General features: G+C 54.4%; 62 protein-coding genes and 3 pseudogenes (1 of these 65 cut by a window edge). 47 read left to right on the top strand and 18 right to left on the bottom strand.

Annotated features, from left to right (window positions below):
• Both dcp and ACK5JN_RS15880 read right to left on the bottom strand, forming a co-directional pair.
• A protein-coding gene (gene dcp, locus ACK5JN_RS15885; RefSeq protein ID WP_416871055.1) for a peptidyl-dipeptidase Dcp crosses the window boundary here: on the bottom strand, positions 1–1,691 show its 5' portion. Its footprint begins 355 nt before the window's first position; 1,691 of the gene's 2,046 nt are visible here — the first part of the coding sequence; it begins with the start codon at positions 1,689–1,691; the stop codon falls past the left edge of the window.
• Positions 1,692–1,842: 151 nt separating this feature from the next.
• Complete coding sequence (locus ACK5JN_RS15880; protein WP_416871069.1) at positions 1,843–1,971, bottom strand: Hok/Gef family protein; 129 nt, start codon at positions 1,969–1,971, stop codon at positions 1,843–1,845.
• Between the two features lie 399 nt (positions 1,972–2,370).
• Between ACK5JN_RS15880 and ydfG the strand changes: the two genes are divergently transcribed.
• Together ydfG and ACK5JN_RS15870 are read left to right on the top strand one after the other, a co-directional pair.
• Positions 2,371–3,120, top strand: a complete 750-nt coding sequence (ydfG, locus tag ACK5JN_RS15875; RefSeq protein WP_416871054.1) for a bifunctional NADP-dependent 3-hydroxy acid dehydrogenase/3-hydroxypropionate dehydrogenase YdfG — start codon at positions 2,371–2,373, stop codon at positions 3,118–3,120.
• A gap of 92 nt (positions 3,121–3,212) precedes the next feature.
• The gene (locus ACK5JN_RS15870) at positions 3,213–3,899 is read left to right on the top strand and encodes a GntR family transcriptional regulator (RefSeq protein WP_416871053.1); all 687 of its coding nucleotides are present in this window, start codon (positions 3,213–3,215) and stop codon (positions 3,897–3,899) included.
• A gap of 34 nt (positions 3,900–3,933) precedes the next feature.
• Here the strand turns inward: ACK5JN_RS15870 and ACK5JN_RS15865 are convergent, their stop codons facing one another.
• From ACK5JN_RS15865 to ACK5JN_RS15825, 9 genes are all read right to left on the bottom strand, one after another.
• Positions 3,934–4,362 (bottom strand): universal stress protein, encoded by a 429-nt coding sequence (locus tag ACK5JN_RS15865; RefSeq protein WP_416871052.1) that lies wholly within the window; start codon positions 4,360–4,362, stop codon positions 3,934–3,936.
• A 227-nt stretch (positions 4,363–4,589) separates the two neighbouring features.
• Complete coding sequence (locus ACK5JN_RS15860) at positions 4,590–5,054, bottom strand: YhcH/YjgK/YiaL family protein (RefSeq protein WP_416871051.1); 465 nt, start codon at positions 5,052–5,054, stop codon at positions 4,590–4,592.
• The gene (gene yiaK, locus ACK5JN_RS15855) at positions 5,051–6,076 is read right to left on the bottom strand and encodes a 3-dehydro-L-gulonate 2-dehydrogenase (RefSeq protein WP_416871050.1); all 1,026 of its coding nucleotides are present in this window, start codon (positions 6,074–6,076) and stop codon (positions 5,051–5,053) included. Before yiaK ends, ACK5JN_RS15860 begins: the two co-directional genes overlap by 4 nt.
• Before the next feature lie 108 nt (positions 6,077–6,184).
• Positions 6,185–7,192, bottom strand: coding sequence for a Zn-dependent oxidoreductase (locus ACK5JN_RS15850; RefSeq protein ID WP_416871049.1), 1,008 nt, complete (start codon positions 7,190–7,192; stop codon positions 6,185–6,187).
• 234 nt (positions 7,193–7,426) lie between these two features.
• Complete coding sequence (locus ACK5JN_RS15845) at positions 7,427–8,884, bottom strand: mannitol dehydrogenase family protein (protein WP_416871048.1); 1,458 nt, start codon at positions 8,882–8,884, stop codon at positions 7,427–7,429.
• A gap of 168 nt (positions 8,885–9,052) precedes the next feature.
• Entirely contained in the window at positions 9,053–10,567 is a 1,515-nt protein-coding gene (locus ACK5JN_RS15840; protein ID WP_416871047.1) for an MFS transporter, read from the bottom strand.
• Positions 10,568–10,593: 26 nt separating this feature from the next.
• The gene (uxaC, locus tag ACK5JN_RS15835) at positions 10,594–12,000 is read right to left on the bottom strand and encodes a glucuronate isomerase (RefSeq protein WP_416871046.1); all 1,407 of its coding nucleotides are present in this window, start codon (positions 11,998–12,000) and stop codon (positions 10,594–10,596) included.
• Positions 12,001–12,048: 48 nt separating this feature from the next.
• Positions 12,049–13,263 carry a starvation-sensing protein RspA gene (gene rspA / locus ACK5JN_RS15830; protein ID WP_416871045.1) on the bottom strand — a complete coding sequence of 405 codons (1,215 nt, stop codon included), beginning with the start codon at positions 13,261–13,263 and terminating at the stop codon, positions 12,049–12,051.
• Between the two features lie 195 nt (positions 13,264–13,458).
• The gene (locus tag ACK5JN_RS15825; protein ID WP_416871044.1) at positions 13,459–13,785 is read right to left on the bottom strand and encodes a YnfA family protein; all 327 of its coding nucleotides are present in this window, start codon (positions 13,783–13,785) and stop codon (positions 13,459–13,461) included.
• A gap of 151 nt (positions 13,786–13,936) precedes the next feature.
• Here ACK5JN_RS15825 and ACK5JN_RS15820 point away from each other — a divergent pair, with 151 nt between their 5' ends.
• A complete protein-coding gene (locus ACK5JN_RS15820) occupies positions 13,937–14,278 on the top strand; it encodes a DUF1283 family protein (RefSeq protein WP_416871043.1) in 342 nt (113 codons plus the stop codon).
• A 42-nt stretch (positions 14,279–14,320) separates the two neighbouring features.
• Here ACK5JN_RS15820 and ACK5JN_RS15815 read toward each other — a convergent pair whose 3' ends face one another.
• Positions 14,321–15,031, bottom strand: coding sequence for a YnfC family lipoprotein (locus ACK5JN_RS15815; protein ID WP_416871042.1), 711 nt, complete (start codon positions 15,029–15,031; stop codon positions 14,321–14,323).
• Positions 15,032–15,134: 103 nt separating this feature from the next.
• Here ACK5JN_RS15815 and ACK5JN_RS15810 point away from each other — a divergent pair, with 103 nt between their 5' ends.
• Positions 15,135–15,389 carry a DUF1161 domain-containing protein gene (locus ACK5JN_RS15810; protein ID WP_416871041.1) on the top strand — a complete coding sequence of 85 codons (255 nt, stop codon included), beginning with the start codon at positions 15,135–15,137 and terminating at the stop codon, positions 15,387–15,389.
• A gap of 33 nt (positions 15,390–15,422) precedes the next feature.
• Here the strand turns inward: ACK5JN_RS15810 and ACK5JN_RS15805 are convergent, their stop codons facing one another.
• Entirely contained in the window at positions 15,423–15,824 is a 402-nt protein-coding gene (locus ACK5JN_RS15805; protein ID WP_416871040.1) for a dTDP-glucose pyrophosphorylase, read from the bottom strand.
• A gap of 266 nt (positions 15,825–16,090) precedes the next feature.
• On the opposite strand from ACK5JN_RS15805, the gene ynfE reads away from it, so the two are divergent.
• Genes ynfE through clcB form a run of 5 tightly spaced genes read left to right on the top strand, consistent with a single transcriptional unit; the run spans position 16,091 to position 21,985 of the window.
• Positions 16,091–18,526, top strand: coding sequence for a selenate/tellurate reductase subunit YnfE (gene ynfE / locus ACK5JN_RS15800; protein ID WP_416871039.1), 2,436 nt, complete (start codon positions 16,091–16,093; stop codon positions 18,524–18,526).
• A 10-nt stretch (positions 18,527–18,536) separates the two neighbouring features.
• A complete protein-coding gene (locus tag ACK5JN_RS15795) occupies positions 18,537–19,154 on the top strand; it encodes a DMSO/selenate family reductase complex B subunit (protein WP_416871038.1) in 618 nt (205 codons plus the stop codon).
• Position 19,155: 1 nt separating this feature from the next.
• Positions 19,156–20,013 carry a dimethyl sulfoxide reductase anchor subunit family protein gene (locus tag ACK5JN_RS15790; protein ID WP_416871037.1) on the top strand — a complete coding sequence of 286 codons (858 nt, stop codon included), beginning with the start codon at positions 19,156–19,158 and terminating at the stop codon, positions 20,011–20,013.
• Positions 20,014–20,060: 47 nt separating this feature from the next.
• Positions 20,061–20,675 (top strand): Tat proofreading chaperone DmsD, encoded by a 615-nt coding sequence (gene dmsD, locus ACK5JN_RS15785; protein ID WP_416871036.1) that lies wholly within the window; start codon positions 20,061–20,063, stop codon positions 20,673–20,675.
• Positions 20,676–20,689: 14 nt separating this feature from the next.
• Positions 20,690–21,985: a voltage-gated ClC-type chloride channel ClcB gene (gene clcB, locus ACK5JN_RS15780; RefSeq protein ID WP_416871035.1), complete on the top strand. Its 1,296-nt coding sequence runs from the start codon at positions 20,690–20,692 to the stop codon at positions 21,983–21,985.
• Here the strand turns inward: clcB and bioD are convergent.
• The 3 genes from bioD to ACK5JN_RS15765 all read right to left on the bottom strand — a co-directional run bounded on the left by bioD (position 21,938) and on the right by ACK5JN_RS15765 (position 25,009).
• Positions 21,938–22,633 (bottom strand): dethiobiotin synthase, encoded by a 696-nt coding sequence (gene bioD / locus ACK5JN_RS15775; protein WP_416871068.1) that lies wholly within the window; start codon positions 22,631–22,633, stop codon positions 21,938–21,940. The genes clcB and bioD overlap by 48 nt on opposite strands.
• Before the next feature lie 131 nt (positions 22,634–22,764).
• A complete protein-coding gene (gene mlc, locus ACK5JN_RS15770) occupies positions 22,765–23,982 on the bottom strand; it encodes a sugar metabolism global transcriptional regulator Mlc (protein ID WP_416871034.1) in 1,218 nt (405 codons plus the stop codon).
• Between the two features lie 124 nt (positions 23,983–24,106).
• Positions 24,107–25,009, bottom strand: coding sequence for a LysR family transcriptional regulator (locus ACK5JN_RS15765; RefSeq protein WP_416871033.1), 903 nt, complete (start codon positions 25,007–25,009; stop codon positions 24,107–24,109).
• A gap of 116 nt (positions 25,010–25,125) precedes the next feature.
• On the opposite strand from ACK5JN_RS15765, the gene ACK5JN_RS15760 reads away from it, so the two are divergent.
• From ACK5JN_RS15760 to ACK5JN_RS15745, 4 genes and pseudogenes are all read left to right on the top strand, one after another.
• Positions 25,126–26,376 (top strand): MFS transporter, encoded by a 1,251-nt coding sequence (locus tag ACK5JN_RS15760; RefSeq protein ID WP_416871032.1) that lies wholly within the window; start codon positions 25,126–25,128, stop codon positions 26,374–26,376.
• A 135-nt stretch (positions 26,377–26,511) separates the two neighbouring features.
• Positions 26,512–27,708 (top strand): annotated as a pseudogene (locus tag ACK5JN_RS15755) (MFS transporter).
• Positions 27,709–27,878: 170 nt separating this feature from the next.
• Entirely contained in the window at positions 27,879–28,250 is a 372-nt protein-coding gene (gene asr / locus ACK5JN_RS15750; protein WP_416871067.1) for an acid resistance repetitive basic protein Asr, read from the top strand.
• A gap of 345 nt (positions 28,251–28,595) precedes the next feature.
• On the top strand, positions 28,596–29,420 hold the full coding sequence (locus ACK5JN_RS15745) for a trypsin-like serine peptidase (protein WP_416871031.1): 825 nt from the start codon (positions 28,596–28,598) through the stop codon (positions 29,418–29,420).
• Here ACK5JN_RS15745 and ACK5JN_RS15740 read toward each other — a convergent pair.
• Together ACK5JN_RS15740 and ACK5JN_RS15735 are read right to left on the bottom strand one after the other, a co-directional pair.
• A pseudogene (locus ACK5JN_RS15740) lies at positions 29,417–31,372 on the bottom strand (EAL domain-containing protein); the annotation flags it as partial. The gene ACK5JN_RS15745 and the pseudogene ACK5JN_RS15740 overlap by 4 nt on opposite strands.
• Before the next feature lie 369 nt (positions 31,373–31,741).
• Entirely contained in the window at positions 31,742–32,377 is a 636-nt protein-coding gene (locus ACK5JN_RS15735; RefSeq protein WP_416871030.1) for a hypothetical protein, read from the bottom strand.
• A 149-nt stretch (positions 32,378–32,526) separates the two neighbouring features.
• Between ACK5JN_RS15735 and ACK5JN_RS15730 the strand changes: the two genes are divergently transcribed.
• The 34 genes and pseudogenes from ACK5JN_RS15730 to ACK5JN_RS15565 all read left to right on the top strand — a co-directional run.
• Positions 32,527–32,772: a helix-turn-helix domain-containing protein gene (locus ACK5JN_RS15730; RefSeq protein WP_023293664.1), complete on the top strand. Its 246-nt coding sequence runs from the start codon at positions 32,527–32,529 to the stop codon at positions 32,770–32,772.
• A gap of 2 nt (positions 32,773–32,774) precedes the next feature.
• Positions 32,775–34,757: a transposase domain-containing protein gene (locus ACK5JN_RS15725; RefSeq protein WP_416871029.1), complete on the top strand. Its 1,983-nt coding sequence runs from the start codon at positions 32,775–32,777 to the stop codon at positions 34,755–34,757.
• Positions 34,758–34,835: 78 nt separating this feature from the next.
• Entirely contained in the window at positions 34,836–35,774 is a 939-nt protein-coding gene (locus ACK5JN_RS15720; protein WP_416871028.1) for an AAA family ATPase, read from the top strand.
• A gap of 4 nt (positions 35,775–35,778) precedes the next feature.
• Positions 35,779–36,018 (top strand): hypothetical protein, encoded by a 240-nt coding sequence (locus tag ACK5JN_RS15715; RefSeq protein WP_416871027.1) that lies wholly within the window; start codon positions 35,779–35,781, stop codon positions 36,016–36,018.
• Between the two features lie 9 nt (positions 36,019–36,027).
• Positions 36,028–36,270, top strand: a complete 243-nt coding sequence (locus ACK5JN_RS15710) for a hypothetical protein (RefSeq protein ID WP_416871026.1) — start codon at positions 36,028–36,030, stop codon at positions 36,268–36,270.
• Between the two features lie 9 nt (positions 36,271–36,279).
• Positions 36,280–36,897 (top strand): DUF3164 family protein, encoded by a 618-nt coding sequence (locus ACK5JN_RS15705; RefSeq protein WP_416871025.1) that lies wholly within the window; start codon positions 36,280–36,282, stop codon positions 36,895–36,897.
• An 83-nt stretch (positions 36,898–36,980) separates the two neighbouring features.
• Complete coding sequence (locus tag ACK5JN_RS15700) at positions 36,981–37,247, top strand: hypothetical protein (protein WP_416871024.1); 267 nt, start codon at positions 36,981–36,983, stop codon at positions 37,245–37,247.
• A complete protein-coding gene (locus tag ACK5JN_RS15695; RefSeq protein ID WP_416871023.1) occupies positions 37,240–37,722 on the top strand; it encodes a hypothetical protein in 483 nt (160 codons plus the stop codon). The genes ACK5JN_RS15700 and ACK5JN_RS15695 overlap by 8 nt, the downstream gene beginning before the upstream one ends.
• Positions 37,719–38,162: a hypothetical protein gene (locus ACK5JN_RS15690; RefSeq protein WP_416871022.1), complete on the top strand. Its 444-nt coding sequence runs from the start codon at positions 37,719–37,721 to the stop codon at positions 38,160–38,162. The genes ACK5JN_RS15695 and ACK5JN_RS15690 overlap by 4 nt, the downstream gene beginning before the upstream one ends.
• Positions 38,162–38,401, top strand: coding sequence for a hypothetical protein (locus ACK5JN_RS15685; RefSeq protein WP_416871021.1), 240 nt, complete (start codon positions 38,162–38,164; stop codon positions 38,399–38,401). The genes ACK5JN_RS15690 and ACK5JN_RS15685 overlap by 1 nt, the downstream gene beginning before the upstream one ends.
• On the top strand, positions 38,398–39,216 hold the full coding sequence (locus ACK5JN_RS15680) for a hypothetical protein (RefSeq protein WP_416871020.1): 819 nt from the start codon (positions 38,398–38,400) through the stop codon (positions 39,214–39,216). Before ACK5JN_RS15685 ends, ACK5JN_RS15680 begins: the two co-directional genes overlap by 4 nt.
• Positions 39,213–39,665 carry a hypothetical protein gene (locus ACK5JN_RS15675; RefSeq protein ID WP_416871019.1) on the top strand — a complete coding sequence of 151 codons (453 nt, stop codon included), beginning with the start codon at positions 39,213–39,215 and terminating at the stop codon, positions 39,663–39,665. The genes ACK5JN_RS15680 and ACK5JN_RS15675 overlap by 4 nt, the downstream gene beginning before the upstream one ends.
• Entirely contained in the window at positions 39,655–40,149 is a 495-nt protein-coding gene (locus tag ACK5JN_RS15670; protein ID WP_416871018.1) for a gp16 family protein, read from the top strand. The genes ACK5JN_RS15675 and ACK5JN_RS15670 overlap by 11 nt, the downstream gene beginning before the upstream one ends.
• 39 nt (positions 40,150–40,188) lie before the next feature.
• Positions 40,189–40,620 carry a hypothetical protein gene (locus tag ACK5JN_RS15665; protein ID WP_416871017.1) on the top strand — a complete coding sequence of 144 codons (432 nt, stop codon included), beginning with the start codon at positions 40,189–40,191 and terminating at the stop codon, positions 40,618–40,620.
• A 71-nt stretch (positions 40,621–40,691) separates the two neighbouring features.
• Complete coding sequence (locus ACK5JN_RS15660; RefSeq protein WP_023293650.1) at positions 40,692–41,111, top strand: Mor transcription activator family protein; 420 nt, start codon at positions 40,692–40,694, stop codon at positions 41,109–41,111.
• 115 nt (positions 41,112–41,226) lie between these two features.
• Positions 41,227–41,730 carry a lysozyme gene (locus tag ACK5JN_RS15655; protein ID WP_416871016.1) on the top strand — a complete coding sequence of 168 codons (504 nt, stop codon included), beginning with the start codon at positions 41,227–41,229 and terminating at the stop codon, positions 41,728–41,730.
• A complete protein-coding gene (locus ACK5JN_RS15650) occupies positions 41,717–42,103 on the top strand; it encodes a DUF2570 domain-containing protein (protein ID WP_416871015.1) in 387 nt (128 codons plus the stop codon). Before ACK5JN_RS15655 ends, ACK5JN_RS15650 begins: the two co-directional genes overlap by 14 nt.
• A gap of 358 nt (positions 42,104–42,461) precedes the next feature.
• Positions 42,462–42,749, top strand: coding sequence for a DUF2730 family protein (locus ACK5JN_RS15645; RefSeq protein ID WP_416871014.1), 288 nt, complete (start codon positions 42,462–42,464; stop codon positions 42,747–42,749).
• Positions 42,749–43,036 carry an ArsR family transcriptional regulator gene (locus ACK5JN_RS15640; RefSeq protein WP_416871013.1) on the top strand — a complete coding sequence of 96 codons (288 nt, stop codon included), beginning with the start codon at positions 42,749–42,751 and terminating at the stop codon, positions 43,034–43,036. Before ACK5JN_RS15645 ends, ACK5JN_RS15640 begins: the two co-directional genes overlap by 1 nt.
• 8 nt (positions 43,037–43,044) lie before the next feature.
• A complete protein-coding gene (locus ACK5JN_RS15635) occupies positions 43,045–43,626 on the top strand; it encodes a DUF3486 family protein (protein ID WP_163181557.1) in 582 nt (193 codons plus the stop codon).
• A 1-nt stretch (position 43,627) separates the two neighbouring features.
• On the top strand, positions 43,628–45,292 hold the full coding sequence (locus tag ACK5JN_RS15630) for a terminase large subunit domain-containing protein (RefSeq protein WP_416871012.1): 1,665 nt from the start codon (positions 43,628–43,630) through the stop codon (positions 45,290–45,292).
• Positions 45,292–46,836, top strand: coding sequence for a DUF935 domain-containing protein (locus ACK5JN_RS15625; RefSeq protein WP_416871011.1), 1,545 nt, complete (start codon positions 45,292–45,294; stop codon positions 46,834–46,836). Before ACK5JN_RS15630 ends, ACK5JN_RS15625 begins: the two co-directional genes overlap by 1 nt.
• The gene (locus tag ACK5JN_RS15620) at positions 46,820–48,151 is read left to right on the top strand and encodes a phage minor head protein (protein WP_416871010.1); all 1,332 of its coding nucleotides are present in this window, start codon (positions 46,820–46,822) and stop codon (positions 48,149–48,151) included. The genes ACK5JN_RS15625 and ACK5JN_RS15620 overlap by 17 nt, the downstream gene beginning before the upstream one ends.
• Positions 48,148–48,606, top strand: coding sequence for a phage virion morphogenesis protein (locus ACK5JN_RS15615; protein WP_416871009.1), 459 nt, complete (start codon positions 48,148–48,150; stop codon positions 48,604–48,606). Before ACK5JN_RS15620 ends, ACK5JN_RS15615 begins: the two co-directional genes overlap by 4 nt.
• A gap of 198 nt (positions 48,607–48,804) precedes the next feature.
• A complete protein-coding gene (locus ACK5JN_RS15610) occupies positions 48,805–49,920 on the top strand; it encodes a phage protease (RefSeq protein ID WP_416871008.1) in 1,116 nt (371 codons plus the stop codon).
• Positions 49,917–50,837 carry a Mu-like prophage major head subunit gpT family protein gene (locus tag ACK5JN_RS15605; protein ID WP_416871007.1) on the top strand — a complete coding sequence of 307 codons (921 nt, stop codon included), beginning with the start codon at positions 49,917–49,919 and terminating at the stop codon, positions 50,835–50,837. The genes ACK5JN_RS15610 and ACK5JN_RS15605 overlap by 4 nt, the downstream gene beginning before the upstream one ends.
• Positions 50,838–50,925: 88 nt before the next feature.
• A complete protein-coding gene (locus tag ACK5JN_RS15600) occupies positions 50,926–51,396 on the top strand; it encodes an HI1506-related protein (RefSeq protein ID WP_416871006.1) in 471 nt (156 codons plus the stop codon).
• Positions 51,396–51,818: a gp436 family protein gene (locus ACK5JN_RS15595; protein ID WP_416871005.1), complete on the top strand. Its 423-nt coding sequence runs from the start codon at positions 51,396–51,398 to the stop codon at positions 51,816–51,818. Before ACK5JN_RS15600 ends, ACK5JN_RS15595 begins: the two co-directional genes overlap by 1 nt.
• Positions 51,818–52,351 (top strand): phage protein Gp37, encoded by a 534-nt coding sequence (locus tag ACK5JN_RS15590; protein WP_023293635.1) that lies wholly within the window; start codon positions 51,818–51,820, stop codon positions 52,349–52,351. Before ACK5JN_RS15595 ends, ACK5JN_RS15590 begins: the two co-directional genes overlap by 1 nt.
• The gene (locus ACK5JN_RS15585) at positions 52,348–52,521 is read left to right on the top strand and encodes a DUF2635 domain-containing protein (RefSeq protein ID WP_185668086.1); all 174 of its coding nucleotides are present in this window, start codon (positions 52,348–52,350) and stop codon (positions 52,519–52,521) included. Before ACK5JN_RS15590 ends, ACK5JN_RS15585 begins: the two co-directional genes overlap by 4 nt.
• Positions 52,518–54,038: a phage tail sheath subtilisin-like domain-containing protein gene (locus ACK5JN_RS15580; protein ID WP_416871004.1), complete on the top strand. Its 1,521-nt coding sequence runs from the start codon at positions 52,518–52,520 to the stop codon at positions 54,036–54,038. The genes ACK5JN_RS15585 and ACK5JN_RS15580 overlap by 4 nt, the downstream gene beginning before the upstream one ends.
• Before the next feature lie 9 nt (positions 54,039–54,047).
• Positions 54,048–54,401 carry a phage tail tube protein gene (locus tag ACK5JN_RS15575; protein WP_416871003.1) on the top strand — a complete coding sequence of 118 codons (354 nt, stop codon included), beginning with the start codon at positions 54,048–54,050 and terminating at the stop codon, positions 54,399–54,401.
• A gap of 15 nt (positions 54,402–54,416) precedes the next feature.
• Positions 54,417–54,854, top strand: a complete 438-nt coding sequence (locus ACK5JN_RS15570; protein ID WP_416871002.1) for a hypothetical protein — start codon at positions 54,417–54,419, stop codon at positions 54,852–54,854.
• Between the two features lie 129 nt (positions 54,855–54,983).
• Positions 54,984–55,345: pseudogene (locus ACK5JN_RS15565) on the top strand (hypothetical protein); the annotation flags it as partial.

The following is a 55,345-nucleotide window of genomic DNA, read 5'->3' as shown; positions in this document are numbered from 1 at the left end:
AAACTGTGCCAGTTCATATCCAGCAGCGCAGCGCTAAGCAGCTCGGTCATGTCGTAACCTTTATTAAAGCTCGAAGCGCGGAACAGGCTTTCGCGTAGCGCATCCGGCATCGGTTCGCCGCTTTCATAATGGCGCGCATAGTGGGCAAAGACTTCAGGGTGACTCGCCCAATGCTCATTAATCTGCGACGGAAACTCGACGAAATCGCGCGGCGTATTGGTGCCGGATAAGGTGGCATAACGCTGTTTAGCAAACAGCCCGTGCAGCGCGTGGCCAAACTCGTGGAAAAGGGTGATCACGTCATCCCAGGAGATCAACGCGCTTTTGCCGGCAGCCGGTTTTTGATAGTTGCAGACGTTATAGATAACCGGACGCGTGCCAAGCAGCGTAGACTGCGGCACAAAGTTGTCCATCCACGCCCCGCCGCTCTTGCTTTCGCGAGCAAAGAAGTCGCCGTAGAACAGCGCCATGCCCTCACCATCGGCATCAAAAATTTCCCACACGCGCACGTCCGGGTGATAAACCGGCAGGTCGAAACGCTCGACAAAGCGAATACCAAACAGCTGGCTGGCAGACCAGAAAACGCCGTCGACCAGCACGCGCTCCAGCGCGAACCACGGTTTGATTTGCGCTTCATCGATCGCGTATTTCTCGCGACGTACCTGTTCAGAATAGAAGAGCCAGTCCCAGGCCTGCGCGGTGAAGGAAACCGTGCCGCTGTCAATCAGCGTCTGGATATCCGCCAGCTCATTTTCAGCTCTGGCACGAGCGGCCGGAGTAATCTCGCGCATAAAGTCAAAGGCGGCCTTTGGCGTTTTCGCCATCTGGTCGGCCATACTCCAGCTGGCATAATCGGCGTAGCCCAGTAGTTCGGCCTGCCGGGCGCGTATCGCCACCAGCTTGAGGATTCGTTCGCGCGTATCGTTAGCATCGCCGTTCTGATTACGCTGCCACGCCGCTTTGAACAATTTTTCCCGAGTGTCGCGCGAGCGCAACGACGCCAACGCCGGCTGTTGGGTAGTGTTGACCAGCGGTATCAGCCAGCGCCCCGCCAGCCCACGTTCTGCCGCCGCGGCGGCGGCCGTCGCCAGTTCATCGGCACTTAAGCCCTCTAATACAGCCTCATCATCCATCACCAGCACGCCGTTTTTCGCCGCCCCCAGCAGGCACTGGTGAAACTGGCTGCTCAAGGTCGCCGCTTCGGTATTCAGCCTTTTAAGCTCGGCTTTCTGCGCGGCGCCAAGCATGGCACCCGCCAGGATAAAGCGCTGGTAAATGACCTCCACCAGACGGTGGGATTCGGCGTCCAGACCCAGCGTATCGCGCTGCTCCCAGACGGCCTTAACGCGGGCAAACAAAGCATCATTAAGATAAATATCGTTCGCCAGCCCGGCGAGCTCCGCCGAAAACTCCTCGTCGAGGCGCTGAATAACGTCATTGCTGTGCGATGCCGCCATGGCAAAGAACACGGCGGTGACGCGTGAAAGCATCTCGCCGCTCTTTTCCAGCGCCACAACGGTGTTGTCAAAGGTCGCTGCGGCTGCGTTTTGGGCGATGTCGGCAATTTCCTGGCGTTTGCGCTTGAGCGCTTCATCAAAGGCCGGGCGATAGTGGTCGTCATTTATCTTGTCAAACGGCGGTGCCTGATAAGGTAACGTGCTGCTGGCGAAAAAGGGATTCATAGCCGACATGTCCTGCTCCTGATGAAAACGATTAACCTTAGCAGAATAAACAAATTGAGGCCGCGCTGCTCGGTTATCTCAGCAGAAAGCAAAAAGGATTGGGTGCATTGAGGATACCGAACAACAGGAGAAATGGCGGGGATTACTCCCCGCCCGACTCCTACCTGGTTTCGTAAGCCATGTGAGCCACAATCTCCGTTCCGCCGCTTCGGAAGCTAACATCACAGAGATGTTGGTTGTTAAGTAGCAGGACGCCCAAAAGCGTTATGCCGATAACGATTAGCGCCATAAGCGCCATTCTTTGTGGCTTCATAGCCTTCTACTCCTTGACCGCGAGGTCGGTAAGAGGCTAATCTCTATGTTGTGGAGCATAGATGTGGCCTCGGTTAATGTTATGCGCCTTGCAGGGCGCTTAATGTTTCCGGGGCTTTCTTCTATCTGCCTTTCGGTAAATGCCTGAGACAGATAGCCTCAAGCACCCGCAGCCATGTTAACCCAGACACTCTGATATACTGCGTTCCTCACCCCCTCCTCAGGTACATTTCAGAAAACATCAAGACTTCGTGGCCGGTTAAAAAAATCTAAAACTGTTTTTCTTTTTATTCCGCTACATCAATCGGCCAGGATAGTTATGCCCTGGGTGTTCTGCTATCGTAATACGACACTTAAGCGTTGAAGGAACAGAGAAATGATCGTACTGGTAACCGGAGCAACGGCAGGGTTTGGCGAAAGCATTACGCGCCGTTTTATTGCCAACGGGCACAAAGTTATTGCCACTGGCCGTCGTAACGAACGTTTAAAAGCGCTGAAAGATGAGCTGGGCGACAGCGTCCTGACCGTACAGCTGGACGTGCGCAACCGCGCGGCCATTGAAGAAACCATCGCCAACCTGCCTGCCGAATGGCGCGATATTGATATCCTGGTGAACAACGCTGGCCTGGCGCTGGGCCTGGAGCCTGCACATCGCGCCAGCGTAGAGGATTGGGAAGATATGATCGACACCAACAACAAAGGGCTGGTGTACATGACCCGCGCCGTGCTGCCGGGAATGGTCGAGCGTAACCGCGGTCACGTGATTAACATCGGCTCTACCGCCGGGAGCTGGCCGTATGCCGGTGGTAACGTCTATGGCGCCACCAAGGCATTTGTTCGTCAGTTCAGTCTGAACCTGCGTACCGACCTGCACGGCACCGCCGTTCGCGTCACGGATATTGAACCGGGCCTGGTCGGCGGCACTGAGTTCTCTAACGTGCGCTTCAAAGGCGACGATGCTAAAGCCGGTAAAACTTATGAAAATGCCAACGCGCTGACGCCGGAAGACGTCACCGAAGCCGTCTGGTGGGTGGCGACGTTGCCAAAACACGTCAACATTAACACCGTTGAGATGATGCCGGTCAGCCAGACTTACGCCGGCCTGAGCGTTCATCGCGAAAGTTAGTATTTAATCCCAGCCCGACCGCCGGTCGGGTCTGGGCGCGGCGGCAAAAAAAGCGTAAAATAGCAGCTTAATCAGCTGATAAGAACGACTCAATGGCCGCCGAAACCCAACTGAACCCAACACAGCCCGTCAATCAACAGATTTATCGCATCCTGCGTCGCGATATCGTGCACTGTCTTATCCCGCCGGGCACGCCGCTGTCGGAAAAAGAAGTCTCCCTGCGTTTTGACGTTTCCCGTCAACCGGTACGTGAAGCTTTTATCAAACTGGCTGAAAACGGACTTATCCAGATCCGTCCTCAGCGCGGCAGCTACGTCAACAAGATTTCCCTTTCGCAGGTCCGTAACGGCTGTTTCATTCGTCAGGCTATTGAATGCGCGGTGGCTCGCCGGGCGGCAACGATGATCACCGATGCCCAGATCTATCAGCTGGAGCAAAACTTGCACCAGCAGCGTATTGCCATCGACCGTCAGCAGCTAACTGATTTCTTCCAGCTGGATGATGATTTCCACCAGCTGCTGTCAAATATTGCTGATTGTCAGCTGGCGTGGGACACCATCGAGAACATTAAAGCGGCCATTGACCGGGTGCGTTATATGAGCCTCGATCATATCTCCTCGCCGGAAATGCTGTTGCAGCAGCATCATGAAATATTCAGCGCACTCCAGAAACGCGACGCCGATACGGTAGAAAAAGCGATGACCTCACACCTGCAGGAAATTAGTGAGTCAGTACTGCTTATTCGCCAGGAAAACCGCGATTGGTTTAGCGAAGAGTAAGAAAAAAGGGCCTTCAATATTGAAGGCCCTTTTTTTAACGGATAACCATTGTTGGAATATTAGCGTAGCGTAAAATAGATTCGGCGTTCGAACCCAGCAGATGGGTTGTCATTCCGCGCTGACGCGAACCAATCACAATCACGTCGTATTCACCGGTTTTACTCATCGCGATGACCTCATCACGGATATTGCCAAAGCGAACCTCGGTGTGCAGACGCTCTGCGGGCATATCAAATAGCCGCTGCAGATTCTTCATCTTCTTCGTCGACTCTTCCTGTATAAAGTCTTCGAACTTTTTAATATCCGCAGCGAAGCCGCGTAAAATAGAACGATTGCTGTTAGGTAAGACGTTCAGTAGTGTTATTTCGCCAGACTCACCCGCCAGATACACCGCATGGCGAATAGCCTTGTCGCTTAAATCCATTTCAAAAACATCTACAGGCATAAGAATTTTTTTATACATAGCCCGAGCTCCTTTTCCAGAGAGTCCATTTTTTGTTTCGCAATAACAATGCCATATTTATACCGAGGGACCTAGCATTAATTTCCCGAATTGACAGTTGCAACATGAAAATAATCGTCCATTATTTCAAGTTACTTAAAGGAGTACAAAGAAGTGTAGCCGACCATTCCCCTCCCCCCTATAACGAAAAGCGCTGCCCTCCGGCAGCGCTTGTTATGGACTATTGCTTACGATAATGCGGCTATCGGTACTTTGGCGACAATCTTTCTTACCTGCTGCGGCGCTTGTCGATGACACAGTGGCGCGTGTATATCCCAGGGAAAAAAGATAACGTAGTCGCCATCGCACAGCGACATATCATGCAGGGTCAGACCCTCACGTGAATAAAAATAGTTATCCTGGTCTTCAACGGACTCGCATGGCAATAGCGCTTTGCGCGCGGAGAACTGTATCCACTCATCCCCCGAAATAACGTACTGAACATCAATATAATGCCGGTGAGTCTCCGGACGTCGGTTTATCGCCAGCGCCGTTGTCGCAGTGAACGTTTTATAGATAACGCCGTCAATCTCGCGCTGGCCATCCTGTAACCGTTGAAAATCAAAAGTCGCTATCGTTTTCAACACTGAGCCAATAATGGGCGGCAGTTCGGCTAAGCCGCGCTCCAGCTGCGCTATATTTCCGCTAATCATAATCCTTTACGCTCCGCTAGCTGCTGGACTTCCGCCCACACGCCATCGTCAACCGGGATCCCGGTGCGCATAAAGTTGGCGCGGTTACGCATTTCCATTTCTCCCGGGTAGAATACTTCATGACTACCCTCTGCGGGCGTTGAGGTTTTGACATAGTCCGCCACGCTATTCGCCATCGTTATGCTAAACTCAGCGCCGCCAAAATGGTCTGGGTCAAAGACCATATATACCTGGCTTGCCCCGGTGCAGCTGCCCTGCTGGATCTTATCAATTTCATTGGTCGGTGAACCGGCGGTCAGGAACGCCGCCATCGCATCAAGCAGGATTGCCATACCCGAACCTTTCCAGTAACCGGTGGGGAGAATACGCATTGATTCTTCAATCGGTCCCGGCTCATCCGTCAAATTTCCCTCTTTGTCGTAGCCGCCGGGGAACGGCAGTTTTTCACCTTTCAAACGCGTCACCTGGAGTTTACCGTAGGCATATTGCGACATGGCCATATCCAGCACCATCGCACCTTCCTCCATGGGAACGGCCATTACAAAGGGGTTATTTCCCAGACGGGTATTTTTTGCCCCCCATGCAGGCATACAGGATTCCGTATTGGTCCAGCACATTGCCGCATAGCCCTGCTGAGCCGCCTTCCAGCCGTAGGTTCCCCCGCGCATCCAGTGGGTGGTGTTGCGCATACCGACAATACCCACACCGTGTTCTTTCGCTAACGCGATGGCGCGTTCGGTAGCAAATAACGCGTTGGTAATACCAATACCGCGACGTCCATCATATATTTCCATGGAGGCAAGCGATTTCACTCTTGCTGGCTCGGCGTGAATATCTACCCAGCCTTTATTGACATAATCAACAAAACGGGCAACGCGATTAAGTCCATGAGAAAATATTCCATCACAGCTGGTTTCTGTATGAATCTGAGCACAAATATCTGCCTGCTTCTCGCTCAAGCCGGCGTTAAGCAGCGCTTGTTTAACCGTACTCTTCATTTCACTAAATGAAATTTTTGTCATGAATCAATCTCCAGTTTAATTGGTAATCAGGATATCAAAGATAAAATCATTACTTCTGCACCATATTACAGCGTGCAGCTATCGACAAATTACAAATAAATCATTCGACTACATAACATCTAAAATAATTTTGCAGCAGGTTCGGGCATCGTGTTCAAATAACTCCATCGCCGGTGAGACGTTTTCTAAGGTAAATCTATGGGTAATAAGTTTGTCGGGAAAAACCAGACCACTGGAAATCCAGTCAATAACCTGAGGAAATTGATTATCGTTCAGCCGAGAGGTGAAAATGGTAATCTCCTTACTGGTTATCTCTTTTTGCACTAACGAGCCTGGAGTATCAGAGAAACCTAATAATCCAATCCGCGCAGCCGGTGAGGCAATCCTGATGGCTTCGGTGAGAATCGAAGGATGACAGGCCGCATCAATAATCAGCGTCGGTGGTTCCTGCAGGTTCTCGGCTAAGACGAGATCCGTATTATTGATAATTTCATCAGCACCATTTACTTTCGCCAGCGCTAAGCGCTCATCAAGGCGATCGGCGACAATAATTTTTTTCACATGATAAACGTGGCGTAATACCTGTATTGCGGTTAATCCCATCGGCCCGGCACCATAGATGAGCGCAGTATCGAGCGAGGTCGGTTTCATTTTCCCGCAAATATTAGCGCCAATGGTAAAGGGTTCAACCAGGCTGGCGATTCGGTCGGGAATGGCATCTGGCAAAACCCAGGCATTTTTCTGCGGGACGCAGGCGTATTCGCTAAATCCGCCATCACGATGTACGCCAATCACCGAAAGCGTTTTGCAAACATTCGGTTTACCGACCAGACAGGGATAGCAGTGCCCACAGCTCACCACCGGATCGACCGCCACCCGTTGCCCCAGCCGCTGGCTGTCAACACCCTCACCTACCGCATCGATAATACCGGCAAATTCATGCCCGATGACCCGTGGATATTGTGCAAATGGATTATGCCCATGCCAGATGTGAATATCGGAACCACAGATGCTGGCCGTTTTAATTTTAACCCTGACTTCATCTTTGCCGGGTTCGGGTATAGGTCGATCCTCTATCACTAAATGATTGGGCTTTTCGATTACAACACTTTTCATTTTCTCTGCTCCTTCAGCGTAAAACAGAAAGCCATCGGTTGATGTCTAATGCTTAACATCTACACTACTACCATACAAGTACGGAAGGGAGAAAACTTCGCCATCGATCACAAAATGACCGCTCATGGGGAAATTAAACGATGAGCCATCATACGCAAAGCAACGTAATGACGAGAGGCAACGAGGGGGAATAGACGGAAGCGTGCCGCCAGAAATGGCGGCACGTAGACGTGATTACTTAGCGGTTGCAGCTACGGTCGCTTTTGCGCCTTTGCTCAGCAGAGACAGATAGGCGGTGGTGACCTGGTCGACAAACAGCCCTTCCTGCGGCAGATCGTTGCCGAAGATAGCTTCGATGGCCAGCAGCGCTTTCACCCGGGCTTCACCCTCTTCGCTCTGCTGTACCGCCGCCTGAATCACCGGCAGCAGCGGGTCGCACACTTCGATGGCATTACCCTGCTCATCAACGCCGCCGACATAGCGCATCCATCCAGCCACGCCCAGCGCCAGCAGCGTGAAGCTGCTGTTATCCGCCAGATGCCAGCGGACAGAATCCAGCATACGCTGAGGCAGTTTCTGGCTGCCATCCATCGCAATCTGCCAGGTGCGATGACGCAGCGCCGGGTTGGTATAGCGTTCAATTAACAGATCCGCATAGCGCGCCAGATCGACGTTCTGTACTTTCAGCGTTGGCGCCTGCTCTTTCAGCATCAGGTCACGCGCGGCGCGACGGTAGTTTTCGTCACCCATGCAATCGTTAATGTGCTGATAGCCTGCCAGGTAGCCCAGATAGGCCAGGAAAGAGTGGCTGCCGTTCAGCATGCGCAGCTTCATCTCTTCGAATGGAATAACATCGCTCACCAGCTCCGCACCCGCTTTTTCCCAGGCCGGGCGGCCAGCCACGAAGTTATCTTCGATAACCCACTGACGGAACGGTTCACACGCCACGCCAGCCGGGTCGCGGACGCCGGTCAGCTGTTCAATTTTATCCAGCGTTTCCGGAGTCACTGCCGGTACGATACGGTCAACCATGGTTGACGGGAAGGTCACGTGCGACTCGATCCAATCGGCCAGGCCTGCATCGACGGCGCGCGCATAGGCGCAAACCACGTTACGCATGACGTGACCATTTTCCGGCATGTTATCGCAGGACATCACGCTGAACGCTGGCAGGCCAGCAGCCTTACGGCGCGCCAGCGCTTCTACCACGACGCCCGGTGCCGATTTCGGCTGATGCGGGCTTTGCAGGTCCGCCACAATCAAGGGATGATCGAGCATCAGTTGACCGGTTGCCGGAGAGTGGCAATAGCCTTTTTCGGTGATCGTCAGGGAGACGATCGCCACCTGCGGTTCGCACATTTTTGCCAACACGGTTTCAAGCCCATCAACCTGGGCGTGCAGCGCTTCTTTGACGACGCCCACCACGCGGGCAGTCCATGCATCCGCGGACATCTCCGCCACGGTGTATAAATTGTCCTGATGATTCAGGTCGGCAATCTGCTGCTCACCGCCGATCAGGTTAACTTCGGTATAACCCCAATCGCTGCCGTGTTCAGAGGCGAGGATATCGGCGTAAACAGCCTGATGGGCGCGGTGGAATGCACCAAAGCCCAGGTGCACAATGCGTGACACCAGTTTGCTGCGATCGTAGGTCGGGAGAGTTGCCTTAGCGGTTAATAGCGTATTCTGCATCTTTTTGACTCACTGTAGAGAATGTTGATTGCCATACTAGATTAACGAGTTCATCTGAGGAGATTTTGATTTGCATTAATATATTGGCGATTGGTATGACATGATTTTTAAGTTGTGTGACAGCATAGGCAAAGTCGCTGCTGCTACCTATGCTGTCACGGCTGGACGTTAGTTCACCTGCGCCGGTCGGCTCAGTTTTTTGTCGGCTTGCTGCGGTTCGTTCCACAGGTCGTCATAAGAGTACCCGGTCAGATCTTCCACAATATGACGCGCTTCCGGGGTGACATCTTGTTTCGAGCCTTTCGCTTTCAGACGTTCGACTTCATCTACAAAGATTTTGTGTGTGCGTTTATTGAGACGGAAGGTCACCGCCTGCCACAGCGCGATCAGCAGCATCGCAATGGTATTCACCGCGCTTTCCGGCTGTACCTGGCTCCCCTTCACAAAGCCCCCTTCCTGCAGCATCACGCCAACGATAAAGGTCGCAATTGCCACCGTCGTTTTACGGGAGAAGGTCATCACCGCGGCGAACAGGCCTTCGCGACGCTGACGGGTGATCATTTCATCAATATCCGGAATGAACGGGAACACGTTCCACGGGGTGAATTCCAGGACGCAGCGCCCTACCTGATACAAGGCGGCCAGCACCACCAGAATGGTGACTTTATTGTCGGTCGGGAACTGGTAAACCATAAACAGCCCTACCAGACACAGCATCATCAGGGTATAGGCGAAAACATACAGACGAGATGGACCAAACTTGATGATCGCGACCCCTGCCAGCAGCGTGACCGGCAGGCCGACGATACTCATCGACAGCAGCGTTCCGGACAGCGATGGCGACACGTTCAGGCAGTACACGCAGAAGAAGACAAACACCGTGTTATAAACATCTTTCGCGGTAAACGAAAACAGGTAAATAGCCAGATGCTTTCTGAATGCGCGAACCTTCAGCGTCGAGAAATACTCTTTAAACAGGCTGCCCACAGCGGTGATTTTTTCCGCAAAAGTGCGCGGCTGACGCTCGCGTTCCAGCTCCGCCAGCATTTCCGGCGTTAACTCGCGCTCCCAGGTCACTTTCCAGGAAATAAACACGCAGACCATGAACAGCACCGCGAAGACCACGCCGTTTATAAAGTAGGCATGCGGATCGTGCTCGCCAAAATGGCTGATTAATAAACCCGGAATAAAGGTCGCCAGGAAGGTCCCGGATGCCGAAAGGAACATACGGCAGGTGGACAGCTTGGTACGGGAGTTGAAATCCTTGGTCATTTCAGACGGCAGCGTTTCCCACGGGATCAGCACAATCGCCGCAATAATTTCAAACGCCAGGTAGACCGCCAGATAGAACCAGAAGCTCATTCCGGTTATCCACAGCAGAATATAGACCAGCATCAGCGGCGCGCCGATCAGCAGGAAGAAACGACGACGGCCAAAGCGCTTGCCCAGCGGGTTTTTATAGAAGTGGTCAGTAAAGCTACCCATAAACAGGCTGACGACGGCATCCACAATACGGGCAATCGCCACGATTGAAGCCGCCTCAACCGGTGACAGGCCGACAAACGTGGTGTAAAAGAATAAAAGCCAGGCACCGATAACGGTAAATGCACCGCCCCCCATAATATCTGTTAAGCCATAACCAATACTGACCGGGATTGTTATTTTTCTATTAGTACGAGACATGTTCTACCCTCATGTAAGGAAGGACGTTAGAATCTGAAATAATTAACTGCGTTGTCGTGACATATATTTTTAACCATCCGCGTTAAGATCCGCTCATTATCAGGAACTTCACCGCGGTCAACCCAACTACCAATCAAATTACAAAGAATACGGCGGAAATAATCGTGGCGCGGATAAGACACCAGGCTACGTGAATCCGTCAGCATGCCGACGAAATGCATTAATAAACCCTGGTCGGCCAGGCTATTTAACTGATTTTCCATACCGCGACGGGTATCGTTAAACCACCAGCCGGAACCAAACTGAATGGGCGATTTCACGCCGTCGTCACCGGACTGGAAATTGGCGATGGTGGTGGCGACAACGTCGTTATAGCTGGCGTTCAGGTTATAGAGAATGGTTTTCGGCAACCCGTTGTTTTGCGCCATCGCATCCAGTAAGCGGTTCAGGCCCGCCGCCAGATTGCTCTGGTCGGTAATGGAATCGAAACCGGTATTGATGCCCAGCTGTTCACGCATTTTGCCGTTATTGTTGCGGATAGCACCGAAGTGAATCTGCATCGCCCAACCGCGTTTTTGGTACTCGCGCCCCAGCATTACGAACATCGCGCTGTTCAGCTGCGCCGTTTCGCTGGCGTTTAGCTCGCCCCCGCGTCGCTTCTGGTCAAACAGCGCGTCAACGGTCTGTGCGTCGGCAGGCTGATACTCAACGGCAACCGGGCCGTGGTCGGAGATTCGACAGCCCACGTCGTGGAAGAAATCGATACGTTCCGCCATCGCCGCCGTGAAGTCGGCAAAGGTCCTGACATCACGCCCGGTCGTCTGCGCCAGCTTATCGATAAAGGCGGCAAACGTCGGACCTTCTTCGGCAAAGATATCGTCCGGACGGAAGGTCGGCAGCACGCGAGCAGTAAAGGTCGGATCCTGCTGAAGCAGACGGTGATATTCCAGCGTATCCAGCGGCGCGTCGGTGGTACAAATAACCTCAACGTTAGAGCGCATAATCAGACTACGCGGTTTAAAATCCTCGCCGCGAATAAGCTGATTACAATGCTGCATTATCTCCTGCCAGTTTTCACTGTTGAGCATTTCGTTACAGGAGAAATATTTATTTAATTCTAAATGCGTCCAGTGATACAGCGGGTTGCCAAATGCGGCTTCGACCGTTTCTGCATACGCTTTAAATTTCTCTTCGGCCGTAGCTTCACCGGTAATATAGCGTTCGGCAACACCATTCGCGCGCATTGCACGCCATTTATAGTGGTCGCCAGCCAGCCACAGCTGCGTAATATTGTCGAAGTTCTTATTTTCGTAGATTTCTTTGGCATCAAGGTGACAGTGATAGTCGATGATCGGTAATTGTGCGGCAACGTCTTTATATAACCGAACACCGACTTCACTATCGATCATGAATCGATCGTTAATGAAGTCCATGTTATTTCTCTTATTCAGATAACGCTTATTTTAAAAAGAATGGTGGAATTACCAGTTCCACAGCGTACCGTCTTCCAGACGCGCAACCGGCAGATAGGCTGGATCATACGGATATTTCGCCGCCAGCTTTTCATCAAACTCGATGCCCAGACCCGGTTTATCACCCGGATGCATATAGCCATTATCGAAGGTCCAGTTATGCGGGAAGACTTCCAGCATTTGCTCGGAGTAGCCCATATATTCCTGCACGCCGAAGTTAGGCACCCACAGGTCGAAGTGCAGCGCTGCCGCCATGCAGACCGGGGAGAGATCTGACGGGCCGTGTGAGCCCGTACGCACCTGGTACAGCGAGGCAAAATCAGCAATGCGGCGCATGCCGGTGATCCCGCCCGCATGGGTAATGGTGGTACGGATATAATCGATAAGCTGCTCTTCGATCAGCTGTTTGCAGTCCCAGATGCTGTTGAACACTTCGCCCACGGCGATCGGCGTGACGGTATGCTGACGAATCAGACGGAAGCATTCCTGGTTCTCTGCCGGCGTTGGATCTTCCATCCAGAACAGACGATAGTCTTCGACGCTCTTACCAAAGCGCGCCGCTTCAATCGGCGTCAGACGGTGGTGCATGTCGTGCAGCAGATGCTCATCAAAACCAAACTGGTTACGTACCGCGTCGAACAGTTTCGGCGTGAAATCGAGATACTTTTCCGTGGACCACAGCTGTTCTTCCGGCCACTGGCCTTTGGTTGCTGGCTCGTAGGCCAACCCTTTTCCTTTAGACATCCCGTAGGTGGTTTTCATCCCCGGCACGCCGCACTGTACGCGAATCGCCTTGAAGCCCATCTCTTTATGACGCGCATAATCTTCCAGCACGTCATCAATGGTGTGGCCGGTGGTGTGACAGTAAACCATCACGCCTTCGCGAGAAGCGCCGCCCAGCAGCTGGTACAGCGGCATGTTGGCGGCCTTGGCTTTGATATCCCACAGCGCCATATCTACCGCGGAGATAGCCGACATGGTGACCGGGCCGCGACGCCAGTAGGCGCCTTTATAGAAGAACTGCCAGATATCTTCGATGCGGTGCGCATCACGCCCCACCAGCTGCGGGCACAGATGATCTTTTAAATAGGATGCAACGGACAGCTCACGGCCGTTCAGCGTCGCATCGCCGTAGCCGATTAATCCGCTATCGGTGGTAATTTTCAGCGTGACAAAGTTACGACCCGGACAGGTTACAAAAACCTCAGCACCCACAATTTTCATCTTCAATCCTTACATCTCATCGGTTAGTGAGGCAAACTTACGCCCTGAGCTACTACCATACAAGTATAAATATTAAAAATTACCGAGAAGGATCACAAAATTAAGGGGATTAGGTCAGACAAATGCATGAGAGATCACAAAGAAATCGTGCCCGGCCAGGCTGGCCGGGCAGCGCATGAAGGTCAGGAAAAGTCGTTACGCTCTGCCCCAGCCGGCGACAATAATCAACATTCCGCACAGGGCAACCGCCGCGCCCAGCCAGTCGTACATCGTCAGCTTCTCACCTTCAACGACCCGCAGCCATAGCAGCGCGGTAAAGATGTATACCCCGCCGTAGGCCGCGTACACGCGCCCGCTGGCTGCCGGATGCAGCGTCAACAGCCAGACAAACAGCGCCAGCGCCAACCCGGCGGGCAGCAGTAACAGCGGCGTTGCGCCGCGTTTTAACCACAGCCACGGCAGGTAGCAGCCAATAATTTCACACAGCGCAGTGGCGAAAAACAGCAGAGACGTTTTGATCATCGTTCATCATCATTAACTTACCGATGGCGCCATCATACGGAAAAGGCGACGGGAATCGACCACACTATTTTCGCGGGTATGCCAGTCCAAAGAGATGTAGTAAACTGGCAGCCAGGAGCCATCGTTTTTATCACGTTAAAGGAACCCGCAAATGAAAATTACACTTGGCAAACGCCTGTGCCTGACGGCAATGCTTGCGCTGGGTGCCATCGTGTACACCGCTTCCGCGTCGGCTGAAACCAGCAAGCTGATTATTGAATCCGGCGATAGCGCGCAAAGCCGCCAGAACGCTGCTATGGAAAAGGAGCAGTGGAACGATACTCGCCAGCTGCGTCAGAAAGTTAACAAGCGCGCGGAAAAAGAGTGGGATAAAACCGACGTGGCGTTTGACGCCCGCGATAAATGCCTGCAAAGCCCGAACGTCAACGCCTATTGGGAACCCAATACCCTGCGCTGCCTTGACCGTTCAACCGGCCGCACGCTGAATCCGTAATCGATAAAGGGCGCCACTGGCGCCCTTTTTCTGCATCAACGTTTAGTAGTATTCAATCGTGTTTTTAATCGTGTAGCGTTGGGTGGTAGCTGGCTTCACGCTCTCGTCCACGACCGTCAAATCGCAGCTAACCGGGTTATCGTAGCTGTCGTAATCGCAGCTCTGCGTCACGTTACCCATCGGCTGCTTATCCAGCAGGCTCACTGAGGTGTAATCCAGCTTCTTGCGCACGTCCTGCGACGGCGTTGAGATGATAGATAGCGTCTTATCCTTCACCGTCGACGTTTTGCCCAGCGGATAGCCCTCTGCATCATAGCGATACTCCACTTCGCTCTCTTTACCCAGCGCCTTCACCACAAAGCCATTATCGTCCGTTTCCCAGGACACACCGGCCGAAGGAAACTCGGCCAGCTGGCATTTACCCTGCAACCGCACGCGTTTCTCGTGCGTTACGCCGTCAAGATAGTAGTTGGCGTTAAGCACCAGCAGCGCGCCGGTATCTTCTTCGATATTGTGAAATTCCAGCATATCAAAGCAGCCTTCCGGCGAAACCTGTGCGCTCACGCGTTTCGCTACTTCGCCCTTCTCATTGAGCAATGTCTGACTGAAGTCCTTTACCGGGCCACGCAGCGGATCAAAATCGAACTCGTTGGAGAAGCTGGCCATCTCCGGCGTGAACGCCGCCGGGGAATCATTGTTATCGCAGCCGCTAAGCAGAGTCATCACTGACGCCAGTAAAATCAATTTCTTCACACCGTCATCCTGTTTCGGGAGTTTTCTCAATCATATTAGGAAATACAATTATTTACACTAACACTGCTATACTTTTTACGTCTCAAACGAAAAGGAGCCGAACATGAGAACTTCACGCTGGTTACTGGCACTCCTGCTTGCGGGCGCCATGCCCGCGCTGGCGGCCATACCGGATTCCTGTGAACGCGTTCGCAGCGACATTCAGCAGAAAATTATGCAGAACGGCGTCGCGGAAAGCGCCTTTACCCTTGATGTCGTCCCTAACGATCAGGCTGACCAACCCGGTGCCCAGGTGGTAGGCCACTGCGCCAACGACACCTTTAAAATTCTCTACACCCGCACCGACAGCGCTCAGTAATGATCTACCCCCTCCTGCGGGAGGCGGCTTCACTCAAGACGTTTGCTCGACGATAAACTCCAGCGCCACGCCAATCAGCACGCCGTCCTTGAGCGACCGATCGTCCGATAAGGCATCCAGGTCGCCCTGAAAGCGCAGCTTTTGCGTCGAGGTATTGATCGTCAGCTTTGAATGCAGGCAAGGCAGAGACTGCGACGTAATGGGATACACCACTCGCCCCGAAACCAGCACCGGGATCTTGCGCAATTCTGTCGCCTGTAGCACCCCCACCGTAGAATAAAGCACGGCCAGCGGCGTGACCGCGAGCACCGGCCGATCGGTCACGCTAATAAAATCGAGCAAAATTTCGGGGCGTAAAAAATTTACCCCTTTATGAGGAACCGTGACCGTCTCAATTTCGGGCATCGGGATAACCTGCGTGGCAATATCCTGCATAGGGTTCTTCCATAAGCGTAGGGTGAGGCCAAATATTCGCGACTACCGATAACGCCCGGCAGCCGTAAATAAGCTGTTTTTTTGTTGTAAAACAATTATGCACAGCCCGCTCTGAGCTGGCAAATACCGCCCGCAAAATCTCCGGGTCTGGATCTCTTACAATTGACGCCGATTAATACTTGTATACCACTAAGAAGGTAATATACCACTCCATTAGCCTGTTCTTAATTTCAGCGCGAAATCATCAAATAATAATGGAGTGAGCGATGTCTAATCAGGAAAAGTCAGGGGGGCTAAGTCGGCGCACCCTTATTAAATCGTCGGCGATTGGCTCTCTGGCGCTTGCCGCGGGCGGCCTGTCGCTGCCTTTCTCCCTGCGCGCCACCGCCGCTGCCGTACAGCAGGCTGGCCAGCCGGAAGATAAGGTCGTCTGGGGCGCGTGCTCCGTGAACTGCGGCAGCCGCTGCGCGCTGCGCCTGCACGTTAAAGATGACGAAGTGTACTGGGTTGAAACCGATAACACCGGCCACGACGTTTACGGCGATCACCAGGTGCGCGCCTGCCTGCGCGGCCGCTCTATCCGCCGTCGTATCAACCACCCTGACCGCCTGAATTATCCCATGAAGCGGGTGGGCAAACGCGGCGAAGGGAAGTTCGAGCGTATCAGCTGGCAGGAAGCGCTGGATACCATCGCCGATAACCTAAAACGCGTGGTGAAGGATTACGGTAACGAAGCCGTTTACATCAACTACTCTTCCGGCATCGTTGGCGGCAATATCACCCGCTCCTCCCCATCCGGCTCGGCCGTCATGCGCCTGATGAACTGCTACGGCGGTTCGCTCAACCAGTACGGCACCTACAGCACCGCCCAGATCGCCTGCGCGATGCCCTATACCTACGGTACCAACGATGGCAACAGCACCTCCGATATCGAAAACAGCAAACTGGTGGTGATGTTTGGTAACAACCCGGCGGAAACGCGCATGAGCGGCGGCGGCATTACCTACTATCTGGAGCAGGCGCGCGAACGCTCGAAAGCGCGCATGATCGTTATCGATCCGCGCTATACCGATACCGCCGCCGGGCGTGAAGATGAGTGGATCCCCATTCGTCCCGGTACCGACGCGGCGCTGGTTGCCGGTATTGCCTGGGTGTTGATTGACGAAAACCTGGTCGATCAGCCGTTCCTCGATAAGTACTGCGTCGGCTACGACGAAAAAACGCTGCCGGAAGGCGCGCCGGCGAATGGGCATTACAAAGCCTATATTCAAGGCCACGGCGATGATGGCGTGGCGAAAACGCCGCAGTGGGCCTCGCGCATTACCGGTATTCCGGCCGATCGCATTATTAAGCTGGCGCGTGAAATCGGCAGCACCAAACCGGCCTACATTTGCCAGGGCTGGGGCCCGCAGCGCCAGGCCAACGGCGAGCTTACCGCGCGCGCGATTGCCATGCTGCCGATTCTCACCGGCAACGTCGGCATTAACGGCGGTAACAGCGGCGCCCGTGAATCAACCTACACCATTACCATCGAGCGTTTCCCGGTGCTGGAAAACCCGGTGAAAACCGCCATCTCCTGCTTCACCTGGACCGACGCTATCGATCACGGCACAGAGATGACCGCCACCCGCGACGGCGTGCGCGTTAAAGAAAAGCTGGACGTGCCGATCAAGTTCTTCTGGAACTATGCCGGTAACACCATCATCAACCAGCACTCAGACATCAACAAAACCCACGAAATTTTGCAGGACGACAGCAAGTGCGAAATGATCGTGGTGATTGAAAACTTTATGACCGCCTCGGCCAAATATGCCGACATCCTGCTGCCGGATCTGATGACGGTTGAACAGGAAGACATTATTCCGAACGACTACGCCGGGAATATGGGCTACCTGATCTTTATCCAGCCCGTGACCGCACCGAAATTCGAACGGAAACCCATTTACTGGATCCTCAGCGAAGTGGCTAAACGTCTCGGCGATGACGTTCACCAGAAGTTTACCGAAGGGCGCACTCAGGAGCAGTGGCTCCAGTATCTGTACGCCAAAATGCGCGCTAAAGACCCGGCGCTGCCGGGCTATGACGATCTCAAAAAAATGGGGATCTACAAGCGAAAAGACCCCAACGGTCATTTCGTCGCCTACCGTGATTTCCGCAACGACCCCGCAGCGAATCCGCTCAAAACGCCGTCAGGGAAAATTGAAATCTACTCCAGCCGGCTGGCCGATATCGCAGCCAAATGGCAGCTTGAGAAAGATGAAACCATCAGCCCGCTGCCGGTGTATGCCTCTACTTTCGAAGGCTGGGATGACCCCATGCGCGAAAAATTCCCGCTGCAGCTGTTCGGCTTCCACTTCAAAGCCCGAACCCACTCCAGCTACGGCAACGTCGACGTGCTGAAGGCCGCCTGTCGACAGGAAGTGTGGCTCAACCCGATCGATGCCCAGCAACGCGGTATCCAGAACGGTGATATGGTGCGGGTATTCAACGGGCGCGGAGAGGTGCGCATTCCAGCCAAAGTTACGCCGCGCATCATGCCGGGCGTAACGGCCATGGGCCAGGGGGCCTGGCACGACGCCCAGATGGACGGCGACCGTATCGATCATGGTTCCTGCATCAACACGCTGACCACTCACCGCCCTTCACCGCTGGCGAAAGGCAACCCGCAGCACACCAACCTGGTTGAGATCGCGAAGGTATAAGGATTAGTCAATGAGCACGCAATACGGATTTTTCATCGACTCCGCCCGCTGCACCGGTTGCAAAACCTGCGAGCTGGCGTGTAAAGATTACAAAGACTTAACTCCGGATGTCAGCTTCCGCCGTATTTACGAATACGCGGGCGGCGACTGGCAGGAGGACAACGGTGTCTGGAACCAGAACGTCTTCGCCTACTATCTCTCCATCGCCTGTAACCACTGCGAAGACCCGGCCTGTACCAAAGTGTGCCCGAGCGGCGCGATGCACAAACGGGAAGACGGTTTTGTGGTGGTGAACGAAGACGTCTGCATCGGCTGCCGTTACTGCCACATGGCCTGCCCGTACGGTGCGCCGCAGTACAACGCCGCCAAAGGCCACATGACCAAGTGCGACGGCTGCCATGAACGCGTGGCTGACGGTAAAAAACCGATCTGCGTCGAGTCCTGTCCGCTGCGCGCGCTGGACTTTGGCCCGATTGAAGAGCTGCGCCAGAAGCACGGCACGCTGGCGGCCGTCGCGCCGCTGCCGTCGGCGCACTTCACCAAGCCAAGCATCGTGATTAAACCTAACGCCAATGCACGTCCGTGCGGCGATACCACTGGCTACCTGGCCAACCCGAAGGAGGTGTGAGATGGGCAACGGATGGCATGAATGGCCGCTAGTGCTGTTTACGGTACTGGGGCAATGCGTGGCGGGAGCGATAATCATCAGCGGCATGGGCTGGCTGGCGGCACGTCACGAAGCGGCCGACCAGCGCCGCATTGTGCGGAGTATGTTTTTCCTGTGGGTTATCATGGGGATTGCTTTTTTCGCTTCGGTACTGCATCTCGGCTCCCCCCTGCGGGCGTTTAACTCGCTGAACCGCGTCGGCGCTTCCGCGCTGAGCAATGAAATCGCCAGCGGCTCAATTTTCTTCGCCGTCGGCGGGTTCTGGTGGCTGCTGTCGGCGCTCGGCAAAATGCCGCAGGCGCTCGGGCGCATCTGGCTGGTCGTCAGCATGGTGCTGGGTCTGGTGTTTGTCTGGGCCATGACGCGTGTTTATCAGATAGATACGGTACCAACCTGGTATAATGGTTATACGACCGCCTCGTTCTTCCTGACCGTGGTGCTCACCGGCCCGCTGTTTGCCGCCCTGCTGCTGAAGCTGGCGAAGGTGCCGTTTAACGGTAAATTCTTTGCTGCCTTAAGCGTGCTGGCGCTGCTGGCGAGCCTGGCGGTGGTGGTGATGCAGACCAGCGAGCTGGGCTTCATTCACAGCTCCGTACAGCAGGCCAACGCGCTGCTGCCCGACTGGGGCGTGTGGCAGGTCTGGCGTTTTGTCCTGCTGGCTGCCGGGTTAGGCTGCTGGATCTGCCCGCTGCTGCGCCGCGTGCCGTCAACGGCATTCGGGCTGACCATCGGCCTGGTGCTGATGGTCGCCGGGGAACTGATCGGCCGCGGGCTGTTCTACGGCCTGCATATGACCGTGGGTATGGCGATTGCCGGATAATCTCTCGGCGCGGGATGGTACCCGCGCCCTTTTAAGGAATTGCAGTAATGAATGACGTTCAGCACAACGACGCCTTAGCTTTCTCTGCCCGCGTACTGGGGGCACTGTTTTACTTCGCACCGGATAGTGCGCTTGCCGAACCGCTGATCGCCGCGTTTCGCGACGGTGAATGGGCCGCGCAGTGGCCGTATCCGGTCGAAAACGCCGATGCGCTGTCCTCCGCTTTTGCCGCCCCCAGCGACGAATCGCTGGCTGAGGCCTGGCAACGGCTGTTTATCGGCCCATCGGCGCTGCCATCTCCGCCATGGGGATCCGTCTGGTTAGACCGTGAAAACGTCCTGTTTGGCGACTCCACGCTGGCGCTGCGCCAGTGGATGCGGGAAAACCAGATTGCGTTCGACGTGGAACAAAACGAGCCGGAAGATCACTTTGGCACCCTGCTGATGCTGGCGGCATGGCTGGTCGAAAACGGCCGTCAGGAAGCCTGCGACCAGCTGCTTGCCTGGCATCTGCTGCCGTGGGCGCCGCGTTTCCTCAGCGAGTTTGTCAGCAAAGCCAATCACCCGTTCTTCACGGCGCTGGGCGAATTAGCGCAGAACACTCTCGCGCAGTGGCAGTCGCAGCTGTTGATCCCGGTCGCCGATAAAAAACTGTATCGCTAAGCCTCTAAAACTCTATGCAGCGTCTACACCATTACCCTGATATCAAGGCGATGTTCCGTCGCCTGCTTCTCGCGACCGTCATTGGCGTGCTTGCCGCGCTGGCGGTGGCGCTATTCCGCCATGCAATGTATCTGCTGGAGTGGCTGTTTTTAAGCAACGACAGCGGCAGCCTGGTCAACGCCGCTGAAGGTCTGGCCTGGTGGCGGCGGCTAATCACCCCCGCCCTTGGCGGGCTGGCAGCTGGTACACTGTTATGGGGCTGGCAACGCTATACGCGCCAGCGCCCCCACGCGCCAACGGACTATATGGAAGCGCTGGAGAGCGACGAAGGCAAATTCGACATCAGCTCCAGCCTGATCAAATCAACCGCCTCTCTGCTGGTTGTCGCCAGCGGCAGCGCCATTGGCCGTGAAGGGGCGATGATATTGCTGGCGGTGCTGGCGGCGTCGTTTTTCGCCCAACGTTTTACGCCGCAAAAAGAGTGGAAGCTGTGGATTGCCTGCGGGGCCGCCGCGGGGATGGCCAGCGCCTATCATGCGCCGCTGGCGGGCAGCCTGTTTATCGCCGAGATCCTGTTCGGCACGCTGATGCTCGCCTCGCTCGGGCCAGTGGTCATTGCGGCGGTGGTGGCCCTGCTCGCTACACAGTTGATGAACGGCGGCGCGGAGCTGCTTTACCACGTTGAGGCCTTGCCAACCCTTAGCGCCGTTGATTATGCGCTGATGCTCGTCACCGGCCTGCTGTGTGGTCTCGGCGGCCCGCTGCTGATGTGGCTAATGGATACCAGCCATCGCGGCTTCCTGGCGCTGAAGCTCTCACCGCCGTGGCAGCTCGCCCTTGGCGGGCTGATCGTGGGGCTACTGTCGCTGTTAACGCCGGACGTATGGGGCAATGGCTACAGCGTGGTGCAAGGGTTTCTGCTCGCCCCGCCGACGCTGGCGATCATCACCGGGATCTTCCTCTGTAAGCTGCTCGCAATACTCGCCAGCAGCGGTTCAGGCGCGCCCGGCGGCGTATTTACCCCCACGCTGTTTATTGGTCTGGCTGTCGGTATTCTGTTTGCCGATACGTGGAGTCTGGGATTCCCGGGCCACGAAAGCCTGGCGATTCTGCTGGGGATTACCGGCATGGCCACGCTGCTAGCGGCCACCACCCATGCGCCAATTATGTCGACGCTGATGATTTGTGAAATGACCGGGCAATACACGCTACTGCCCGGCTTGCTGATTGCTTGTGTGCTGTCCTCGGTGCTGTCGCGCACCTTACGCCAGAATTCGATCTACCGTCAGCACGTTACGGAGCATCGCTAAATCAACGTACTGGCTGAGCTCACGCTGTTCGGCGCGCGGCAGATACGGCAGCTCGCCGATCAGCGGCGCGGGCAGCTTTTTGCTCAGCACGTCGATGATTTCCGCATAGTGCGCCAGCCCCGGGTTGATACGGTTGGCAACCCAGCCAATCAGCGGCAGGCCGTCATTGGCGATGGCCTGAGCCGTCAGCAGCGCATGGTTAATGCACCCTTCCTGGATCCCGACCACCATCAGCACCGGCAGCTGTTCCTGCACCACCCACTCGGAAAGCGGGCGCAGATCGTTCATCAGGCTACGCCAGCCGCCCGTACCTTCGACTACCACGTTATCCACCTGGCGGCTCAGATTCGCCAGGCCGTCGGACAGCAGCGTGTAGTTAATCGGGCAGCTATGGGCAACGCTGCTCTCTTCTTCGCTCAGTGCGATAGGATTAATCGCCTCATAGGGTAGCGCCAGCGATGATACGCTTTGCAGCACCAGCGCGTCTTTGTTGCGCAGCCCCTCGGCGGTCTCTTTACTGCCCTTGGCCACTGGCTTATAGCCTGCCACACGTTTCCCGCTGGCGGCGAGCGCCTGTAATAGCGCACGAGAAACCACCGTCTTGCCGACAGAAGTATCAGTTCCAGTAATAAAGAAACGATTTAGCATCACTAACTAGCCCCACAAATTTGCCGATAGAATATCAAGACAATGAATAATTCAACAGGGTGAAAGTTTACGTGATGCGCCGGGAGGTCGGATTGAGATAGCGCAATTTTTTGCAAAACGGCAAAAAAATGTTAACCCTGTAACAGTCTGATCAGCAATGTTCCGTTATACAGCGCATCTTTGACCAGCGCAGCGCCCGCCATTGTGCCCCGGTTGGAGAACTGCGTCTGCTCGACGGCGGTATGTTTACTGTAAGCGGGCAAGGACTGCTGGCGAATACAGTCGCTAATCGCCGGAAAGAGGATGTCAGCAGCCTGGTTGAACGGAGAACCAATAAGAATTTTTTGTGGGTTAAACAGGTTAACCATGATGGCGAGAATGCGCCCGACGTTGGTACCGATGCTGCCGATAATATCCTTTGCCAGCAGATCGCCCTGGAGCGCCGCCTGGCACAGCCAGTCCACGGTGAGCGGCTGTTGGTGCAGCATGGAGCTCATCGACTGCTGCATACGCACCTGGGTCAGCTCCAGCACGCTCTCCACGCTGGCAATCGTCTCCAGACAACCGTGGTTGCCGCAGTAACAGCGTTTACCGTAAGGGTCAACCTGAGTGTGGCCAATCTCAACCAGGCTGCTGCTGCCAGCATGCAGCAGGCGGCCATCGGTAATCACCCCGGCCCCCACGTTATGGTCAATCACTACCTGAATAACATCACGCGCGCCGCGCGATGCGCCAAACAGCGCTTCAGCCATCGTCCAGGCGCTGATGTCGTGCTGAATATAGACCGGCACGCCGGTATGCGCTTCCAGCGTTTCGCCCAGCGGCACATCTTTCACGTCATAGAACGGCATACGGTGAATAATGCCATTTTCAGTGTCGATGATCCCCGGCAGCGTAATGGCAATCGCCGTTAAGCGCTCCAGCAGCTTCTGGTGACGAATAAAGAATTGATCGATATGTGCCAGCACGCGGTTAAGGAAAGGCGTTTCGTCCTCCAGCGCCAGCTCAAGCTGCTCTTCCACCACCAGCTTGCTGCTCAGGTCACGCAGCGCCAGATGAATATCGCCGCGGCTAATGCGCACCGCGAGATAGTGCCAGGCTTCGGTTTCCACCATCAGCCCCACCGCCGGGCGGCCACGGCTGCCCGCTTCCTGAATTTCGGTTTCCTGTACCAGGTGCGCTTCCAGCAGTTCACGCACAATTTTTGTAATACTGGCGGGCGCCAGTTGCGCAAGTCGGGAGAGGTCAATACGCGAAACCGGGCCAAGCTGATCAATGAGACGATATACCGCCCCCGCGTTGGTCTGCTTGATTTGATCGATATGGCCTGGCTGACTATCCGCTACCACCGTGAACTCCCTTATTTTCGCGCTTCGAAATAAACTTTGGGCTATGGTGAATGACTTCAACGCCTGACGTCAAATATTTACTTAGCCTTGTGATTTACCGCACAATTTTTCACACTTTTGGTCGCTAAACGCTGACCTTTGCAGCGTTTAACAGCTGCGCTTTAAAACGTTGCGCCGCCTGGCTAAGCTCATGGTGTTTTGACCACACCAGCCACATTTCTGACACCGCGTCCTCTTCCGCTATCGGTACCCAGCGCATTTCATACAGCTGCACGCGGCGAAACGAAGCGGGCAAAATCGACACTCCCAGCCCCGACGCCACCAGGCCGATAATGGTCATCGCTTCCCCAACCTCCTGGGTGATCACCGGCGTCACGCCGTAACGGCGCATCAGGCCGAGAATATCGTCATACAGGCCGGTACCGACGTGCGGGTCAAAAAAGACAAACGGCTCATTCGCCAGCTCGACCAGGCTCACCGACGGTTGATTGGCCAACGGATGGTCTCGATGGATCATCGCCAGCAGCGGTTCGCGCAGGATAATTTGCCAGTCGAGCGTATCGGGCAGCTGCGTGTTGCGCATCAGCCCCAGCTCAAGCGCACCTTCGGTGAGCGGTGAGATCTGTTCGCGGGTGTTGGTCTCTCGCGTCTGAATATGTACGTCCGGGTAACGCTGGCGGAAAGTCGACAGCGTATCGGAAACCGCCTTGATAAACGGGGCTGACGAGGTAAAACCGATGTGCAGCTCGCCGGTTTCACCGTGATGCAGACGGCTGGCGCGGGCCGCGGCTTCGTTCACCTGGAGCAGGATCTGGCGGCTATCGGCCAGAAACTGTCTTCCGGCCTCCGTCAGGCTGACGCTGCGGTTGGTGCGGGCAAACAGCCGTGCGCCAACCTGCTGTTCCAGAATCTGAATCTGCTGGCTGAGCGGCGGCTGTGAAATATTGAGACGCGCGGCGGCGCGGCCAAAATGCAGCTCTTCCGCGACGGCCACAAAATAGCGCAGGTGACGAAGTTCGATATTCATATTTAATAAGTATCAATTGAGATTATTAATATATTAGACAGAATATTTACATTTTCCTACTCTGATTATGTGACCTATGTCGACATTACCCGTTGTTTTTACCCAAGGATCTTCCCGTGAGCCGCACAACTACCGCAGACCATACGCCCGTTATTGATGTCCGCGATGATAGCCCCGTTTCCAGCAATACCTTTATCCGCCGCGGCACGCCGCCGTTCATTCGCGTCACGCTCGCCCTCTTCTCCGCCGGACTGGCGACCTTTGCCCTGCTGTACTGCGTGCAGCCCATTTTGCCGGTACTGTCCCACGAGTTCGGCATTACCCCTGCCGGCAGCAGTATTTCGCTCTCCATCTCGACCGCCATGCTGGCGATTGGCCTGCTGTTCACCGGGCCGCTTTCCGACGCCATCGGGCGTAAACCGGTCATGGTCACCGCGCTGCTGCTGGCTTCATGCTGTTCATTGCTGTCGACGATGATGACCAGCTGGCATGGGATTCTGATCATGCGCGCGCTGATTGGCCTGTCGCTTAGCGGCGTGGCGGCGGTCGGCATGACCTATCTGAGCGAAGAAATTCACCCCAGCTTTGTGGCCTTCTCAATGGGCCTGTATATCAGCGGGAACTCGATTGGCGGCATGAGCGGACGCCTGCTCACCGGGGTATTTACCGATTTCTTCGGCTGGCGCGTGGCGCTGGCGGTTATCAGCCTGTTTGCGCTGGCCTCGGCCATCATGTTCTGGCGCATTCTGCCGGAATCACGCCACTTCCGCCCCAGCTCGCTGAAGCCCAAATCATTGCTCATTAACCTTCGTTTGCACTGGCGCGATCGCGGCCTGCCGCTGCTGTTCGTCGAGGGCTTTCTGTTAATGGGCGCGTTCGTCACGCTGTTCAACTATATCGGCTACCGCCTGATGCTTTCCCCGTGGTCGCTTAACCAGGCGGTGGTGGGCCTGCTTTCCGTCGCCTACCTGACCGGCACCTGGAGCTCGCCAAAAGCGGGCATGATGACCACCCGCTATGGGCGCGGCCCGGTCATGCTGTTTTTTACCGGCGTGATGTTAATCGGCCTGCTGCTGACGCTGTTTTCACCGCTCTGGGTGATCTTCCCCGGCATGCTGCTGTTTTCTGCCGGCTTCTTTGCCGCCCACTCCGTCGCCAGCAGCTGGATTGGCCCACGCGCGCGCCGCGCCAGAGGCCAGGCATCATCGCTGTATCTGTTCAGCTACTATCTCGGTTCAAGTATCGCCGGGACGCTCGGCGGCGTGTTCTGGCACAAATACGGCTGGAACGGCGTCGGTGGGTTTATTGCGCTGCTGCTGGTCGGCGCGCTGCTGACCGGCTTCACGCTGCATAGACGCTTACGCTAATCATAAGCGGCGGTGCATCCATCACCGCCGCTTATTTTTATTGCTTATGTTATTGACATAAAATGCCTTACCGTCTCGCCATACTAGCTGACACTTTCTATAATAAGCCCACTTTTGTCTTACCTGTTCCGCGTTATGACTACCTACGCCAGCAATACCCAGCTTAATTTACGCATTATTTCGATCGTCGTTTTCACCTGCATTTGCTATCTCTCCATCGGCCTGCCGCTGGCGGTGCTGCCCGGATTCATCCACTACGATCTTGGCTACAGTACGCTGGTCGCCGGTGCGGTGATCAGCCTACAGTACATTTCCACCCTGCTCAGTCGCCCTCATGCCGGGCGCTATACCGATATCTGGGGGCCGAAGAAGGTCGTCAGCCTGGGGATTATCTGCTGCCTGATGAGCGGCCTGTTTACGCTCGCGGCGGCGGCAGCAAGCGCCAGCCCCATTCTGGCGGTTACGCTGCTGCTGGTGGGGCGCGTGTTCCTCGGCGTTGGCGAAAGTTTTACCTCGACCGGCTCCACGCTATGGGGGATTAAGACCGTCGGCGCTATTCACACTTCGCGGGTGATTTCCTAGAACGGCGTCGCCACCTACGTCGCGATGGCCGCCGGCGCGCCGCTGGGGGTAATGCTCAATAGCGCGTTTGGCATCAGCGGCTTTGCGGCGCTGATCGTGATTATCGCCGTGGTTGGCCTGCTGTTTGCCCGTACCCGTGCCGACGTCAGCGTCAGCGCGGGCGTCAGAGCGCCCTTCCACGTGGTGGCGCGCAAAATCTGGCCGTACGGTCTCGGACTGGGGCTCGGCACGGTAGGCTTCGGGGTGATTGCGACCTTTATCACGCTCTACTTTTCCGCGCACGGCTGGCAGGGTGCCGCCTTTACGCTCTCGCTGTTCAGCGTGGGCTTTATCTGTATCCGTCTGGTGCTGGGCAATACCATCATCCGCTTTGGCGGCATCCGCGTGTCGCTGGTCTGCTACGTGTTTGAGTGCCTTGGGCTGCTGATCATCTGGTTTGCGCCCAACGCCTGGATTGCCGGGCTGGGCGCTTTCCTCACCGGTTCCGGTTTCTCCCTGGTCTTCCCGGCGCTGGGCGTTGAAGCGGTGAAACAGGTGGAAGAGCAAAATCAGGGCACCGCGCTTGGCACCTACTCCGCCTTCCTAGACCTAGCGCTCGGGATTACCGGGCCGGTCGCCGGCTGGATTGCGGGCTATCAGGGGCTGGACAGCATCTACCTGCTTGCCGCGGTGGTCGTGGCGATGGCCTTCGTGCTGATTCTGCGTCTCTACCTCGCGCAACGCGCCAGCCACGCAGCTTGTGCTAGCTAACCTATTGAGGAGCGAAGAAAAATCGCCCCTGTACGTTTGTGCAACAAATCTCGTACATTGCGTTACACGCCGATACCAATCACTCACGGAAAGACCAATAGCCCACGGGTATAGTTCTTTCAACGGCCCCGCAGTGGGGTTGAATGAAAAACCAATTCGAGGGTATGAGAATGAAAAAAGTATTAGCTCTGGTTGTTGCCGCTGCTATGGGTCTGTCTTCTGCTGCTTTCGCTGCTGACGCGACGGCAACACCGGCTCCGGCTGCCGCTGCTACCGCCACTCACGCGGCACCGGCAAAAGCCACCCACCACAAGAAACACAAAAAAGCAGCCCCGGCACAGAAAGCGCAGTCTGCTAAAAAACACAAAAAAGCCACCGCTAAACCGGCGACCAAACCGGTAGAGCAGAAAGCTCAGGCCGCGAAGAAACACAAAAAAGCCGCGGCTAAACCTGCTGTCGCTCAGAAAGCGCAGGCAGCTAAAAAACACAAAAAAGCAGTAAAACACGAAGCCGCTAAACCGGCTGCACAGCCAGCTGCTTAATTATTGTTGATACGCTATCGGCGCGAGTTTCGCGCCGGTTCAGGCGGCCAGGTGCATCACGTAGCGTCGCCCCCGACGCCGATGTTAGCCCTGCTGCCCGAGGCGATCAATTATCCGCATCGGCGCTACTCAGCGCCGATTTTTTCCCGGAGAGCCAACCATGTTGCGGCGTTATCGTTTTGAGCTCATCCTGGCATTGCTGATCGTGTGCGCGCTGATCGCCACTCAGTTCTTCTTTTACTGAATGTAGTTCGCTGATTTTACTCCCACTTTTCATGTCTCCCGTCTATAGTAGTCTCACTGGGTTTAGTTTTTATAATCATAATTGCCCCATCAGAGAGTGATATGCGTACAGCCTTTGTGTGTTGTTTACTGGGATCGTTATCCGTTCTGCCATTAATAACTCATGCTGATGACAGTGATAGCGGTATCAGCGCAAAAGATATTAAAACCCTGTTCTTTGGTCAGGACGATCGTATCCTCGTCAACCAACCGGCGCAGGAACCGTGGGACGCCATTGGTCAACTGGAAACCGCCAGCGGCAACCTGTGTACCGCCACGCTGATTTCCCCGCACCTGGCGTTAACCGCCGGGCACTGTCTGCTGGAGCCGCCGCGCGGCAAGCTGGACAAAGCGGTCGCGCTGCGTTTCGTGTCGCAAAAAGGCAGCTGGCGCTATGAAATTCACGGTATTGAGGGGCGCGTCGATCCGTCGCTTGGCAAACGGCTAAAACCTGACGGCGACGGCTGGATTGTTCCGTCTTCCGCCGCGCCGTGGGATTTCGGCCTGATCGTACTGCGCTATCCCCCTTCCGGCATCACGCCGCTGCCGCTGTTCACCGGCGATAAGGCCGAACTGACCGCTGCGCTGAAAGCCGCCGGGCGTAAAGTTACGCAGTCCGGTTACCCGGTCGATCATCTGGATTCACTCTATAGCCATGAGGACTGCACCGTCACCGGCTGGGCGCAGACCTCGGTGCTCTCCCACCAGTGCGATACGCTGCCGGGCGATAGCGGTTCACCACTGCTGCTAAAAACCGACGCGGGCTGGCAGCTCATTGCGGTACAAAGCTCGGCGCCGGCGGCCAAAGATCGCTGGCGTGCGGATAACCGCGCCATCGCCGTCACCGGTTTTCGCGACAAGCTGGAAGCGCTCGCCGCCGGTGATTAACTCTGCAGCTGCTGGTGACGCAACGCCAGCAGCGAAGAGAGCGGCATCGGTTCGCTGAAATAGAATCCCTGTAGCTGATCGCAGCCCGCCAGACGCAGCAGCTTCATCTGCTTCTCCGTCTCGACCCCTTCTGCGATCACCGTCATGCCTAAGGCGCTGGCGATGCGAATGGTTCCCCCCACCAGCGCCGCCGCCTGATCGTCTTCGTCTACCAGCCCGGCCAGCGATTTATCAATTTTAATGGTGTCGAAATTGAACCGGCGCAGATAGCCAATGCTGGAGTAGCCGGTGCCAAAATCGTCCAGCGCCACAGCGGTACCCAGCGCTTTCAGGTTCGCAATAGCCGCGCGTGCGCGTTCGGGTTTTTCCAGCACATAGGTTTCGGTGACTTCAAGCTGTAGCCTGGAAGGCGGAAAACCGGAAGATTTCAGCACGCTCGACACCTTATTTTCAAACTCAGGGTCGCGAAACTGCGCGGGCGAAATATTCACCGACAGCTTCAGGTTATGGTGCGCCAGCAAATCGCGGCACGCGCGCGCCAGGACAAATTGCCCAAGCGAATAGATCAGCCCGCTGGTCTCCGCAATGCCGATAAACGCATCAGGCATCAGCTCACCGTTCGGCCGTCGCGGCCAGCGCACCAGCGCTTCGACGCCAATCATCACCTGCGTGCGCGCACAGACGATAGGCTGGTACCAGACCTCAAACTCATCGTGTTCCAGGCCGTGACGAATATCGTTCTCAATAGAAACCTGGTATTCACGCGCGCTATTCAGCTCGGCATCATAGTGGGTAACGCGCCCCTTACCGGTTATTTTCGAATGATACATGGCGATATCGGCCTGACGAAACAGCTCAGAGCTGGGATTCTCCTGCAGTTTTCCGCTGGCAATACCAATACTGGCGCTGATATGCAGCGTTCGCTCGCCGATACGAATCGGCGTATTAAGGTAATCCAGCACGCGCCCGGCAAACGCCGAGGCCCGCGCTTCTGACTGCTCGCCGCCGACGGTCATCGCGAACTCATCGCCACCCATACGCGCCAGCATCCCGTCAGCAGGCACCAGCGTTTGCAGCATATCCGCGATACGAATAATCAGAATATCGCCAATATCGTGGCCATAAATGTCGTTAACGTCTTTAAAACCATCGAGATCGATAAACACCACCGTTTTCACATCACGGTCGCCGCGCAGGCTGATACGATCGAGCTGCTCAATCAATGCCCGCCGGTTTGGCAGATGGCTGAGCCAGTCGGTGAGCGCAATCTCACGGACCTGTCGCTCGCCGCGCGCCAGCTTCCACAAGCCTAAGCTGCTGAGCAAAATAAACAGCAGAATCAGCCCAGCGGCTAACAGCACAATTTCACGAATCTGCGGCGAGGCCGCGCTGGCCGCCTCGGCGCCCGGCTGACGAAGCTGCCAGTCGAGCCAACCTACGACCTTACCGCCCGACGTCCGCACCGGAATGTTGTACTGGTTTTTCGGCGCGTCGGTAAGCGTGAGATGTTCAATCTGAAAGGTATTGCCCAAATTGTTCAGCAGCAGAGGATTGATATGTCGGGTGATAACCAGATAGCGCCGCGTGGCGTCATAAACCTGTAGCCGCCCGACCATCGGGCGAATCAGGCCGATACCGATAAAGGCGATGCCTTCGCGAGTGCGGGTAATTCCGGCAAAAATATTGCTTCCACGGCGCAGCGCATCTTCATTTTTGGCAATCAGCGCCTCTAGCCCCTCGCCGAAAAAATCCAGATTCCGTTCGGTAAACGGCGCGCTGTGAAACGAGCCCCAAAGAACATGGTGGTTTTCATCCAGCACGAACGTGCCGTCATAGAGATTGTTAATTTTGAAACCTGCGCCCCAGGTATTGTACAGCCACTCTGTATCGAGCTTCGGCGCGTACACCTGACGCACGGCGTCATCCCAGATCGCATTATCAATCACCAGCGACAGTGTAAGGTGACAGTTATGTAGTGAACATCGGAACGAATCCGGGAACAAGTGAAAGAAAGCGGGATCAGATGGGATAAAGTCAGGCAGATTAAGGCTTGGCGGCAATCTGCTAGCTCGTGGGCAGTGGCGATGGGGTCAGCGTTAAAATTAGATCACCACCGGGAGATTGTATGCTTCTGACAGATAAACTTGTAACGGCGTTCCACTGCATTTAATACTTTTACATTGCGTTTAAATGGCGTGTTCCAAATCGATTTGAAGCTTTTTTGTAATCGTTTCGCACTGCTTTGATCGAGTTGAATCACAGCTTGATTTGTGTCAACTTGTTACGGACCTTAGGCCGGTTAATTTGTCCAGATGGATACCTTAACCAGCCTTTTTGCTACCACTCAAAAGGTCTGGCTGGGCTACATGCTCACCAGTCTCAGATGCCTCTTTTTTGGCACCGGACTCAAGTAAGACTAGTAAGCGATCCTTCTCATAATCTGGACACTGGATAAGTTTCAGATTCCTCTCATCTTTCAGTTGCAGGACTGTGTCCACGCCTTTTCTGGCAATCAACTCAAACAAAGATTTTTTCTCCTCTTCGCTAAGTATGTTGAAAATCGAAGCAAGCCCAGTTTCATAGTTAGCTGTAGGTTCATGAAGCATCTGGCTGGATGGTTTAGCATCATAAGCAGGACTACGCGTGTGTCTTTCTAATACCTCTGCATGGCTGCTTTCTTTAGGAAGCACTTCGAGCTCTCGACCCAACAACCATTCAATAGAGACATTTTCTTGTGTCGAAATTTTCTCAAGGACTTCATAACGAGGGATTGAACCTTGCCGAGAGAAGTAGTTTTTAAATGTGCTTAAATTTATGCCCCAATCCTTTGCTGCTTGATACTTACTTCTACCTTTCAGTAGCTGTTCCAGTCTTTGCGTGAAACGTTCTTTTTCAATCGACTTAAAAGAACCATAGGTTTCTTTTTTGTTTGTCGTGTTGGTGCTGTTATTAATCATAATAAAACCAATTAGTTATGTGGTGGCGGTTAAGGATTTTTTCATAGGCTTAAAAAAACCTTGATTAGGTCTTTTTAAGGACTTATGCTTTATCCAGACAGATACCCGCGCAGTTATCCGCGCGGATAACTTTTTAGGATAGATGAATCATGAACCGAAATGAAGATCTGACTGATTGGCACCCTGAGACGATTAAGGCGGAAATCCACAAGCGTGGTTTATCTTTCCGTTCTTTATCGGTTCAGGCTGGCTATAAAAAAGACTCTTTAAAGAGTGTTTTGCGCACTCCATGCCGCCCGTATCAGCAAATTGTTGCTGATGCTCTCGGCGTTCCCCCTGAAACCATCTGGCCGAGCCGATACAGCGTTCACAGCTACATGAATAAGGCGGTTTAACTATGTTTGTCGTTGCTAAGGAATTGGTCGGAGCGCCTGGTTTACCTAAAACCGTAAAAGGGATTCGTGAAGCGTTATCCCGATACTCGGCTGGTGCTGAGGATAAAGTCCGTAAACGCGCGGGCGGTAAAGCTTTTGAATACCACATCTCTGTGCTTCCTCCTGAAGTCCGTGCAGAGTTGCTGACTGCAAAGGGCCTGGTAGAAACATCTTCTGGTGTCATCTCTCTGCCAGAACGTACACAGGTTAATGCAGACTCAGCCGCCAGTTTTGAGCGTCAGCAGCTGTGGAAACACTGGGAAGGTGCCACCAACGAACAGCGCCAACGTGCTGAGCAGCGTACTAATGCGGTTTCTCTTGTCGCTGAACTGGTTGATTCAGGTTTAACGCTGCGTCTGGCTCTGAGAACGGCAGCAATAAAACTGCATATGAGCGAAGGTTCACTGCGTAACCTGTATTACCGGGTGCAGAACCGTAGCCGTGATGTCTGGGCACCTGTTTTGCTTGATCGTCGGCTGCGTGAAAAGTGCAAAACCAACCGTGAAGCGCCAATCAGTGAGGATGCCTGGCAGTTCTTCCTCGGCGATTATCTCCGTCCGGAAGAGCCTTGCTTCACAAAGTCGTATGAACTGCTCCAGATTGCAGCGCGGGAATATGGCTGGGAAATCCCATCTGAGCGCACCCTGCGTCGTCGTGTAGACCGTGAAATTGATGCTCGGGTCATTGTGGCCACCCGCAAGGGTGATAACGCGCTGGCGCGTATGTTCCCAAGTCAACAGCGTACTGTCGCGCAGCTGCATGCAATGGAATGGATCAACGGTGATGGTTACCAGCATAACGTCTTCGTTCGCTGGTATAACGGCGAAGTTCTTCGCCCAAAAACATGGGTCTGGCAGGACGTTCACAGTCGTAAAGTTATTGGCTGGCGTACTGATGTCTCTGAAAACAGCGACAGCATCCGTCTGTCATTGATGGATGCTATCTCCGAGTTCGGCAAACCTGAACACGTCACCATCGATAACACCCGTGCAGCAGCGAATAAATGGCTCTCTGGTGGTGTCCCTAATCGCTATCGCTTCAAGGTTAAACCAGATGACCCAATGGGGATTCTGCCAATGCTGGGGATTCAGGTTCACTGGACCAGCGTGATAGGTGGTAAGGGATGGGGTCAGGCTAAACCTGTTGAACGTGCGTTCGGTATCGGTGGCCTGGGGGATTATATCGATAAGCATCCCTCACTGGCTGGCGCATATACCGGGCCAAATACGCAGAATAAACCTGATAATTACGGTGACCGTGTCGTTGATGTTGAGACGTTTCTTTCCGCAGTCAATGAGGGGATCGCCATGTACAACGCCCGTCTTGGTCGTGAAACCGAAATGTGTCAGGGCGAGCTGTCATTTGACCAGGCATTTGAGCGTAGTTTCAGTAACGCCATTGTCACTCGCCTCAGCGATGAACAAATCCGCCAGCTCATGCTTCCGGCGGAAGCTGTAACGGTGAAAACAACCGGAGAATTCTTCCTCCAGTGTGGCGGCTCTCTGTTCGGGCGTAAAAACAGTTACTGGAATCCGGTTCTGGCCAATATCCGCCAGCGCAAGATTACCGTGCGTTTCGACCCTCGCGATCTTCACAGCGAGGTGGCGTGTTATGACCTTGATGGCCGCTTCCTCTGCATGGCTGAGTGCCGCTCAGCTGTTGCGTTCGGCGATACCGAAACAGGCCGCGAACATAGCCGCCAGCGTAAGCAGATGATGACCCATACCAAACGCGCAGCCAAAGCCCAGCGCCGCATGACGGCAATCGAGGTGAACGATCTGCTGCCAAAAGTCGCGCCGCCAGAACCACCGCAGCGGCATGTTGTTGAACGTGTCTTTGCCCAGGGTAATGCACTGAAAAAAGTTCAGGAAGTCCAGGAGCATCAGCACGAGAACGATGTGATTTTCCAGACGCTGATGAAAAGTGTCAGTAAATCGAAGAAATAAAAAAGCGACGTTTGAGCCGCCGCTTTTGAGAAGTGTTTAAAAACGTATTAACAATGGAAAAATACAGGATTAAAAACGATGACGCAAATTAACCATGATGTAATCCGTAATACCGTAAAAGGTCTGATTGATGACAAAACAATTTCTGGTGCTGCGCTGTCGCGTGAAACCGGGGTGTCTTCGTCTGCCCTTTCTCAGTTTATTAACGGTAAATACAAGGGTGATAATGATGCCGTGGCGGCATCAATCAGCACGTGGCTTGAATCCCGTAAGACGGCCCAGAGTGCACTGCCGGAAATCCCTGACTATGTCGTGACACCGACCTCTGAAAAAATCACTGCGGCGCTGACGTATGCGCAGCTGACTCACACCATTGCGCTGATTTATGGCCATCCTGGTGTAGGTAAAACGGAAGCGCTGAAACAATACGCTCGTACCGGTAATAACGTCTGGCGTCTTACCGCCAGTAAATCCCGCACGAACGAGCTGGAAACCATGTACGAACTGGCGCTGGATATGGGCATTTCAGATGCGCCTTATCAGCGCGGCGCGTTATCCCGCCTGCTGCGTCGCCGGCTGCGCGACACCAATGCCTTAATCATCATTGATGAAGCGGACTGGCTGAACTATGACGCCATCGAAGAGCTGCGCATCCTCCAGGAGGAATGCGGCATCGGGCTGGCGTTTATCGGTAACCATAAAGTCTATGACCGCCTGACCGGTGGTAGTCGCACCGTAGACTTTGCCCGTCTGTTCTCTCGCGTGGCAAAGAAAATTGTTATCAACAACGTGCTGGCCGCTGATGTTGATGCGTTCTGCGACGCATGGAAGGTTGAAGGTCGCGACGAACGCAAGCTGTTACGTGCGATTGCAAAGCGCCCAGGTGCTTTGCGCTCTCTCTCTCATATTCTGCCGCTGGCCCATATCTACGCCAGTGGTAAAAGCGAGCCGGTTAACTCTGGTCATATTCATTCAGCAATGCTTGAACTGGGGCATGCTGAAATCGTGGAGGAATAATACCGTGATTAGTGAACTGATCTCTTCTCATATTCAGCAAGCGATGGCCACTGAGGCGTTGTTGAATAAAAAAGGCTGTCTGGTTACGGAGTTTCGCCAGACCCGTTCACGTCCCGTTCTGGAGGTGTCATGTCCTCCGGCTGAACTGCTAAACAGTGCTGTGCGTATTGTTGAGCGTAACAATTCAGGTTCCCGCTCCGTGTGGGTAGCCAGTTTCAATGGTTGCCGGATTATCTGGCGCTGAGGAGTCAAAATGGCAAAAGTTATTTTCACAGTAACCACTAAGGATGTGTTCACCGATAGTGGTCAAGTTAAGGAACTTGTCGATGTTAATGCTGTGATTGAAGGAGTCAATCATGAGCATCCTTCTGCTTCTGACCGCATAGCCGAGATTATTAAGCAAATGGCACCACAAATTATTAAGGCCGCAAATTTCCATTATGTGAATGAATGGAACGCGCGTTCCGGGAATACAGAATCAAATACTACTCATTAAGGCGAATAGATGAATAATTCAAATACTGTACCAGCGGGTTACCGCACCAATGCTCAGGGGCATTTAATCCCTGAATCTCAGGTCAAACCCGTGGATAAGCTACGTGATGAAGTCGTGATGATGATCGTCGGCGCAGCACGTCAGCAGCGTCAGTTGTTGGCAGCGTTCAAACTGGAGTCTATGCAGAGAATCGCCGACTTCACAGACCTTTCGGCGTCTGAGTATGGCGTGGAGTACGGCGGCACAAAAGGCAATGTGACTCTGGTCAGTTTTGACGGCCGTTACAAGCTCATTCGCGCAGTCGGTGAGCATCGCGTATTTGATGAACGTATCCAGGCGGCCAAAGCGCTGATTGATACCTGCATCAGCGAATGGTCTGGTGGTGCGGATGAACGCATTATGGCCCTGGTAGATCATGCTTTCCGCGTTAACAAGCAAGGTCGCATCGACATCAACCAGGTTCTGGGCCTCCGTCAGCTCGATATCAATGACCCGAAATGGAATGAGGCGATGGATGCCGTGGCTGATGCAATTCAGGTTTCAGGCACCAGTCAATATTTGCGTATTTATGAGCGTCAGGCAGATGGTAACTATCAGCAAATCTCGCTGGATTTAGCCAAACTCTGATTTTTAGCTAATTAACTCTGATTTTTATTTCGGCGCTTGCGTCAGGGATTCGTTCGCGCCGAATTCAGCAAAAGGAATGTTTTATGACTGAACAAAAATTAATTTTGATGATTATCGACCTGAAATCCTGGCATCAAAATCGCGTTGATAAATGCCAGATGATTATTGACAACAAAGACGCTGATATTCGTCTGGAAATGGGCGAAAGCGAGGTGCTGGAATTTGGGGCTGACACCAAAGAAGCCCGTTTCAGCCGAATTGGTGTCCAACTGGCACTTCTCCAGTTCCAGCCTTTTCCGATCACCATGAAACCGGCGGATGACAACATGGAGGATGAAGACGATGAATAAACCCCATGTTTTCGATGCGGCCCTGGCGATGTGGGGTTATGACCGTCAGGTTCTGGCAACAGCCGAAGAATGTAATGAGCTAGCAGCTGCTTGCACTCGTTTTGTTACTCATAAAGCGAACGGCAACCGTATCGCCGAAGAAGCTGCCGACGTTGAAATTATGATTGAGCAGCTTCGCCATAATGGAATGAGCGACATGATTGATCAGCATAAAACACGAAAAATGGCCCGTTTATCTCAACGCGTAGGGGCTGAGATACCTGATGCAGTATCACCAGCCAGCCCGTCAGTGTCTTCCTTACTTGAAGAAGCTGCAGAGCAACTTGAAATGGCACAGGCGCTTTATATCGACAGGCAATCCAGTAACCGTCTTGCTGCCGCCAGAACCCGCCGTTGCATCGCCGTTCTGATGCATGCGGCCCAAAGCATGATCCGCGAGCAGCAACAGGCAGAACAATCCCAGGGAGACAAATGATGATCGACGCAATCAAAACCGTGCTGTCCGATAAGGGCGAAATGACCTGTCTGCAACTGGTCAGTGCGACGGGAACCAGTGCCCAGTTGCTTATCAAGGCGCTACGCAAAGCGGTGGCACGTTCCGAGCTGAAAGAGCGTAACGGTTATTACGACATTATCCGCAGCAAATCACCTGTAGCGGCTAGGCGCTCATTTGGATGGATTGAAGGTACTGAGATTCCCCGAAGTGTGATGTATCTGGCTTCCGGGCCGCGGTCAGCTGAAACGGTGTTTGTTCTGGTTGAGCTTGATGACAAAAAGCAGATGCAGGGCTGGCCACAATTTGAAAGCGCGTTAATCGACATTCGAATGGGCCATTTTCAGTGTGCCAGAACTGGGCAGATTATTACCCGTCATGTCCTTAGATATCTACCTATTGATGTGCAAGGAGTAGTCTGATGGTAATCGGTATCGTTTGTTATATCGCTGGCGGCGTAATCACCTTCTTTTTCATTTCTGCACTACGCGGAAGCGGAATTATGGATAAAGACACTGATTCAATCAGCGCTCTGGTTGCTGCCCTGGCATGGCCATTTACTCTGACGGCATTGATTGGATGCATCACGCTCTGGTGGTTATTTGATGTACTGGAACTGCTGTTTTTCGCCACCTCAACCTATTTCAGGAGTCGCAAATGAGCGAGAGCATTGAGCAACTTAATCAGGTCATTGTTCAAAAGAATCATGAGATCGTGAATCTGGTGCGAGCCATTAATGGCCTTGATCTCGATGTTGAGGAAGAGAGTCTGTCCTCAATGGTCCTGGAGGCCATTAGAACGATAAAGAGCCAGCGACATACCGTCCTTATTCTCACCGCTAAACAGATAATGGAAGCCGCGGAGTTCGCTGGTCTTGAGGTCTTTGCCGAGCCAGATAGTGACGAGCTGGAACATGAATACTGCATCCGTAGCGGGACTATCCAGGCTAGTCCTGGTGAAGGTCTGGATGCTTATACAGGCTATCTGATTGAGTCCGCTGAATACCCGGAAGACGGAGCGGTAGCGCTTTCTGGGGAACAGCCTTTCGTTGAGTATGAGCCCGTGATAGATGATGGTTTCCTGCATCTGGCTGCAAAGCATAACGGATGGGCCGGAGCGCTGGCGAAACGCCTGCTGGCCGTGTCGGCTGTGGGGCAATGGTTCGTGGGCGATGATACCGGCATGAGCAGCAAAACAATGGCTGCGATATTCCTTGGCGCAACAGCTGGCGATGGTGGTCGCTTTCGTTATCCGCTCGACCCTGCCGATTTTGGGCGCTGCTGGCGGCTGGTTGATGGAGTACCCGCTATTCGGGATGCTTTTCCTGTGATGCGGCAAGTATATCCAGCGCTGACCCCATTCATTGAACACTGGGATGAACTGTCTGCACTGTATATGGCAGCCGTCGAAAGCAAAACAGGTAAAGCACCAGATTTATACCAGCGAATGAAAGAGTTGAGGGCTGAAATAGAATGACAACCGTAATCACAAAAGAGCAATGGAACGGTATCCAGAACACCCTGGGTGATTTGTACAGCAGGATTGAGTTTAAGTTGTCTTCAGGGGAAAAAATTGCAGTTTATAAGGCGATAGTCTCTGAGAATAAATTGGCGTTAATAGTCTGGATTGATGATACCCGCAGTGAAGCGTGGGGGTGGCCGTCACATAAAGAATTTCGCCCTGTCACAAAGGTTGTCTGGCGTCGTAAGACCTACAAACCAGGTGCGTCTATCATTCGTCGTGCATCAAAAACCAGAGACGGCAAGCGCTGGTTAAAACAGAAGGAAAATGCGCACCTCCATGAGGTAGTGGAGTACTGGGTATGTCATTTCAGCACCGCTGCATCGTTGGTTCGCCAGTTTAAGAAAATCGACGGGCTAGAGCTTGTTACACCACTGAGCGAGGTAATGGCTGATGCGTGCTAATACCATCAAACTGATCCACGTGGCGCGGCGTTCTCTGGGCCTTGACGATGAGACCTATCGAGTATTTTTAGGCTCGGTTGTTCCAGGTAAGAGAAGTTGTCGCGATATGAGTGCGCAGCAGCTGCAGGCCGTTCTCGATGCACTGAAAGAGAGGGGATTTAAGCCGGTATCACCTAAACCCAAAGCATCATCGGGGATTGTTGGCAAAATTCGGGCAGTATGGATCACCATGTACAATCAGGGGTTTGTCACCAGTAACGACTCGTCCGCGATTGATGCTTACGTTAAGCGTATTACTCGGCAACAGAACGGCGGCGAGGGAGTGGCAAAGTTGAACTGGCTGCGTGATGAGAAAGCCAGAACAGTTCTCGAAAGCCTGAAGCGTTGGCATATGCGGTGCATGCTTGAACGACTTCCTCATAGTGGGGTTAAGCCAACTTATGATCGAACCTGTGAGCGTTACCAGCGCCTGACGATGAAGTAAAATGATGATAAGGTTTAGGACTAATTTTAGGGAATGAATATGAAAAAAATCATGATAGTAGCTTTGACGCTGGTTAGCTTAACCTCTTACGCCGCAACTCAATCAAACAATGACGATTGGGATAAATTAGTGGATGCCAAGTTACAGGAAATGGGTGAAAGCCCATCCGAGGCTCCTGCGAAAAAAGACCCAGCGTCTGGTTTCTGGACATGTAACGGTATCAAGCTTCATATGGGCGTTGATCTGGTTTCCTGGCAGAATCTTGATGATGGTGATACCTATGTGCAGTCAGAACCGCCGTCACCAGAGAATGACAAGGAAATTTCTGTGCATGGAACTTCGTATACCTTTGCTTCAATGCGTAACCCGGCAGTCATAAAGTTTTTTATAGTCGATAAATCGGGGAAAAAATTATATCTCCATGACGATATAAAATTCTTCAAGCTTCACCCATGCAAACGTGACAGCTGATGTCATCAACAATCCCGCCAACGTGCGGGATTTTTTGTATACTGAGGTTGCACTTACCTTGAGGAGGGTTTATGTCACAACAGTCGGAGCTTTTTGAACACGACCCGGCCATCCACCAGTTGCTTGACCATATCGACAATATCCCTGTCGGTGAGCTTGAGCACCAATGGCCACAAATGCTGGTTGCGCTTGTCGATGTGATGGAGGCAGAATTGAAGCGCCTCGGAATTGCTGAAGACAGCCGCTTGCTGGCGCGTAAACTGGCGCTGGCCATGTCCCACTATATGGGCGGACGTCAGTATTATCTGCCATCCGGGGACAAGCTGGTTACAGCGTTACGGGACGATCTCATCTTCTCCCGTTTCGATGGCCGCAACCTTGAAGACCTGCGCCGCGAGCATCGTTTATCTCAGACACAGATTTACGATATCATCGCCCGTCAGCGCAAGCTTCATACCCGTCGTCGCCAACCGGATTTATTCCCGCACTAATTATCTGTAACAACCGACTGCGCTCGAGAGTGCGGGTTGTACTCAGATACCGGAATCACCTCTCTAATCAGCTTTTTCTTATCCTCGGATGCAGATCCACTCACCGGATAAGCTGATGCCCCAAATACCCCGTAGTCTGAAAGCGTCATTGCTGGCGATTGCTATCGCCGGTGGCGGTTATCACGAAATGACCCGCGAGACCCTTATCCACGTCGAGGGGATCGAATATACCCCGTACCGCGACATTGCCGGCATCCTGACCGTATGTGTTGGCCATACTGGCGCTGATATCCAGATGCGCACCTACACCCATGATGAATGCATGGCGCTACTGGACAGCGATTTAAAGCCTGTTCGGGCAGTCATTAAACGGCTGGTAAAAGTCCCTTTAACCGATTTTCAGCGTACTGCGCTTGAGACCTTTGTTTTCAATACCGGCACCGGGGCATTTGCCCGTTCGACCCTCCTCAAAAAGTTGAATGCTGGTGATTTCGAAGGTGCTCGCGACCAGATGCGTCGCTGGGTCTTTGCCGCCGGCAAACCGTGGAAAGGACTGATGACGCGCCGTGAAGTTGAGATGGCCATCTGGTCAGTCGGAGGTGTTGATGACCTTCGCTGATCGTCTTATTGCTGCCGGCGCGGTTGCACTCCTGGTCACCGTGGGTGTGGTCTGGGTAAAGGCTGAGAGAACGCACAGTGATAACGTCCAGTTACGCCGGGACCTGCAGACCCAGACGCAAGCCAGAAACACAGCAGAATGGCTGCTACACGGCCAGGAGCAAACCATCCAGATATTCAGCGCCATCCGCGCGGCCAATGCCGCAGCACGGCGCGAAGACGAGAGGCTGCGCGATGAAGCTCAGAACCAGATCACCCTCATCCTTGAGAAAGACGAATGCGCTAAGCGCGATGTGCCTGCTGCTGCTGTTGAGTGGTTGCAGCGGGTCGAGAACCGCGCCCGTTCCGGTAGTGGTGACCCCGCTGCCTATTGATGCAGAACTGCTGGCGGAAACGCCTGTGCCAGTGCGCCCCGCACCGTTCACATACGGTGCATCAGTGGTCTGGAATGCCACGCTATTAACCGCACTTGGCCAGTGCAATCGCGATAAGAACGATGCCCGCCAGCAGGATTTAAAAAGGATTGAAATTTATGGACGCCGACCTGCTTCAGGAGGCTGAAGAGTTTCTGCGGGAACTTTGGCAGCAACAAGGCTGCAGCTGGCCTGGACCACAAATCCAGCGCCCTGAGCCTGACCGTATTTGTGTCTTATGTCGCCGCCGACTGGGTGTTGTTGAGCTGACAGACCTGTATGAGCCGCAATGCCAGTTTTGTTATTCAGGGAGTTAATCGTGGACCTTTTTCAATTTTGGCCTTACCTGGTACCGGTGGCATTTGGCGGCATTGTCTGGGCGATGCGGCGCACGTTCGCCAGCACCGAACGCGTGGAGAAGCTGGAGAACCGCCTCACCGAAATGGAAACCAAATACGCCAACATGCCTGGCGTTGAAGACATGCAGGAAATGCGTCTGCGCATGACTGAAATGGCGGGTGATATGAAGGTCATCGGCCAACGCGTGCAGTCTATGACCCACCAGATTGAACTGTTACTGGAAAATGCTGTGAACCGGAGCAACTGATGATTAACGATATTCTGACCGAAGACCAAAGGCTGGTGATCCTCCGTAGCCTGATGGACTGCAATAACGAAGCTAACGAAAGCATCCTGAATGATTGCCTTGATGCCTATGGCCACAATGTCTCTCGCGATCTCGTTCGCACGCAGATTGACTGGTTGCAGGAGCAGGGTCTGGTTGCGGTTGAGGACCTGCGTGGCTTTTACGTCGTCACCATTACCGGCCGGGGTCAGGATGTGGCTGAAGGTCGTTCCCGTGTATCGGGTGTTAAAAAACCACGCGCCCGCTGAGGTCAGTTATGGAACCGATTAAACCGACACGTGGCCGCGCATCGAAAGTTGATTTGTTGCCAGAGGATGTGCGTAAAACCCTGCATGAGATGCTACGGGATAAAGCGATTCCCCAGGCTCAGATCCTCGAAGAAATTAATGCGCTGATTGATGATGCGGGTTTGCCCGAAGACATGCGTCTGTCCCGTTCCGGGCTGAACCGCTATGCCACCAGTGTCGAGCAGGTTGGTCATAACCTGCGTCAAATGCGTGAAATGACTCAGGCGCTCACCAGTCAACTCGGTGATAAGCCTATGGGTGAAACGACCAAGCTCATACTGGAGATGGCCAGAAGTCAGCTCTTTAAAGCACTGATGCGCCAGATTGAAGATCCAGAAGCAGAAGTCGATATCGACATGCTCAAAAATGCCATGCTTGCGGCTCAGCGCCTGGAATCAACTGCCATGTCCAGCCATAAGCGTGAGAAAGAGATTCGTCTGGCGTTTGCTGAAGAGGCCGCGAACGCCGTCAGTGAAGAATTACGCGGCCAGGACGGGATGAGCGAAGAACTGGAACAGCGCATTAAAAACGTGCTGCTGGGGAAAGCGTAATATGGCCGCTCCAGGTAAAAAAATCACACCACTCAGTGAACCGCGCCAGATTGACCTCCAGGAGGAGGCCAGCAAGCTTGGCGTGGATATTGTGACGGATGCAGGCAGTCTTAATCCGGCGAGCGAAGCCGTTTTCCTTCCCTATCAGGCCCGGTGGTTCAGCGATGACAGCCAGATTTGTATCGCTGAAAAATCCCGCCGTACCGGTCTGACCTGGGCAGAGGCTGGCCGTAACGTCATGACAGCCGCCAAGCCACGTAAACGCGGTGGCCGCAATGTCTTTTATGTCGGTTCCCGCCAGGAGATGGCGCTGGAGTACATTGCCGCCTGTGCGCTGTTTGCCCGCGCTTTCAACCAACTGGCGAAAGCCGACGTCTATGAGCAAACCTTCTGGGACAGCGATAAGAACGAAGAAATTCTGACGTACATGATTCGCTTCCCGAACAGCAATTTTAAGATCCAGGCGCTTTCCTCCAGACCCTCTAACCTTCGTGGCCTTCAGGGGGATGTGATCATCGATGAGGCTGCATTCCATGAGTCGCTTGATGAGCTGCTGAAAGCGGCATTTGCACTGACCATGTGGGGCGCTCGTGTACGCATCATCTCCACGCATAACGGCGTTGATAATCTGTTTAACCAGTACATTCAGGACGCGCGAGAGGGTCGGAAAGATTATTCCGTTCATCGTATTACCCTGGATGACGCGATCAGTGATGGTCTGTATCGCCGTATCTGCTACGTCACGGGTCAGGAGTGGTCCGCAGAAAAAGAGAAAAAATGGCGTGATGACCTTTACCGCAATGCCCCTAACAAAGAGAGCGCCGACGAGGAATACGGCTGCGTGCCGAAAAAGTCCGGCGGTGCTTACCTTTCCCGCGTACTGATTGAAGCGGCGATGACGCCGGAGCGTGATATTCCGATCCTGCGTTTTGAGGCTCCTGACGATTTTGAATCCTGGTCGCCAGAACTGCGGGAAGCGGAAGTTTCAACGTGGTGCGAGAAAGAGCTGGCCCCATTACTGGCAGCGCTCAACGTTCAGCATAAGCACGCCTTTGGTGAAGACTTTGCGCGTAATGGCGACCTGACCGTTTTTGTCCCGCTGGAAATCACCGCCGATCTGTATAAGCGTGAATGCTTCCGCGTCGAGCTGAAGAACGTCACCTACGACCAGCAGCGTCAGATCATGCTGTTTATCCTGGCGCGTTTACCTCGCTTTATTGGCGCCGCTTTTGATGCCACGGGTAATGGTGGGTATCTCGCTGAGGCTGCGCGTCTGGTGTATGGCCCGGAGATGATTGACAGCGTGCACCTGTCAGCAGCCTGGTATCAGGAATGGATGCCAAAGCTAAAAGGTGAATTTGAGGCGCAGAACCTGACTATCGCCCGTCACCAGACAACGCTGGATGACCTGCTCAATATCAAGGTCGTTAACGGCGTTCCCCAGATTGATAAGGGCAGAACCAAAGACGCCAATGCCAGTGGCACCGGTGGCAAACGTCACGGTGACTTTGCGGTAGCGCTGGCGATGGCGGTACGCGCTTCTTATATGAATGGTTTTGTCATCGACGAAGACAGCGTGCAGGCGTTGCCCGGTAAGCGCCGGGAAGATGCGCACGATGATGAAACCCATGATGACTACCACGAATTTGAAAGAGGATGCTGGTAATGGGCCGTATTCTGGATTTAACGGGCAATCCCTTCGATTTTGATCCTGATTTGCAGACGGCGCAGGAATCACTGGTGATGATGGCAAAGCGTACCCAGGAGCACCCGTCCAGTGGTATAACGCCAAACCGTGCCGCCATTGTTCTGCGTGACGCCGAACGCGGAGACCTGGCGGCTCAGGCTGACCTCGCCTTTGATATGGAAGAAAAGGACACGCATCTGTTTTCCGAGCTGTCAAAGCGCCGGCTGGCCATTCAGTCTTTACCCTGGAGCATTCAGCCACCGAAAGACGCCACTCCGCAGGAAAAGAAAGATGCGGCCATGCTCGATGAGATGTTGCAGGACGCTGCCTGGTTTGAGGACGGCATTTTTGATGCCGGCGACGCCATCCTCAAGGGCTACAGCATGCAGGAGATCGAATGGGGCTGGCTGGGTAAGCAGCGCGTACCCGTTGCGCTTCACTGGCGTGATCCTGCGTTGTTCTGTACGCCAGAAAGCAATCTGAATCAGCTCAGGCTGCGCGATGGCAGCGCCGACGGTGTTGAACTTCAGCCGTTTGGCTGGTTCCGTCATCAGGCAAAGTCCCGCTCAGGGTATGCCGGCACGCTGGGTCTGGTCCGTACGCTGGTCTGGCCGTTTATCTTCAAAAACTATTCGGTGCGTGATTTTGCTGAGTTTCTGGAGATTTACGGTCTGCCGATGCGCGTGGGCAAGTACCCAACCGGCGCAACCTCCCGAGAGAAATCCACTCTGATGCAGGCAGTTATGGATATCGGGCGTCGTGCTGGCGGTATTATCCCGATGGGGATGGCGCTGGAGTTCCAGAGTGCGGCCGATGGCCAGGCAGACCCGTTCCAGGCGCAAATCAGCTGGGCTGAACGCTCCATGTCAAAAGCTATTCTGGGGGGAACGCTGACCACGGAAGCCGGTGACAAAGGAGCTCGTTCTCTGGGGGAAGTCCATAACGAAGTCCGTAAAGAGATCCGTAATGCCGACCTGCGGCAACTGCGTCGCTCTGTCAACCGTGACCTGATTTATCCGTTACTGGCAGTCAACAGCCGAACCACCCTCGACCCGTGCCGTTTGCCGGGTATTGTGTTTGATTCCGGGGAATACGAAGACCTCTCAATGTTTGCGGATGCCATTCCGAAACTGGCGGCAGGCATGCCGGTGCCGGTGTCATGGATTCAGGAAAAACTGAATATCCCGCAGCCGAACGGTGACGAGCAGGTATTCCGTGCCGCGCCAGTGGCTGAAGGTCTGCCAGCGGTAAACGGTCAGGCCAGTCTGAGTGCGACAGACCTGAAGCAGACTGATGATATTGACGATATGGGCGCGGCGGCGACGCCGGAGGCGTTTAAACAGGCCATTGATCCGCTTTTAAAGCCCGTTATTGCCAGCATTATTAAAAACGGCCCTGAATCGGCGATGCAGGATGCGGCGACGCTCTATCCCGAACTGGATGATGCAGCGCTTATCGACCTCCTGACCCGCGCTATCTTTGTCGCTGATCTGTGGGGGCGCATCGATGGCACAGGCAGTTGATTTGGCATACGCCGCACGGTTACCCCCAAAAGAGGCGGTCTCTTACTTCAGAGCCAAGGGCCATAACGTCACATGGAACTGGTATGAGCAACTGACGGACGCGCATGCCCGCGCGTTTACCGTCGCTAAAGCGGTGCGGCTTGATGTGCTGAACACCATTCGTGACGAGGTTGATCGCGCTGTCCACGACGGTATCACGCGTCAGGAGTTTACCCGGACGCTGGCACCCCGCCTGCAGAAGCTGGGATGGTGGGGAAAGCAGATTATTGTCGATACCGAGGGTAATGCTAAGGAAATCGAACTGGGCAGCCCGCGCCGTCTTGCGACCATTTACAACGTCAATATGCGCACGGCTTATAACAGCGGCCGTTATGCGCAGATGATGAATAACGTTGAGGATTACCCGTTCTGGCAGTATGTGGCCGTTATGGACGGGCGAACCCGCCCGGAGCATGCTGCGCTTAATGGGCTGGTGTTTCGCTATGATGACCCGTTCTGGAAGACGCACTACCCACCGAATGGCTGGAATTGCCGCTGCCGCGTCAGGGCGTTGTCTGCTGAACGTATGAAAGCGCTGGGGCTGAAAGTCAGTTACGGGGCATCTTTCGTGCACACCCATGACGTTGACGCCGGCATTGATGAGACCACGGGTGAAATCTTCAGGGCGGAGTCCACGACCTTTGATAACGGCCGCGTGAAAATGACGCCCGATGTGGGCTGGTCGTATAACCCAGGTTCAGCGGCGTTCGGCACTGACCAGACGCTTATTCGTAAGGTTATCGAGACCCGTGACCCGCAGCTGCGTGAGCAGGTTATCCAGTCGCTCAACAACAGCCGCGAGCGCCAGCTGGCATTTTCAGTATGGGCAAAACGGACCCTCGCCAGCGGCCGCGCCGGTGATGCCGTTCAGACGCTGGGCTTTATGTCAGAATCCGTTGCCGCGATGGTCAGAGCGCGAGCGGGGGCTGAGCCAGCCAGATTATTGGCCATCACCGAAAAAAGTCTGTCTGATGCGGTTTCCGCTGCAGATCCAAAACTCAGTGATACCGATGTACAACAATTGCCGGCGCTGATGGCTCAACCTCAGGCGGTGTTGTGGGATAGCGCCAGGAATGTGCTCCTGTATATAACGCCTGCAGAAGATGCCGGACAGCAGATAGTTATCCGCACAGAGCCTGCAGTGAAGAACGGCGGAGACCTGCTTGACCAGGTCGTCAGCTTTTCAAGGGTGAGTCTGCGCAGTCTGCAATCAGCGGTGAGCACTGGCACGCTTGAAGTGCTTGAAGGTCATCTGGGGCAGAAGGAGGCACCATGAGTATTGAGCTGGCAGTTGTGCTCGATATCAACAGGATCCAGACGGCGTTCATCAACCTGGGGGCAATGGCCAACGACGGGGCCATTCCACGTGCCGCAGCTGCAGCCCTGCTTTCCTCCACGGAGAACGCCTTTGAACAGCAGGCGGACCCGGTCACCGGTGAGCACTGGGCCAGCTGGAGCGATCCTTATCTTGCGTGGCGTGAGAAACATAATTATGTTCCTGGCACTATCCTGACTCTGAATGGCGATCTGGCCAGGAGCATCACCACGGACTATGGCCCGGACTGGGCGCTGATTGGTTCACCGATGATTTATGCTGCAATTCATCAGTGGGGTGGTAAAGCGCGATATACTATCCTTGAAGCCCGTCCTTACATGGGGCTTGATAAGGTCGGTCGTAAAGAGATTTACACCGCTATCGAAAAACGTGCTCAGGCTGCTCTCAGGCCATAGTATGATGTTTGCTATACGTTGACGCTCGTAAAATCTTTTAAACGCGTACAGAGAGATTTAAACGTGTTTTAAATGGGGTTGCGTCTTCTCTCCCGCTTCGCTTTCCATCCGGTTCATGGTTTTCAGTCAGATACCGGAATCACCTGCATTTTCTTCCCCGCGTAAAAATGGCCTGAGTTTCTCAGCAACGAGCAGGCCATGAAAACAAAACCTTCCTCTTTTGGTATCGCCATTCTTGCGGCCACCGTCGGTGATGACGGCTGGTGCCAGTTGCTCCCCGCCGGGCGTTTTCGTGCCCGTGATGGTCGGCCATTCGATGTTGCTGCTGGCTGGTATATGGATGCGGCCATCGCTGCACGTCTGATTGATGGTGTCCGAGCTCTCGGCCAGGACGTGCTGATTGATTACGAACATAACCAGCTGCGCAAAGACGAGGGGCTTTCTCCTGATGAGCTGAAAGCGGCTGGCTGGTTTAACGCCGATGAAATGCAGTGGCGTGAAGGCCTGGGGCTTTTTGTTAAGCCTCGCTGGACACCTGCGGCCCTGACCTATCTGAGCAACGAAGAATTCGGCTTCCTTTCGGCTGTATTTCCTTACGACCTCGTTACTGGCGCTCCAACCGTACTGCGCATGGTTGCGCTGACCAATGACCCTGGCGCGACTGGCATGCAAAAGCTGGCGGCGCTTGCTGCTTCCTTTGATGAACTCACTAACCACCCACATGAGGGACGTCCCATGAATGAACACCTGCGTCAGCTGCTGGCGCGACTCGGTATCACGCTGGCTGAGAATGCTGCCGTGACCGATGAGCAGGCCACAGCCGCACTGTCAGCTTTTGATGTGCTCAAGGGCAAGGCAGATAAGCACGACGAACTGAGCACCCGCGTGACTGCACTCAGTGCAGAACTGGTGACGGCGAAAGCAGAATCCGGCACGCCAGACCTCACCAAATGGGTACCGGTGGAAACCTATAACGCCATTCGCCAGGAACTGGCGGTGGTGACTGGCAAGCATTCTACCGTCTCCCTGAGTGCGGTCCTGGATAAAGCGGAAACCGAAGGCCGTATCTTCAAATCCGAGCGTGCTTACTTTGAAAAGGTCGGTGCGCAGGTAGGGGTTGCAGCGCTCTCCGCTCAGCTTGACGCCAAACAGCCCATTGCAGCGCTGACTGCACTACAGACCTTAACGATCGATATCCCGGATACCCGCCGCGAAGGTCTGACGGCGCTGTCTGCCGATGAAAAATCAGCAGCAAAAGCACTCGGCATGTCTGAAGCCGAATACCAGAAACTCAAAGAGGAAGGCGATAAATGATCGTTACCCCGAGCTCCATTAAGGCCCTGATGACCTCATTCCGTAAGGATTTTCAGGGTGGTCTGGATGGTGCGCCATCCCAGTACCAGAAAATCGCCATGACGGTACCGTCATCGTCCAAATCCAATACCTATGGCTGGCTGGGTAACGCGCCGCAGCTGCGTGAGTGGGTCGGTGCGCGAGTCGTGAACCAGATGGCGGCCAGCGCTTACACCGTGGCCAACAAAACCTATGAAGGAACCGTCGGCATCAGCCGTGACGATTTCGAAGATGACAACCTGGGCGTTTACAGCCCGATGTTCTCTGAGCTGGGCCGTTCTGCCGCCGTGCAACCTGACGAGCTGGTGTTTGGTCTGCTGAAAGATGGTTTTAACCAGGCATGCTACGACGGCCAGAACTTCTTCGATACCGATCATCCGGTCTATCCGAAAGTGGATGGCACCGGGACGGCGAAATCTGTGGCGAACGTCTACCAGCAAGCAGCCGACTGGACGGGCGATAGCTGGTATCTGCTCGACTGCTCCCGCGCCATCAAGCCGTTGATCTTCCAGGACCGCCGAAAGGCTGAGCTGGTTGCTAAAACAGCTATCTCTGATGACCACGTGTTCACCGATAACGAGTTTTTGTTCGGGGTGAGCTGTCGCCGTGCAGTAGGTTTTGGCTTCTGGCAGATGGCGATGGCCATGAACGCCGATCTGACGCTCGACAACCTCTGGACCGGCTGGACCACCATGCGCAAATTCCACGCCGATGGCGGTCGTCCTCTGGGCCTGCGCCCGACACATCTGGTGGTCACTCCGGGGAATGAGAAAGCGGCAATCCAGCGGCTGGAACGTGAACTGATTGCCGGCACCAACGGCGTCGTCAGTAACGAAATGAAAGGCAAGCTGGAACTGGTAGTCGCTGACTACCTGTAAGTCACCTGCAGTCTCAAACCGATGTTAAAGGCGGTTAATCCGCCTTTAACCTGCCGTTTAACGTGGATTCAAAGGGAGAACCCATGTCATGTCAGAAGAACTTAAGCAAGGTATTGAAGGCACTTCACCGGCTCGCGAAACAGATGGCAATCAGCTTTTCGACCTGGTGGTCAAATGTTACCGGGACGTGTACCGCCGCGCCGGCATCCCGTTTACCCGTGGTGAGAATCGCGTGGTGGGCGTCACTGAAGCGCAAGTGCGCATTCTCGAAGGTGACAGCGTCCTCAAAATCGTATCTGGCGCGCCAGCACAGGACCCGGAAGAACCAGGGGCCCTGGACAACGTGGGCCTGGGCGGTGAGCTGAAAACTGAAGAACTGAATGAGCCACCGTTGAACGAGCGCATCATTCTGGCCGTCGCGGGTCTGGACAAGTCTAACGCTGAGCATTTCACCTCTGCGGGAAAACCGCGCGTGGCTGCTGTGTCTACCGCTCTGGGGGAAATCATCTCCAGTGAGCAGCTCAATGCGGCGCTGGCCTCACAGGGTGAGGACGCGTAATGACTTATGCCACTGTCGCGGAAATGGTGTCCCGGTATCAGCGCCGCAATCTGGATCTACTGACCAAAACACGGACGGATAATAACCAGCCGGATGACGTCATCATTGATGCAGCGCTGGCTGACGCGACTGCGATGATGGATAGCTACATTGTCGCCCGCTACACATTACCGCTGACGGTGGCTCCGGCGACCTTGCCGCAGGTCTGCTGCGTCATTGCCTGGTACTTCCTGCAGGACACGCGAGCGACTGAACAATCAACACAGCGCTATAAGGACGCCATCCGCTGGCTGGAAGGCGTCCGGGACGGAAAGATTCCGCTTGGCACCGACACTGCCGGCAGTGCCCCAGATGGTGAGAATCTTGCTCAGGTGGTTTCTGATGCGCCTGTTTTCTCGCGTAAACAGCAGGGTTTTATCTGATGATTGGCGATACCGAAACCGCGCTGCTTGAGGCTGTTAAAGGACTTTTCGGCAACACCTTGCGCGATGTCGATACGCATCCGGGCACCTGGGATGATGTGGCTATCAAGCGCATGCTGCTCAGTGAGCCAGCGGTCTATATCGCCTGGCTGGGCTGTGGTCCCGGACGAACCTCTCGTGAGGTTGAAAGCCATTGGGTCCTCTACGTATGCGCCAGCATGCTCAACGGTCGTGAAGGTGACCGGCTGGGTATCTACCAGATTGTTGAGCGCCTTGTGGCGGGGATTAACTGGAAGACATTCGGCTCTACCACCGGCATGAAGCTGACCAAGGGGCAAAACCTCTATACCGATGCGCAAGGTGGCGCGGGTTGTGCGCTTTACGGCCTTTATTTCAGCGGGACCACGCCCATTGATACCAGCATTGATCTCAGCTCTCTGGATGACTACGAACGCCACTGGCAGACGTGGAAACAACCAGACGGCACACCGCCTTTTGAGGCGCATATCAACGTAAACGAGAAACAACCATGACTGATGTGCTGAAGATTAAGCCGGCTCCCGGCCGCACAGTTCGCGACCCGCAGACCATGAAACTGCTGGCCGCAGACGGTGAGACCAAGCCGCAAAACAGTTTCTGGCTGCGCCGCCTCAAAGATGGCGACGTGCTCCCGGTAGAAGCCACTAAGAAAGGTGCGAAATGAGCGATATCTCTTTTGATTCGATTCCAGCAGGCGGCGCGATTCGCGTTCCTCTGGCGTATATCGAGTTCAACAACAGCAACGCCGTTTCCGGCACGCCTGCGCCACGTCAGCGTGTTCTGATGTTCGGCCAGCGAGCTTCTGACGTTAATCAGAAGCCGGTGGGGTCGGTGCCGGCGAATACGTTGACACGTATTTACTCCCCGTCTCAGGCGTCTGCCGCATTCGGTCAGGGGTCGATGATCCACCTGATGGCGACGGAGTTCCTGAAGCTCAACCGCGTTGCGGAGCTGTACTGCATCGCCCAGGGCGATGGAACAGGTGTTGCCGATGCCGCTACCATTAAGCTGAGCGGTACAGCAACAGAGAACGGTACTCTGGTGACTTATGTTGCGGGTGTTCGTATTCCTGCCACGGTTAAGACTGGCGATAAAGGCGCGGATATCGCGCAGAGTCTGGCTGACCTGATTAATGCAAAATACGATCTGCCGGTGACAGCGACTGTCGTACCCGATAGCGGCAGCGCGAACGCCGACCCGACCCATGCCGATGTGAAGTTATCAGCTAAGTTTCTCGGCCGCTCCTGCCCGACGGATACGCGCTTCAACTATTACGATCAGGAAATGACACCTGGTGGCATTGTGGCCACCGTCACCTATCCGGCAGACACCAACAGCAACCCGGACCTGTCAGACTCCATCGCCGCGATGGGTGACCTGCAGTTCAAATACCTGGTCATGCCGTATACTGACCCGGCCAACCTTAACCTGCTGCGTACCGAACTGGTGGAGCGCTGGGGGCCAATCAACCAGGCCGACGGTATTGCATTTACCAGCTATCACGGCCCGATGGGGAGCCTGACCACGTTCGGCCAGTCCCGCAACGATCACCTGCTGTGCTGTCTGGGTGCGCCGGCGACACCACAGCCTCAGTATGTATGGTGCACCAGTATTGCGGCCGTTGCGGCGGCGTCACTGAGCATCGACCCGGCCCGACCGCTGCAGACGCTGGTCGTCAGTAACCTGATGCCGCCGGTACAGACAGACCTCTTCACCTGGTCTGAGCGCAACGGGTTGTTATTCGATGGCATCAGTACCTTCACCGTGAACGATGGCGGACAGGTGCAGATTGAGCGGTTGATCACGACGTACCGAACCAACAGCTACGGCGACCCGGACCCGTCTTATCTGAACGTTGAGACTATCGCGACACTGAGCTATCTGCGCTATTCGACCCGCGTGCGTATTACGCAGAAATTCCCGCGCCATAAGCTGGCTGATGACGGTACGAACTTCGCGCCGGGTCAACCGGTAGTAACTCCGTCGATTATCAAAACGGAGCTGCTGGCGCTGTTTACTGAGTGGGAGGAAGCCGGTCTGGTGGAAGACTTCACCACCTTTAAAGACGAGCTCTACGTAGTGCGCAACAAAAGCGATCGTGACCGTGTTGATGTGCTGGCTGGGCCAAACCTCATTAACCAGTTCCGCATCTTCGCAGAACAGATCCGCTTCATTCTCTAAGGGGGGAATATGTCAAATCAACGTCAGGGCGTCGCCTTTATCCGCGTCAATGGCCTGGAACTTGAGACGCTGGCGGGCTGTACCTTCACGCCAGCCGGTGACAGTCGTGAGACTGTTAAAGGTAGCCGCGTGTATGGCTTTAAAGCGTCGCCGCGTGAGGCATCGCTTGAGTGCAAAATTCCCGGCGGCAGCGGCATTGGTCTGGATGAAATCATCGACTGGACTGACATTACGGCTGAGTTTAAAGCCGATACCGGGGAAACCTGGATGATGCCAAACGCCTGGCAGACCGATGATCCACAAAACAGCGATGGTGAAATCACCATCAAACTCGCCGCTAAAACCAGCAAACGTATCGCGTAAGGAGTCACTATGTCCATGACCGAGATTAAAGACCCTGAGCTGGAAGCTTTTGAGTTCCAGCAGGAAATCCTTGATGCCCTGAAAAATGGAACTTTCCGTCTGCTTGATGGCATCCCCTATGGCGTGGGTGAAGAGGTGGAAATGCAATATGACATCACCTTCCGCGAGCTGACGGCCGGCGACATTATTGATGCACAGATGGCCTCTGAGCGAGTTGTGGAGACCAAAGCGGGTCCACAACTGGTGAGTTCACCTTCTCAGATGGGGCTGGAAATGCTGCGCCGGCAGATTGCAACTGTCGGCGTTATTAAGGGGCCATTGTCTCTGATTCTGCTTAAAAAAATGTCCCAGCGTGATTTCCATCGTGTCTCACTGGCGACCGATTTACGTGATGTTGCTCAGGCCGCGGCGATGACCCCTGACCGGGGGCGAGTGGCTGCAGTGTCGGAATGAGATTGAACAGGCGGCTATAGCGGTCGGCGTCATGCTTAAAGGGGGCCCGGAATGGGCCCTTTCTCTTCCGCTATCCCGCCTTTTCCGGCACTGCAAGCAGGCTGAAACCCTCTTTAAAAGGTAATTATCATGGCTGGGCAATTTCGCGCCTCAATCATCATTGATTTAATGGGCAACATTGCCCAGCGTTCCCGCCAGTTCTCCGGGAACATCTCCTCAATGGCTCGCAGCAGCCAGACGGCGATGAACGGTTTGCGCAATTCCGTCGCCAGTGTTTCAAACTCCATTGACCGCCTCGGCTCCTCGGCGACCCGCACGTTCGGCATGCTCACTGCCGGCGGTGCGACGATAGCTGGCCTGGGTTATACCGCCAATAAGCTATTTATCAGTATCGCGGCCACGCGTGAAAACCAGCGTATCGCGCTCAACTCTCTCTACAAAGGCAACCAGCAGCATGCGTCAGAAATGATGCAATGGGCCATTCAGAACGC

The sequence above is a fragment of the Kluyvera sp. genome (genome assembly GCF_047971185.1).
In the GTDB taxonomy this organism is placed as follows: domain Bacteria; phylum Pseudomonadota; class Gammaproteobacteria; order Enterobacterales; family Enterobacteriaceae; genus Kluyvera.
This window is presented reverse-complemented; position numbering and strand designations above follow the sequence as displayed.

Excerpts from the sequence above, each read along its gene's own strand:
- ACK5JN_RS15880 (WP_416871069.1), bottom strand. The coding sequence starts at position 1,971 with ATGGCGCTAATCGTTATCGGCATAACGCTTTTGGGCGTCCTGCTACTT.
- ydfG (WP_416871054.1), top strand. The coding sequence starts at position 2,371 with ATGATCGTACTGGTAACCGGAGCAACGGCAGGGTTTGGCGAAAGCATT.
- ACK5JN_RS15870 (WP_416871053.1), top strand. The coding sequence starts at position 3,213 with ATGGCCGCCGAAACCCAACTGAACCCAACACAGCCCGTCAATCAACAG.
- ACK5JN_RS15865 (WP_416871052.1), bottom strand. The coding sequence starts at position 4,362 with ATGTATAAAAAAATTCTTATGCCTGTAGATGTTTTTGAAATGGATTTA.
- ACK5JN_RS15860 (WP_416871051.1), bottom strand. The coding sequence starts at position 5,054 with ATGATTAGCGGAAATATAGCGCAGCTGGAGCGCGGCTTAGCCGAACTG.
- yiaK (WP_416871050.1), bottom strand. The coding sequence starts at position 6,076 with ATGACAAAAATTTCATTTAGTGAAATGAAGAGTACGGTTAAACAAGCG.
- ACK5JN_RS15850 (WP_416871049.1), bottom strand. The coding sequence starts at position 7,192 with ATGAAAAGTGTTGTAATCGAAAAGCCCAATCATTTAGTGATAGAGGAT.
- ACK5JN_RS15845 (WP_416871048.1), bottom strand. The coding sequence starts at position 8,884 with ATGCAGAATACGCTATTAACCGCTAAGGCAACTCTCCCGACCTACGAT.
- ACK5JN_RS15840 (WP_416871047.1), bottom strand. The coding sequence starts at position 10,567 with ATGTCTCGTACTAATAGAAAAATAACAATCCCGGTCAGTATTGGTTAT.
- uxaC (WP_416871046.1), bottom strand. The coding sequence starts at position 12,000 with ATGGACTTCATTAACGATCGATTCATGATCGATAGTGAAGTCGGTGTT.
- rspA (WP_416871045.1), bottom strand. The coding sequence starts at position 13,263 with ATGAAAATTGTGGGTGCTGAGGTTTTTGTAACCTGTCCGGGTCGTAAC.
- ACK5JN_RS15825 (WP_416871044.1), bottom strand. The coding sequence starts at position 13,785 with ATGATCAAAACGTCTCTGCTGTTTTTCGCCACTGCGCTGTGTGAAATT.
- ACK5JN_RS15820 (WP_416871043.1), top strand. The coding sequence starts at position 13,937 with ATGAAAATTACACTTGGCAAACGCCTGTGCCTGACGGCAATGCTTGCG.
- ACK5JN_RS15810 (WP_416871041.1), top strand. The coding sequence starts at position 15,135 with ATGAGAACTTCACGCTGGTTACTGGCACTCCTGCTTGCGGGCGCCATG.
- ACK5JN_RS15805 (WP_416871040.1), bottom strand. The coding sequence starts at position 15,824 with ATGCAGGATATTGCCACGCAGGTTATCCCGATGCCCGAAATTGAGACG.
- ynfE (WP_416871039.1), top strand. The coding sequence starts at position 16,091 with ATGTCTAATCAGGAAAAGTCAGGGGGGCTAAGTCGGCGCACCCTTATT.
- ACK5JN_RS15795 (WP_416871038.1), top strand. The coding sequence starts at position 18,537 with ATGAGCACGCAATACGGATTTTTCATCGACTCCGCCCGCTGCACCGGT.
- ACK5JN_RS15790 (WP_416871037.1), top strand. The coding sequence starts at position 19,156 with ATGGGCAACGGATGGCATGAATGGCCGCTAGTGCTGTTTACGGTACTG.
- dmsD (WP_416871036.1), top strand. The coding sequence starts at position 20,061 with ATGAATGACGTTCAGCACAACGACGCCTTAGCTTTCTCTGCCCGCGTA.
- clcB (WP_416871035.1), top strand. The coding sequence starts at position 20,690 with ATGCAGCGTCTACACCATTACCCTGATATCAAGGCGATGTTCCGTCGC.
- bioD (WP_416871068.1), bottom strand. The coding sequence starts at position 22,633 with ATGCTAAATCGTTTCTTTATTACTGGAACTGATACTTCTGTCGGCAAG.
- ACK5JN_RS15765 (WP_416871033.1), bottom strand. The coding sequence starts at position 25,009 with ATGAATATCGAACTTCGTCACCTGCGCTATTTTGTGGCCGTCGCGGAA.
- asr (WP_416871067.1), top strand. The coding sequence starts at position 27,879 with ATGAAAAAAGTATTAGCTCTGGTTGTTGCCGCTGCTATGGGTCTGTCT.
- ACK5JN_RS15745 (WP_416871031.1), top strand. The coding sequence starts at position 28,596 with ATGCGTACAGCCTTTGTGTGTTGTTTACTGGGATCGTTATCCGTTCTG.
- ACK5JN_RS15735 (WP_416871030.1), bottom strand. The coding sequence starts at position 32,377 with ATGATTAATAACAGCACCAACACGACAAACAAAAAAGAAACCTATGGT.
- ACK5JN_RS15730 (WP_023293664.1), top strand. The coding sequence starts at position 32,527 with ATGAACCGAAATGAAGATCTGACTGATTGGCACCCTGAGACGATTAAG.
- ACK5JN_RS15725 (WP_416871029.1), top strand. The coding sequence starts at position 32,775 with ATGTTTGTCGTTGCTAAGGAATTGGTCGGAGCGCCTGGTTTACCTAAA.
- ACK5JN_RS15720 (WP_416871028.1), top strand. The coding sequence starts at position 34,836 with ATGACGCAAATTAACCATGATGTAATCCGTAATACCGTAAAAGGTCTG.
- ACK5JN_RS15710 (WP_416871026.1), top strand. The coding sequence starts at position 36,028 with ATGGCAAAAGTTATTTTCACAGTAACCACTAAGGATGTGTTCACCGAT.
- ACK5JN_RS15705 (WP_416871025.1), top strand. The coding sequence starts at position 36,280 with ATGAATAATTCAAATACTGTACCAGCGGGTTACCGCACCAATGCTCAG.
- ACK5JN_RS15700 (WP_416871024.1), top strand. The coding sequence starts at position 36,981 with ATGACTGAACAAAAATTAATTTTGATGATTATCGACCTGAAATCCTGG.
- ACK5JN_RS15695 (WP_416871023.1), top strand. The coding sequence starts at position 37,240 with ATGAATAAACCCCATGTTTTCGATGCGGCCCTGGCGATGTGGGGTTAT.
- ACK5JN_RS15690 (WP_416871022.1), top strand. The coding sequence starts at position 37,719 with ATGATGATCGACGCAATCAAAACCGTGCTGTCCGATAAGGGCGAAATG.
- ACK5JN_RS15685 (WP_416871021.1), top strand. The coding sequence starts at position 38,162 with ATGGTAATCGGTATCGTTTGTTATATCGCTGGCGGCGTAATCACCTTC.
- ACK5JN_RS15680 (WP_416871020.1), top strand. The coding sequence starts at position 38,398 with ATGAGCGAGAGCATTGAGCAACTTAATCAGGTCATTGTTCAAAAGAAT.
- ACK5JN_RS15675 (WP_416871019.1), top strand. The coding sequence starts at position 39,213 with ATGACAACCGTAATCACAAAAGAGCAATGGAACGGTATCCAGAACACC.
- ACK5JN_RS15670 (WP_416871018.1), top strand. The coding sequence starts at position 39,655 with ATGCGTGCTAATACCATCAAACTGATCCACGTGGCGCGGCGTTCTCTG.
- ACK5JN_RS15665 (WP_416871017.1), top strand. The coding sequence starts at position 40,189 with ATGAAAAAAATCATGATAGTAGCTTTGACGCTGGTTAGCTTAACCTCT.
- ACK5JN_RS15660 (WP_023293650.1), top strand. The coding sequence starts at position 40,692 with ATGTCACAACAGTCGGAGCTTTTTGAACACGACCCGGCCATCCACCAG.
- ACK5JN_RS15655 (WP_416871016.1), top strand. The coding sequence starts at position 41,227 with ATGCCCCAAATACCCCGTAGTCTGAAAGCGTCATTGCTGGCGATTGCT.
- ACK5JN_RS15650 (WP_416871015.1), top strand. The coding sequence starts at position 41,717 with ATGACCTTCGCTGATCGTCTTATTGCTGCCGGCGCGGTTGCACTCCTG.
- ACK5JN_RS15640 (WP_416871013.1), top strand. The coding sequence starts at position 42,749 with ATGATTAACGATATTCTGACCGAAGACCAAAGGCTGGTGATCCTCCGT.
- ACK5JN_RS15635 (WP_163181557.1), top strand. The coding sequence starts at position 43,045 with ATGGAACCGATTAAACCGACACGTGGCCGCGCATCGAAAGTTGATTTG.
- ACK5JN_RS15630 (WP_416871012.1), top strand. The coding sequence starts at position 43,628 with ATGGCCGCTCCAGGTAAAAAAATCACACCACTCAGTGAACCGCGCCAG.
- ACK5JN_RS15625 (WP_416871011.1), top strand. The coding sequence starts at position 45,292 with ATGGGCCGTATTCTGGATTTAACGGGCAATCCCTTCGATTTTGATCCT.
- ACK5JN_RS15620 (WP_416871010.1), top strand. The coding sequence starts at position 46,820 with ATGGCACAGGCAGTTGATTTGGCATACGCCGCACGGTTACCCCCAAAA.
- ACK5JN_RS15615 (WP_416871009.1), top strand. The coding sequence starts at position 48,148 with ATGAGTATTGAGCTGGCAGTTGTGCTCGATATCAACAGGATCCAGACG.
- ACK5JN_RS15610 (WP_416871008.1), top strand. The coding sequence starts at position 48,805 with ATGAAAACAAAACCTTCCTCTTTTGGTATCGCCATTCTTGCGGCCACC.
- ACK5JN_RS15605 (WP_416871007.1), top strand. The coding sequence starts at position 49,917 with ATGATCGTTACCCCGAGCTCCATTAAGGCCCTGATGACCTCATTCCGT.
- ACK5JN_RS15600 (WP_416871006.1), top strand. The coding sequence starts at position 50,926 with ATGTCAGAAGAACTTAAGCAAGGTATTGAAGGCACTTCACCGGCTCGC.
- ACK5JN_RS15595 (WP_416871005.1), top strand. The coding sequence starts at position 51,396 with ATGACTTATGCCACTGTCGCGGAAATGGTGTCCCGGTATCAGCGCCGC.
- ACK5JN_RS15590 (WP_023293635.1), top strand. The coding sequence starts at position 51,818 with ATGATTGGCGATACCGAAACCGCGCTGCTTGAGGCTGTTAAAGGACTT.
- ACK5JN_RS15585 (WP_185668086.1), top strand. The coding sequence starts at position 52,348 with ATGACTGATGTGCTGAAGATTAAGCCGGCTCCCGGCCGCACAGTTCGC.
- ACK5JN_RS15580 (WP_416871004.1), top strand. The coding sequence starts at position 52,518 with ATGAGCGATATCTCTTTTGATTCGATTCCAGCAGGCGGCGCGATTCGC.
- ACK5JN_RS15575 (WP_416871003.1), top strand. The coding sequence starts at position 54,048 with ATGTCAAATCAACGTCAGGGCGTCGCCTTTATCCGCGTCAATGGCCTG.
- ACK5JN_RS15570 (WP_416871002.1), top strand. The coding sequence starts at position 54,417 with ATGACCGAGATTAAAGACCCTGAGCTGGAAGCTTTTGAGTTCCAGCAG.